Raw genomic sequence first — 44,748 nt, 5'->3', positions numbered from 1 at the left:
ACACTTGAAAATAGCAGACAGAGTTGCTTATTGGCAGGTGTAGCGATTTTATTAAAAAGATTTTAAACAGGTTCTAATATTACGGTATTTATTTTAGCAATAAATAACAATTAGGAATAGTTCGTATTACAGCACTTTTTTTAGGAATAAATACCAATTAGGAATAACTTATGTTAGAATTATTTCTTGTTTATTCTTGATTTTTAATATATTTATCCCTGATCATTTTTATATATTGTTTTCTTTCTGTTAATTCAAATATAAATAATGCCTTTTTTATGTATGTTAAACCAACTTCATTAGAGTGCTGAACTTTTAATAAAATTGCACCTTTTTCAAAAAACAATTCACCTAATAAGTATAAAGTATTCATATTTATAGCTAATTTTATGCCTATTTCACTATACTTTATTGCTTCTTCATATTGATTTGCAAGGTGTAAACATTTTGTTAACGTATGAATGAGTCTTAATTTGATTTCTTTTTCTCTAGGGAATTCTATCTTATTAAAATTAATTAAACTTTGTTTTAATATATTTATGCTTTTCTCATAGTCTTCATTTTCTGCATGTATTATAGCAATTGAATTCATTATGCTTATTTCTTTTTCTGATAAAAAGTTACTACTACTTAAGGTTTGTTTTAGTGCTCTATTTAAAATGTCAAAAGCATTAATTGTTGCTCCATTTACATAATATATAGCAATCGCTTCATGCCATAATAGAAATTGTTTATCTTCTTTTGATTGGAAATTATTTTCGTTTTTCTCTTTTTTCACTATTTCGTAAAGCTCATTATATTCTTTTTGTTTCACACAATCTCTCATTACACATTTTACATTTTCAATATATTTTATTTTTTTGTTTTTCGTTAGCGCAAATATATAATTTGGGTCAATACCAAGTCTTTCAGATAATTGATACAACAATATGCTAGATGGATAAATAATACCTTTTTCTATCTTACTAATTTGGCTTTGTGAACATATTCCATGACATAATTCAGATTGTGACATGTTTTTTTCTTTCTAAGTTCTTTAATAATAATACCAAGATTGTAGAATTCCATCTTTCCTCCCTCAAATGTAACACTTTATGAGTATAAGAATATTTTCCAACTTTTAATGTAATGTAAAATTAGTATAGTTACAATTACTATTTATATGGATTTATAGTTTTTTTGCAAACTTGAATCACAATACGAGAAATTATTAAAATATGGTTCACTAATAATCAATGAGAGTTTTATTCATCCCCACTGATTATTAGTCCACTCCAGGCAGGCTTTTTCAGGGAGTCCGACTTCTTTGCCACATCTAAATTTTGAGGTGGGAGTCTTACTACCCGCAAATAGCCAGATTAAAATAAATATGATTTTTCACCTTTATTTCTTTTAATAGTTTCTTTTGATTTTTATATAAATAATTTCGAAGGAGCGTATTTTATGAAAAGAATGTTGACCGAAAGAGAGTTAGAAGTGGCTATTTATGTAGCAAAAGGATTTACAGATGTAGAAATTTCAAAAAAAATATATGTTACCCCTCGAAGAATTTCAACGATAATTAATCATATTAAAGAAAAATGGCATATTAATTCTAGAGTGGAATTAGGTATTTTAGTTTATCATTATGGTTTTATAGATGCACCCTTATTTTCAAATAAAGAAAATCATTTATTCGAAAAGGTTGCACAATAATTGGCCAAGTATAATGTGTTCATTTACAAATAAAAACAGAAAAGTCGCTGAACTTTTATTATTTAAGGTAATTCTGAAGGTGATGGGCATGAATGGCTTGCTAAAAGAAAAAATATAGATTATATTTAGATATTTTAGTAAGAATGATTGTACCAGAAACTTTTAAAACCCCGATAATAGAGGACTCTTTGGATGTTTTATTGAAGGGATTCGAACGACTTTTAAAAGGTAAAAACATACCTTTAGACATGTTTCTTCTTCAACAGCAAGTATAGTTTTTAATGTAGAAAATCCATCCATTTTGATTAAGCTTTTTTCAAAAAGGGTGGGTTTCTTCAGTTTATAGGAAAGGTATACTTAACTTATAAAGTGAAACTTTAATCATTCGAGCTACCCGTTAATGCAGGATAAAAAATATAATAAAATAGGTAAAAATGCCATCGCATCTTTACCTATCCTATGGATAAACAGGTTCTCATAAGAAATAGAAAACTTCTCTAAACACTATAAATATATTATTTTAAATTAATTGGTTGTTGTTGAGTAATACAATGGATCATACCACCATTTTTATAAAGCTCTCTTACATCAATTCCCACAACTTTACGATCAGGATAAAGTTTTTGAATCATCTCATTTGCTATTTTATCATTAGGATCATTATAGTTAGGAACTAAGATAACTTGATTCGCTATATAATAATTAATATATGAACCTTTATAATCAAGCTGCTTCCCATTTTCTAATGTAACATTATTCTTGCTTAGCGGCAGATATACATACTTGTACTTATTCCCCTCAGCATCTTTTGCCTGCAACAACTTGTTAATATCTTTATCAGACGTTCCCCATTCAGCTAAATCTTTTTTGTTTAATGTTATAATAGTAGATTTATCGTGGAATTTTGCAAATCCATCAATATGAAAATCAGTAATATCTAAGTTAGGTACTCCATCTAACCAAATAAAATTTGTTACCCCAAGGTCACTAATATATTTTTCAATATCTTTTTCTGACAATTTTGCATTTCTATTTTTATTCGTTACAGCACTTCTAGTTAGTAAAGCAGTTCCATTACCATCTAATTCAAATGCGCCACCTTCAAGAACAAATTTATTCCAATCAATTCTTTCAATTCCTAACTGTTTACTAAGATTCTCACGAAGACGAGCATCTTTCTTATATGGTGTTTTCTTTCCCCATCCGTTAAATCCTGGGTCTAATATCTTTAGATTTTTGTCATTATCATAAACAAAAATTGGTCCAGTATCTCTCGCCCATACATTGTCAGTAGGTGCGATAAAGAAATCAATTTTCCCCATATTTACCCCGTGATCTATTAAAACCTCAGTAATTCTTTCTTTTTCTTCTTGATCATATGCAACAATATGAACTTTTTCGCCTTTACTTAAAGCATTTGTCATTTGAATCCAAATTGGCTCTACTTCTTGCTGATATTTTTGCCCATATGTAAATTCATGAGGCCATTGTAGCCATGTTCCTTCATGTTTGTTTTTTTCATCTGGCATTGTATACTTTCCTATTTGTTTTCGCACCTCTACTTTCTTCATATCTTTTCTTTGCGTTTTTTCAATTTCCTTCGCCTGAACTTTCTCAATCCCCTTCCCTAGGGCATAACCACTGAAAATAGATGTGGTTAGTATAGCACTCATACACAAATTCGTTATTTTTTTCATTTCTTAACCTCCTTTTCTGTCTTACTGTAAACCTTTACATAGTGTGAAGGTCAAGCTTTTCCGTTTGAATTATTTAAATATTTTAAATGTGAAGTGTAATTTGAATCGAACTTTATACAAAACAAGTAAGAATCAACTATTTCTACTATAATCATCATTTTTTCATAAAATCTTACACTCTTTTCTTTTTTTATCCTTTTTATACTATGTACTGTATTATTTTCGAAAATAATACAGTACATGAAATTTCATATTAAATGCATATTCATTCATTTATTAATTAATTTGTTTATTCAGTTTATATTTAACTATTCAAAAGCAGTTACAATTCTCTCTTTCATTTTCTGTAATACTTCACTGCTCAATACTTTTTGACCAGTAGGAAGTTTTAATATGGCAGCGGCACCTTTACTAAGGTATATTTCTTGATCATTATTTTGATTTACTACCAATATTCCTTGCCCTTCAAATTCGAAATAACTAATATCTTTTGTTTCATTTGTATTATTCTTTATTGCTGTATATAATTCATATAAATCTTTACTTCTATTTTCTCCGCCCGTTCGAATCGGTTCAGTATCATTCGCAACAATTAGTCCTTCTGGCTGCTCCCCCTTCATAATAAACCACAGCTTTTCATTTGTTGGTAATAGTAAATTCTTAAATTCAGAGCTATTTAAAATTTGCTGTGCTGGAATTGTTGCATAGATTGGTAACGAAAATGGAGATGTTGTTATTTTTTCAAAACTTAAATTTTCAGAAGAACTTCCCTTACTATATTGATAATCTTTTAATGCGATCGATTGTACTGATTCACTTTTATTTTTTGATGCATAACTAATTTTACTAGCGAAAATAATAACGGTCATTAAGCACATGCACGGTATCACAAGCTTAAGTAGTTTTCCCATTTATGAACCCCCGCTTTTAATATTATTAGTTTGCATGGATATTATAAACAGTTTCACTCCACCAAAAATTATTATTGTTATGGAACGTACTGAAATTATGATTATAATGATCACCATACCAAGGGTCCATGTACGTTATATAATCTGTTCCATTTGTCCCTTTATAAAATCCATCAAGTACTAAAAAGTGTCCGATGTTAGCCCCATTTTGCCACATAATGAGTGCAATCATCGGCTGATTACTATTAATTTGACTTTTGAACCAATCATATGATTTTGCTCCAGAACTTATAGCTGAGCTAACACCATATCCTGATAATCCATATTGTATTTCACGTGAAGTTGCAGGATTATTATATGATCCACCCTTAACATACCTAACGTACTGATCTTGTGAAGGAGTTTTCCCAAAATAATTTAAAACTGAAACCGAAGTGCCTGCCCAACACCAATTTGATCTTTCTTGTAATATGTTAGGTACAGATAATTTACGATCTATTGATGTATTTGGAGGATTTCCATTAATATACGCTGACGTTACATATACTTTTTTTCCATCTTTAAAATAATAAAACCAACGATTATCTAAATTTCCTGTCCAGTAATCTTTAACCGCTTCACCATACTCCCATCCTTTAAAAGATACTGTTGTATTTCCGGGAATCACATCTACAATATTTGCATTCAAACTTTTTGCCTCTCTAACATTTACATTCAATGGAGCTGTTGTTCCTGTAAATTCAACTTCTTCTGCTATTATTTTCTGAACACCAATAAAACTAAATGTGAAGAACAATAAAAACATACAAACAATAAAATGCTTTCTTCCCTTCATTTCTCCACCCCTTCATCAGTACTAAAAAACATCAACAATTCATCCTTATTAATTGTTCAAGCTTAATATTACATACTAACGAAAAATGACTTCTCATAAAGTGAAACTTTGATCAGTAGTGGTTTTATTCATCCCCCACTGATTGTTAGTTAAACCAATCGGGCTGCTCTGCAAATAGCGGGATAAATTCCAATACAAAAAAGGAGCCTATAAATTTTTATAGGCTCCTTTTTATTTCGTCGTTATTACTTAGCTAATTCTTTTGTACCCTTCATTACATCAATGAAGAATCCCCAGTTATTCACTACAGAAGAGATACTGATATGTTCATCTGGAGTGTGGACGTTAAAAATGTCTGGTCCGAATGAAATTGCATCTAATTCAGGCATTTTTTGAACGAATGCGCTACACTCAATCCCCGCATGCACAGCGAAGATTTCAATTTCTTTATTGTATTTTTCTTGATGCACTTTTTCAAATAAATTACGAATTTGTGAGTTTGGATTGTATGACCATTCTGGATACTCTGACTCTATTTCAAATGTAGCACCAACTAATTCAGCAATATATTTGATTTCTTCTGCAACATGTTGTTTTAAACTACTTACAGAACTTCGCACTTCGTTACGTAATTTAATTCCATCTTGCAACGTTTCAATAACGCCTAAATTTGTTGAGCTTTCTACAAGACCTTTAATATCCATGCTCATACTTTGAATGCCATTTGGAATTAAGAATAATGATGAAATAAGCTGCTTTTGTGTCTCTTTAGCAAATACTTTTTCAACTTTTTCATCCAATTTTGTCAGTGTAACATGAACATCTGGATCAACAGCACGCATTTCTTCTTGTAATACACGTGTCCATGATTCTAGTTTTTCTTCTACTTGTCCTACATCTTCTGTACGAATTAAAATTGTAGCTACACTTTCACGCGGAATTGCATTCGTTTTTAATCCGCCGTGAACTTCACTTATGTTAAACTCCGTATGTGCTGATAAATCACGTAATACTCGTCCTAATACTTTGTTCGCATTACCGCGTTGTTTATCAATTTCCATACCAGAATGTCCGCCTTTTAGACCACCAACATATAGACGGTATGCATCCATATTCGCTGGCGTTTCATCCCAAATTACGGGAATTGTTTCAACAGCTTTCGCACCACCTGCACTACTTACAAGTAATTTATGATCTTCTTCAGAATCAATATTTATAAATATCTTTCCTTCAAAATGATTTGGATCAATAGCAAAAGCCCCGCCCATTGTCGTTTCTTCTTCAGTAGTGATAACGACTTCAAGTGCTGGATGCGTAATTTCTTTTGAATCTAATAAAGCTAATGCATACGCAACTGCAATACCATTATCAGCACCTAAAGTTGTTTGATTTGCATATAACATATCCCCAATGATTCTTAATTCAATTGGATCTTTTTCAAAATCATGTACTGTTGCTTGATTTTTTTCGCAAACCATATCCATATGACCTTGAATAATAATAGCTGGTACATTTTCATAACCAGCTGTTGCTTCTTTTTTAATAATGACATTTAATGCTTCATCTTGAATGACTTCTAAGTTACGCTCTTTTGCAAAGCCCACTAAATAATCACTAATTTCCTTTTCATTACCTGATCCTCTAGGAATCTTTGAAATTTCTGCAAAATGATAAAATACAGGGTGCTTTGTTAATTGTTCTAAAGTAGAATACATGTTCAAGCTCCTCTCAAAATGAAAAAATAGTATGTAAGTCTTTTATCATTATACCATGATTCATTATTTTCCTTTTCTATTTCATACTTTAATATCCGCTCGTTAAACATTAAAATTGCATATAAAAAGAGAAAGAAAATGCACTATGCATTTTCTTTCTCTTTTTTTGCTCTCATATATTTTGAAGTACTATTATTCATTAACTTCTCTAACCGACTTATATTTTCCGTTAATGCACCTTTTACAAGAGAGAAATCTGTATTTGATTCTTCCTTTTTTTCTTTAAAAAATGAAGACTTTTGTACATTTACTTCAGCCATCTCTTCTCCCCCTTTTCAAAAAGATACAATCTTCTATTTATATTATATAGCAAATGCAGAAAGAGTGTACACTTATGATTTTCTTTTTAATTCTTCTTCTAACTCTTCTACTTGCTGCAAAGTATCTCCTTTTATTAAAGAGAAATCTGATGTACCTTTAACTCCTACCTGACGTTCTCTCTTTTTTATTTTTGTTAATTATCATAAAATTACCAATATTAATCTACTATTTAATAATAATATTTGATATTATAAAAAAGTAGATTTTATAATGGATTTAAAAACAACATAGTCTATTTACACTATTATGCGCCTAAATACAACCGAAAAGAATGAGGTTATTTCTGACAATGGATTCTTTGTTATTGAATCACCAAACACCCAATGGCTATTAACTCGAAATATAATAAATGATTCCTTTGATATAACCTATTTAACCAAAAATCTTTTCGAAAATGGAATAGCAAAACTAATAAAACATTAATCCTCTAAGACGGGAGTATATTTATATTGAATAAACATCAGAATTCTAACCAAAAAAAGGAAGGTCTTTTCGAAAATAGGATATTACCTATCATCACTGTTCTTTCAGGTGTAATTCTACTAGTGTACAAAGGGTTAGAATTTATTTCAAAGTATGTACTACTTTTAATCTTATTTGCCCTAATTATTGCTTCTTTATACTTATTGTTTATGCGAGAAATAGTTGGTGCTGCTATTGGATTTATTTTTGCAGCTCTTGGATATTATATGTATAAAATTATTTTTAAACAAAAAAAGAAATAGCGGATAAACAAATCATAAAGAAGTAATTTAAAAGAGAATGCTTTTACGCATTCTCTTTTAAATTACCCTCTTTTATATACTTATATGGAATCGCCTCTATAAGTTTTTCTAATCGATTTACATTTTGAGTTAATGCACCTTTCACAAGAGAGAAATCTGTATTTGATTCTTCTTTTTTTTCTTTAAAAAACGAAGACTTTTGTACATTGACTTCAGCCATCTCTTCTCCCCCTTTTCCAAAAGATACAACCTTTTATTTATATTATATAGCAAATGTAGAAAGAGTGTACACTTATGATTTTCTTTTTAATTCTTCTTCTAATTCTTCTACTTGCTGCAACGTATCCCCTTTTATTAAAGAGAAATCTGTTGTATCTTCGTTACCTTCTTTAAAAAAATCATTGTCATAATCTTTTACCACTACAATCACCTCTACATGCTAGTGTAGGAATGATTGTCCAATTTTATTCAACTTTGTCGGATTTTGTTTTTAATTTATGTATAGAAGAAAAGGACAGAAAAAGATTCTGTCCTTATTTACTAAAATAACTATGATGTATTGTTAAATTATATACATTTTCAAAATCCCGATCTTGCAGGTTATTTTTCTTTCCATCAATAACAATGAAAACGTCACTTACTATTTTTGCTGGTATAATCCCGACATTTTCTACTTGCACCGCTTTCTGCTCATTCAATTGCTCGATATGTTCTAACGGAACGATAATACTAAATTGCGAGCGAATACCACGAAAGTTTGTATTTAATTCTTTCGCGGCTTCAAAAACAACAATTTTCGCACCAATCTTTTCCCCATATGAATCTAAAAATGCATTTAAGCTCTTTGTATATTCCTCTTCCGTATGCCATTCCATCGTACCGAATATTGCTGGATTAACATTTTGAATAATTGTCGTGTATATTTCTCCTCTCGCTTTAGATGCAATTAATGATCGTTTTATTGATTGAACTGTCTTGCCAATATCGCTAAATTTCGCACCCCATATTTCAGAAATATTAGGTGTTAAAATGAACGCAATATCAACAAAAATAACCATTGCAGTAAACATTAAAAGATTTTTCCAGAGGGTTAAATCAATTCCTTTTATCATGAAATACACGGTGACAGATATGATAAACAAACCATACCAAGTCTTTCTAATACGTTGCTTTTTCTCCTCGTACAACTCCTCATTTTTCCAATAAAAGAAAACAAGGACTACAAAGACAATCGCTAAAACAAATAAGCCAATTCGAATGTTAGAGATCATTAATCACATCACCCTCCATTCAAAAACTACTCACGATATCATTACATGCGCAAGCTGCTCTCTTTATGACAAAAGACGTGGACAAGCTTCTAAAATTAGCTACATCGCATATACATTAGAAAGTACCACGTCTTTTATCCTGTTATTTGTGGGCAGTAAGACCCCCACTGATTAAAATTTCACTTTACCATGAGTCTATATTGTATATGTAGACAAGCATTCATTTCAAATTTTCGTATTAAAAAGAAATATGTTTCGGAATTTCCCCTTCAGGTACTTCTCCATCCATACTTAAATAATAATGACGAATCGGACGTAAGTTTTCGTCTAATTCATAAACAAGCGGAATGCTAGTGGGAATATTTAATGAAACTACACCATCACTTGAAAGGTTGTCTAAATATTTTACTAGCGAGCGAATTGTGTTACCGTGTGATGAAATAATTACTTTGTTACCACTTTTTAATGTCGGCGCAATTTCTGAATGCCAATAAGCAAGTACTCTCTTCTCCGTATCCTCTAAACATTCAGTTAATGGAAATTCACCTTTTTTGAGTGTTTTATATCTTGGATCGGTCGCTTCATATCGAGGATCGTCTTCAGTAAGAGCCGGTGGTCTTACATCAACACTTCTTCTCCAAATATGAACTTGCTCCTCACCATATTTTTGTGCAGTTTCATCTTTATTCAGCCCTTGCAATGCACCATAATGTCTTTCATTTAGCTTCCAAGATTTATGTATTGGGACCCAAGTAAGATCCATCTCATGAAGTACAATCCATAACGTCCGAATTGCGCGTTTTAATACAGATGTATAAGCCACATCAAAAGTATATCCGTTTCTCTTTAATATTGCTCCTGCTTCTCTCGCTTCACTTAATCCATTCTCTGATAGATCAACATCTGTCCATCCAGTAAAGCGATTTTCAAGATTCCATAAGCTTTGTCCGTGACGAATAAGTACAAGTTTTATCATTATAATTCCCCTTTCGGAAATGTGAATTTTATTGTTCCATTGCGTACACGTATAAAGTATCTAGTAATGTATCTTTTTATCCATTCACTCTATGACCAAATCATAGTTGCCAAATGTATGGATAAAATTTGTTCTTTTTCAAACGATAAAAACAGAAGTTTTTTCATTATTTTTGATCGACTGGTAGTTCACGTTTCGTTATCCAAGCATCAAAACCTGATCGGCTATTTGCCATTTCATTCATAACTTGGTGCCAATTGTCCTCACATGATTCACCAAATTTTGAAAAAATAGCACCCATTTGTTGTCTTTGTACATCACTCAGTTTTTTCTCTAAATCTGTACCTTTTTCTGTTAAAGACAACTGTTTCACACGTCGATCATGCATAGCTTCATTACTCTCAATTAAGCCCTTTTCCACAAGTTGACGTAGCGGTCCGTGGAGAGCTTGTTTACTTATTTCTAATAGTGATAATAACTCATTTACACTTATCCCTGGAAAACGTGCGATAAAAAATAAAATTCGATGATGTACTCGTTGAATGCCATATTCTTTTATAATTTCATCTGGCTTTTCAGTAAATGTTTTATATGCAAAATAAAATAATGCTAATGCCTCATTCATCTGTTCTTCTTTATGTTGTGTCATCTACTTTCCCCCTGTATGTAAATTATACCACAATCTAGTAATGAATATTTTAATCAACGCATTAGAACTTATTTAGTCTATTGAAACATTCATTGCATAATTAGGAGATGATTCATTTGAAAAAACAATATACTGTAAGTACATATTTATTGGATAGACTACATGAATTAGGAATTGAACATATATTTGGGGTTCCTGGTGATTATAATCTTGCCTTTTTAGATGATGTGGTAGCACATGAAAATTTAAAGTGGATTGGCAATTGTAACGAATTAAATGCTGCATATGCAGCAGATGGGTACGCTCGCATAAAAGGAATCGCTGCTCTTATTACTACTTTCGGAGTTGGAGAATTAAGCGCTATTAACGGTATTGCTGGCTCATATGCGGAAAACGTGCCAGTTATAAAAATCACGGGTACGCCACCAACTAAAGTAATGGAAAATGGAGCAATCGTCCATCATACGTTAGGAGATGGAAAGTTCGATCACTTTTCCAATATGTATCGAGAAATCACTGTGGCACAAACAAATGTAAAACCTGAGCATGCTGCTGAGGAAATTGACCGTGTTTTACGTGCATGTTGGAATGAAAAACGCCCGGTTCATATTAATTTGCCGATTGATGTATATAATAAACCAATTAATAAACCTACAGAACCAATTTTATATAAACCGATTTTAAGTAATAAAGAAGCGTTGGATAAAATGCCACTACATGCCACTTCAATAATAAATAACGCCAAAAAACCTGTAATTTTAGCTGATTTTGAAGTAGATCGATTTCACGCTAAAGAAAATTTACATCAATTTGTAGAAAAAACTGGGTTTCCCATCGCGACGTTAAGTATGGGAAAAGGAATATTCCCAGAAAAACACCCTCAATTTATAGGGATTTATACTGGTGATGTAAGTTCTCCGTACTTGAGAAAAAGAATTGATGAATCTGATTGTATTTTTAGTATTGGTGTGAAGTTAACTGATACTATTACAGGCGGCTTCACACAAGGTTTTACAAAAGAACAAGTTATAGAAATCCATCCCTACACTGTGAAAATTATAGATAAAAAATACGGTCCAGTTGTAATGCAGGATGTTTTACAACATTTAAGTGATTCAATTGAGCATCGTAATAAAGATACCCTTGACGTTAAGCCATTTATTTTAGAATCATCACCTTTTACTGAAGAGTTCATTCCAAAAGCACAAATGGTCACACAAAAACGTTTTTGGCAGCAAATGTACCATTTCTTACAAGAAAACGACATCTTAATTGTAGAACAAGGAACACCTTTCTTTGGTAGTGCTGCTATCCCTCTACCTAATAACACTGCATATGTAGGACAACCGTTATGGGGATCTATCGGATATACACTGCCCGCTCTACTTGGTACACAGCTCGCCAATTTATCACGGCGCAACATTTTAATTATTGGTGATGGTTCTTTCCAAGTAACTGCCCAAGAGTTATCAACTATACTAGATCAAAATTTAAAACCGATTATATTTTTAATCAATAACAACGGATACACTGTTGAACGTGCCATTCACGGCCAAAACCAACCTTATAATGATATACAAATGTGGGATTACAATAAACTATCAATGGTATTTGGATCAGAAGAAAAAAGTCTAACATTTAAAGTAGAGAATGAAGCAGAATTAGCAGAAGTCTTAACAAATATAACTTTTAATAAGAATCAACTTATCTTTATTGAAGTTATAATGAGCCAAAGCGATCAACCTGAATTGTTAGCTAAACTCGGGAAAAGATTTGGTCAGCAAAATTCTTAATATAAAAGCATAACCTAATTATACAATTGGTAGTGTAAAACTTGTTTTGAGAATAGTTTCGACACTCAAAATACATAAGGAAAAGGATGGAAAGCACCATCCTTTTCTATTTTAAGAGCATTCTTCGACTAACGCCCCGTATGACAAGCAAAAATTCTTAATCCATCTTTAACTTTATAGCTTTTGTCGCAATAAATGTTTTAATATGCTTATCTAATATCCTTGTCCCACCAAAATCATCCTCATAAAAACCTGTTATAGCAAAACCAGCTTCAATTTGGCCTTGGATTTGGTCTTCTAAAGTATGCGCATATTCTATTGTTTGATTTGAATCGATGTAATCTTGAACTTCATCCTCTGGTAAATAATCCAATGTTGATGAAGGAATTGAATGTTTAACATCAAGAATACCTTTTTGTTCTTGGTTATCATCAAAGATCCATAGTAACGGATTTGTAAATCCAGCAATAAGAATACCTTTATTCTTTAAAACCCTAGAAACTTCATTCCATACAAGATGAACATCTTTTACAAACAAATTAGAAATAGGATTTATAACAATATCAAAATATTCATCCTCAAAATCACCAAGGTCTGACATATCTCCTTGTACGGTTTTTAAAGTCAAACCATCCCGTTTTGCTACCTTTTCATCTTGTTCCAATTGCTTCTTAGATATATCAGTAACTGTTACATCTGCTCCAGCAGCAGCTAGAACAGGTGCTTGTTGTCCACCACCTGACGCTAAGCAAAGTATCTTTAATCCATCTAATGACTTTGGAAACCACTCTCTAGGAACTGACTTTTCCGTAGTGACTGTAATCTCCCATTCACCTGATTTGCTTTTCTCAATAATCTCGCTACTTACAGGCTGCGTGTATCTAGAACCTTCTTCAACCTTCTTATCCCATGCATTACTGTTTTGTTGTGTAATATCCATTGCGATTAGTCCTCCTAACGATCTAGTTGCATTTTAAGTGTAAACTTATTAACTATTTATGCTTTCCTTTTTCTATTAACCCGCCTGATAGTTCATACATAGTTGTCTATATTTATATTAACAGATAAACACTAAAAATTCTAAAAAGACACAAAAATACACATCCATTCCATTCATTTAAAATAATCGTAGAATTGGTAAGTTTTAAACAACTCATTTCCACAAAAAAAGCATTCCAAATCTGTTGACAGTTGGAACGCTTTTTTATGTTATTTAATTTTTCAAGCTTTTAACTAAATCCATTAAACAAATAAGCTATGCTTTTTCTTTTTTATTCAGCAAGAGTTAACTGCCAAGATACACCATACTTATCATTTAACCAGCCAAACTTTTTACTAAACGGATAAGAACCTAAAGGCATGAGAATTGCTCCATCCTGCGCTAGTTTATGAAAGACCGTTTCAATTTCTTCTTCTGTCTCACAAGTTACATAAAGAGACATAGCTGGAGTGAATGTAAAATTATGATTTACATAACTATCAATACACATTAACTCTTGGCCATTTAGCGTAAAATTTGCATGAATTACAGTTCCCTCTTTACCAGGTCCATTTTCATCGTAGCGAGAAATACTTACAATTTCTGATTGATCAAATAGCGACGTATAAAAATTCATTGCTTCCTCAGCTTTGCCTTCAAACATTAAAAACGTAGTAATTTTTTGATTTGTGTTACTCATATGGAGACAGCCCCTTGTTATGTATTTATGTAAAACATACGTCACTCAAAAACCGAACGTATATTCCTATGAATATATTGTCTATAAAAACGATGAGTTTGTCAATTATCTACTTTATTATTTCTTCTTAAATAATGCTGTCCAAAGAAATGATTCTCCAAACATTTCATTCGGTTGTTTCATTTGTTTCATCCTTCTAATCTCAATTACCTCAAATTCTTTAAATATCTCTCTTAACTTTTCTTCCGAGTATGCAAGACCACCTTGTAGACTCCATTCTCTATATACGTCCCAATCTGTTATTTCTGATCCATTTCGCTCATCTAAATCGCCTGCTGCAAAACATGTTAATCCGAAATAACCACCCGATTTTAATGAGTTTTTAATTAAATCCACATAATTTATTCTTCTATGCGGTGGAATGTGATGCAAACAGCCCGAATCATATACAAAATCAAATTCGTTTTGAACCTCTAAATTAAAAATTGAATCACAAATAAAATGAATTTCTACCCCTTTTGCCAATGCCCTCTCTTTTGCCCAGTTAATGCCTTCTACAGATAAATCCACTGCTGTTACATCAAATCCTTCATTCGCTAGATAAATTGCATTTCTACCCGGACCACATCCAAGTTCTAATATTTTCCCTTTTAAAACTCTCTCTTTTTGTATATAAGAAACTAGATTCTCATCTGGAACATTTTCAAAAAACGGAACATCCTTTTCTCTATTCTCATAAAACTCATTCCAAAATGGTTCAGCAGGTCTTAATAATGAATCAAGCATTTTTAAAATATCTTCTTGTGTTTGTAACGTTTCAGTTTTCATTTTTACCCTCCACATTTTAATAGTCAGAAAATTATTATATATCTTTTTGAACTTTCAAACAAAGAAAAAACTCCTACATTCAATAGGAGTTTTTTCCCTTTAAAATCCAAGTACATCTTGCCATTTTAGCAATTTCTCTTCCCGTACTTTCAAATAATCATGTTCATATTTCCCCATCCATATTTCACTAACAATTTCTCAGTCTGCAAAAAAAAGAACTCTTTCTGTTTTCGCTGCTACCTTTACAACATGAGTCACTTAAGAAGAATACTTTGCTGAAAAATAAAGCCGATTTCGTTAAGGTATATTTTTGCTAACGCCTCTTCTTTCATACAATCATACTTTTCTAATAAAATAACGTTTTTGTTCACTTTTTTGATACATTTACGAAACATTCATGTGTTATCTTCATTAAGTTGTTTTCTTTTTATAATGTCGTGTGAGATATACCAACAGAGGAAGCCCCAGATCCCCTAATCCTAGGGCTTTTTTATAAGAATTTTATACATTTTATTATTTCCACTAACTCTTTAAATTGTATATACATAATATAAAATTCTCATGTTGTTATATTTTTTGATGGCCTCTTATCTTTCCTTAAAAGGCCCTTTTTTCAAATAACGCTTTTGTTTAATTTATATTTAAAAAGTTCCTTTTCATAAAGACTTCCCTTATATGCTATACTCATTCTTAAATAATTGTATAAGGAATGTTAAAAATGGATGATAGATCGTCAAGACAATGGAGATTGCAACAAAAGTTAAGAGCACTGAAAACCAAAAACAACAATGACATAAACCCTTTGTTTAGTGAATGCCTTGAATCCCTAGGAAACGAAACTCTCATTTTCTCCCAAGAAAAAAGCCAGCAGATTGCTACTATTTTAATGAATTCATTTCCTATAACTGTATCGGGAAGAATAGATTGGGAACAGATAGATAATCAATTCATAGCTTCGAACAAAGAACAAATAATTTCCCTTATTAGAGCAAACAAACTAGATTTTGATGAACAGATTTTTATAATATGGGATAACTATGAAATCCCTGTAGTAAGTACAAATCTTGATAAAGTATTCCAATCACTAGTTGACGTTGATGCAGTCAGTTTTTATTACTGGCTATTAGACAAAGAATATAGATTCGTAATTGAAATAAATGATGAAGAATTGATTAGGGTTGGGTTTCGCTAATACTCTAAGCATATGAAGCTAGTTCCCTTCATTTCTTAATATTTTCTTCGTCACCACCGCTATTATTATCATAATGAAACTAATAGCAAATATAGGTAAATAAATTTTCGTACTGAATCCTTCAAACATAAAACCATATACGACTTGCCCAATTGGTGCCATACATTGAGATACCGCTGTTATAAATGCCATCACTTTTCCTAGATTTTCATTTGGTGTTTTCTTTTGGACTACAGTAATCACATAGATGGATACAATTGTCATAATCATTGCGATTAGAAGAGAAGAAAGTATAAAGAGGATAAATGGTGGATAGTATCCTAAATTAAGAATAAACGGTGTAACTGATAGTGCCACTGGCATTACTAATAAAGCTATGATAAGCATCCAATTATATAATGTTTTCATCTGTAACTTTTTAGCAAAGAAACCGATTGACAATGCACCTAATATAGTTGCAAAATCAATTAATCCCATTCCAATTCCATACATCGTATCGCTACTCTGCATAGTTACTCGTAACATAATAGGTCCTCCAACAACAAATAACGGTGTCAAAATTAAGTTTAATAAAGCGGCTAGTAACATAGCCTTCAAAATAAAAGGTTGCTTTAAAACATAAAGAAAACCTTCTTTCATATCTTTTACAATTGTAGGTACGATATGGCCTTCCTGTATTCTTTTTATAAATGGTATTGTAATAAACATTTCTAAAATCGCAGATAAAAAGAAAGCAAGACAACTTGTTATTACGAGCATTTTCAAACCAATTATGCCGTATAATATTCCTCCTAATACAGGAGCAACTATATTAGATAATGCTTGCACACCATTTATGATACCGTTTGCTTGTTCTAACTTTTTCTCTGGAACTAATTGCGGAATACTCGCCATTACAACTGGTGCGTACATTGCACTAATGACTGCTAGTAAAAACATAATTGTTCCAATCAATAAAATAGATACCGATTCAGTTAATAACAAAACTATAAAACTTAATACAATAGCAGCGTTTATAAAATCCAAAATGACTATTACATTACGGCGGTTGGAACGATCTGCTATCGCTCCGCCAAGAGGAGCTAACAAAAACGGGATACTCGTTACGGCATATAACCCTGCAAATATATCGGCACGTCCTGTGATATCTAGCGCATATAAAGACAGTGCAAAACGTAATAGTGTTGAACCTAAAATAGTAATAATTTGACCACTTACCATTAAGTGAAAATCTTTCAAGGAAGATTGAATACTTGCTGGCATACTCATCACATCCTTCATTTAGCTAGACCGACTGCCGGTCGATAATACTCAAACAGAAAATCACTATTTCTGTTTAATTAAAACTTCCATCATATAATCAAAATATCCCTCTTTCGCTCCGACAGATGCTTCCATCATTTTGATATAAGCTTTAGCTCTGTTTATCATTTCTTCCGGTTTCCACTGGAATAAACCATCATCAAATATGACTTGTGCTGAAGAGAGTAATAATTCAATTGTTTCTTGTGGGTATGGAGTAGAAAATATACCTTCTTCTATTCCTTGCTCTAAAACTTCCGTTAATACAGGGGATAAATGTATAATGGATTGCACTAAACTTTTCTGATGCATTTCTGCATTATTTGGTTGATGGAATTGTTCAATCATTTTTTCTTTTACATCTCCTGATTTTGGTGATTGTTCCATTAAAATTTTAAATAACTTATCTAAAACTGGAATATCGGGATTGGAGACAATCCTTTTCGCCTTAGTGACATCCTCTTTAATAATCCTCATAATGATTTCATCCATTACTTCCTCCTTCGACTTAAAATAATGATAAAACGTCCCCTTTGCTATACCAATTTCTTTTAAAATGTCATTCACGGTTGTTTTCGTATAACCTTTCGTAAGAAACAAACGCTCAGCTGTTTCTAAAATTTCCTTTCTACGCTCCTCATACTCCTTTACAATTCGCATTCAAGTTCTCCTCCCTAATAGACCGACTGTCGGTCTATTAAAATTATATGTTTAGTTAGTAAAAAGTTTCCTATTATTGTATATACAACATCCTACTTTCTATTTCCTTTATAAATTTTTATTTTTTAATGTCCGCTCAATTTGTTTAAAACGTATCTCATGTTTTTTATCGTCACCTTTCATTTTAGGAAAAGAACGATGCCCTCCGCTTGATCCTATTTTTCTCGATTCTTCATCCAGACGCACAACACTTTGTAGTTTTTCAGCTCCTTCACCACAAGTCAGCGCATCTCCTTTACATCGATGACTTCAAAAAATGACAATTGATTCATACGATACGGTTCCCCCTCGGTTCAATCTATGTATTTATCAATGGAGTATTTTGTTGAGTTCCAATATGTAATATTGCATATTTCGCACTTTTAATTTTCGCACATGCGATAATTTATTTATAAAAATATAAATTATTAATAAGGGTGATTTATATGAGCAAGTTCCGAAAGAAAATGATTAAATATTTGCAAACATTTTGGGGATGCTTAGCATTTGGTGTATTAATGTTTGCTATCTTCTTAATTACGGATTTAACAGATGCATCTTTAAATACATTAGGCTGGAGAGACTGGCTAGGTTCTGTAGCAGGCGCAACCATTTTATCTGTTGGGATGTTTACTTTAAATAAATTGAATTTAAAATAAATATTCGGTCAATACTGTATGTAGGCTGTATGCCAACATTCATTTAAAGTAGTCTTCTCTGTATCTCCTTGTATTGAGCAGTTAGCTTTTGCTAGCCGCTCTTTTATTTTGTTCCGGTTCTTGCCCTATCTACTTTCCCCCAATAAGTACACATATCTATTCCCCATTGCTACAAAATGAAATCTTTATTTTGTTTTACGGATCGCTTCTTCAATTAGCCAAGATACAATATTAAAATCATTAGCTTCACCCTTTAAAGATGTTCCCTTCCAAAAGTATTCTTTCATCACTTCAAATAATTCTTCAACAGCTTCAATTCATCTCATATTCATTTTCCCTTTCTCCCAAATAACTATTTTGTTTTACTAATTAGCTGATTAATTTCACAAACACCTTTTAAACATTCCATGTTTCTTCACCTCTTGAATATTTTTCAAACAAAAATACATACTATTTTCAAGCCGCCGTTTCCACGGCTAATACCTCTTTCTTTTGTTACTGCAAAAGCAGGTAGGTTCTTCACTTATCTGCTTTCTCTGTATATTTTTTAAGAAATCGAAAATAATACCAACAAGCTGTTTGAACTAGCAGCTTCACTCTTCTCGCAATGGGGATGCAAATTATCACAATTAGCTAACTCATTGAACTCACTGGCAGACAACCAAAATCGTTGTCTGCTTTTTGTATGAGATTTTTCGTTTTACATATACTACTTTTGAACCTGCAGACCAATACGAGCCATTTTGGTGCTTGGGATTTCCCTTCCGGGGATAAGTATTTTTTACTTATCCCTTTTTTGTATAGACACGTATATTTAGGGTAAAACTAATTACAAGCAGATTTTCTGTTTATGCGTAGTTCTAAACAAGATTACTTTTTCTCCTATTAAAGGACGGCAGGTACGACTGCTAGTCCTTTTTTCTTATTTCGCATGCTGTCCCTTCTGGTAACTTCATTCTTCATTACCTTCATCATCATAGTAAGCAATTTACTAATAAAGATGGCAGTTGTGCCTCTTGAGTTCCCCATCGAACAAAAAGAACAAATTATTTTTCCAGTTTCCAACGATCGTACCCCAATACGAGTTAAATTCTTCATAAACTTCTCTTGTCCCCTTTCGATAATTGCGGAACGTGTAATGAAAATACTCGCTCACTTTAATACCTTTTCTTTCAACCAAAGTGTTCTGCCGAAATAATAGACATAATAAGTTCCGTTCTCTTTTGCTACTGCATAACATTCCCATACCGTTTGAATATGTTACAAATTGCTTTCTCTCGATTTTTCTGCTTAAATATTTTTCATGCATAAGTTGCACTTGTTCTTGAATTGCGACATGGTAGTAATACCCTTGCTCTACTGGTTTTGGACTATAAAATTTCCTTTATAAATTTCAAATGCGGTGAATGAAATTTTTGTTTTTTCTTGCCATCATCCTTGTTGTATACAAACAAAAAAAGAGCCACAATATTTTGCGACTCTTTTACAATTATAACTATTTAACGGCCACGTCTTTGCTGACCTTGCTTTGTACTACCTTTTTTATTACTTGGCTTATTAAATGATCGGTTATTTTCATTTCTAGAACTATTTCTCGAACTATTTCTTGAATCACTTCTCGAGCTATTTCTCGAATCACGTCTTGATTCACTTCTTGAACCTTCGCGGCTATCTCTTTGACGATTTTGACCTGATTTCTTTGGAGCCGGCTTTGGTACCGGTTTTCCATTTTCATCTACACGTTTTATCTTCGGTTGTTCGATTATTTCTCTTTGTATTGGTGCACCAAGCGTTTTTTCAATTTCTTCTAAATGTTTTTCATCTTTCGCTGCAACGAACGTAATTGCAAGACCTGATCCACCTGCACGTCCTGTTCGGCCAATGCGGTGAATGTAACTTTCTACATCTTCAGGGATATCAAAATTAAATACGTGCGTTACACCATCTACATCAAGTCCACGAGCTGCTACATCCGTTGCAATTAAGTACTGAATTTTAGCTTCGCGGAAACTCTTCATAACTCTTTCACGTTTCGCTTGAGGTATATCACCATGAAGTTCAGCACAATTATAACCTAGTCCTTTTAAATTATCATAAAGCTTACTTGCTCTAACCTTTGTACGACAGAAAATAACTGCTAAAAACGGCTGATCACGATCCATAACAAAACGAAGTGCATCTGGCTTTGCACGATCTGTCGTCTCAATGACACGCTGTTCAATTGTATCTACCGTTACTTCTTCACTTTGTACTTGAATCATTTGCGGCTCATCCATATAACGCTTCGCTAATTTTTTAATATCTTTTGGCATCGTTGCTGAGAATAACATCGTTTGTTTACTACCAGGTGTCTCATCTAAAATATCTTCAATATCATATAAGAAACCAAAATAAAGCATTTGATCCGCTTCATCTAATACAATCGTTGAAAGATTACTTAAATCAATTGTTTCACGGCGTATATGATCTAATAATCGTCCCGGTGTCGCTACAACAATATGTGTATTACCTTTTAATTTTCTCAACTGTTGTGCGACATCTTGCCCGCCATATATCGCTAGTACATTAATATCTTCTCTTTGAACAAGCATTTTTTTAATTTCAGTTGTAATTTGTAGGGCTAGTTCCCTTGTTGGCGCAACGATTAAAGCCTGAACATCACTACACTCTGGATCGATTTTTTCTAAAATCGGTAACACGAATGCTAACGTTTTACCCGTTCCTGTTTTCGCCTGCCCAATAATATCTTTACCTGACATAATAACTGGAATTGCCTTCTCTTGAATTGGTGTTGCTTCTGTAATTCCATTTTCACGTAATGTATGATTAAAAGTTTCACTAATTCCTAATTCTAAAAAGTTTTTCAAATAGACCACTTCTTTTCCTTATTTTTCACATTAGCTTTCATTGTACCATTTGTTTCGCTAAATATGAAAAATAAAAAAATTCTTATCTTCTTTTTTTATATTCATCCTGTACTAGATGGACAAATTCTTTTTGTTTTTTCTCAGATTTTATTAATGCTTGCATATTAGTAGAAGATAGAATGAACTTTTTAATTTTTCTATTACTCCAAATTAATCTTGTATACTTTGTATCTTCGTGTAGCCTTCGAAACCACTCAAATTCACTTAATTTTGCGATATGGTGTTTCAATTTCATGTCATTTCGAGGATAAAATAAAATAACATTTGCTATTACATCAAATCACGAACCCATCTTTTCCCCCTATACCCTTGCTCAAATTATATATATTCTTCTTTGCATATATATTTCAATTTTACCGAAATATAATGTTACTGATTTGGTTGAAATCGCAAAATATATGAACTAAAAAACCGATCTTTTCGATTTAGGAAAGACCGGTTTTCATTAGTTTATACAGTAAGCTTTCCTCCATGATAGCAATAATACTGTGCTGCTTTAAGACTTTTAATCTTATTTAATGACTCTTTTGCTTTTTCTATATCTAAACAAAAATTCGGATTAGCTATAACTAACTCTCGATTCTCTTGAACCGCTGCGTCTCCTGTAATTACACAGTCTAAATTCGGAAAATATAATGAAATATGCCCCGAAGTATGTCCTGGCGTCGCTACTATTTGACATTCATTATTCAAAATCATTTGACCATCATGTACTTTTTCATCGACGGAAATATGTTTTATATTTTTTAACTGTTGTATAAACCATTTGCCAAATTCTTTTTCTTCATTTGGCATACGTTCTAACATTTCTTCAGCTTGAACTAACCTCTCTGATTTTATATCACCACTAATATAGTTAGATTCAATTTCACTAGCAATAATATTAATTTGAGGATATTTCAATTTGAAATCATATAAAGCCCCTAGATGATCATCATCATAATGGGTAATAATTATATTCTTTAAGTTTTTCATCTCATATCCATGTTTTAACATTGCATTTTCAATTAAAGGTAAAAAGCTTGGATATCCTGTATCGACTAACGTTAATTCATTATGTACTATAATTAAACTTGGATAAATACATTGTTTTTGCCCATTAAATTCGAATTCAATTGGTAGTTCTATTATTTTCATTTTCCTTCCCCCATACCGCTTATAAAATGCATAATAATAACTAAATCACCCACATACATCTTACAATATATATACTATGTAACGGAACACTGTGAATCGTTGCATAATCCAAATTATATTATTTTGAACAGGTATTCCCCTATTTTTATGGAAATATATAATTAAGAAAAACAATAAAATTGATTAATCTCTCACTTCTTTGTCCATCCTTTTAAAAAATCTATGTTTTTGTAAAAGGAGTGTTTATATGGAGAAACAGACACTTTGGAAAAAGTTCAAAAAAAGCTCTGTAAACCTCGGTAAATCCAGCGTATATGAAAGTATTATTTTATTCTACACAATGAAAAAGAAAGAATTACCTACTAAAGCGAAATTCATAATATTAGCCGCTTTATCTTATTACGTATTAGCAATTGATTTCATTCCAGATATAGCTGCTATTATTGGGATTGGCTTATTAGATGATGTTTTAGCAATCGCTGTAGCGCATAAATACGTTATGAGACACGCAGATGCTGAAATTCGAGAGAAGAGCAAATTGAAAATGGAGTCATTATTTACTTCAGCACAAGCATAATTAAACTATCTAGTCATTTACCATGAGAGCATTGCAGAATAAATTCCTAAACAGTAAAAGAATTTCTCTTAGTCCTCAAACTGTAAACAAATAGGGTGTCAGCACTTATTCCTAAGTTCTGTCACCCTATTATTTGTTCTTATATCTATCTGTTATACAGTTGCACGTGTCCCCCTATACAAAACTGCTATTGCCGCAACTATAAGGATCACACCCATAAAAGCAGGTGCAGCATGACCAAGCGATACATAGATTTTCCCTCCAATAATAGGACCAATCATTCTTGCTAAAGCTTGAATAGATTGGCTTCCACCTTGAATCCTTCCTTGTTCACTAGAACTAACAGACTTTGAAAGCATCCCGTTGAATGAAGGCCCGAAAATTGAATCACCAAAGCCGAACATTAACATTCCGACGATAAGTAGTGGATACACCGAAAACAAAGCTGATGCTGCAATAAAACTGTAGCCTATAATCTCCGAAACCATCCCAAGAATTGCTATTTGTTTATCACTAAGCTTGATTAAAAGCTTTGGCATGATAAAACTTTGTGAAACAATGTCTTGAAAGCCCAAAATTGAAAACATAAGTCCGATTAATGCAGGTTTCCAACTGAAAGTATCCATTGTAAATTGTGTAAAAATTGCTTGTAAAGATCCGTTAGGTATCCAAAGTAAAAACGCCGAGACAAGTAACCATTTTAAATTTTTCATGGAAAGTATGTTTGCTAGCTGTGCAAAAGGATTCAACCTTACAAAAGTAATCTCTTTCAACCTATTATTTTTGTCAAGACTCTCAGGCATATATTTCATCCCATATACAACATTTAATAAAGTTATGATTGCTCCAAAATACAAAGGTACAGTAGCACCAAACTTAGCAAGTAATCCTCCAAGGGTTGGGCCAATGATAGTTCCCGCACCTACAACTGCACTCACCCATCCAAAGTATTTCGTTCTCTGCTCTTTTGGAATAATGTCTGCAAAATATGCGAAGATAGTACTTATGCTCCCGCCTGTTATTCCTTCTATTATGCGTCCAGCAAATAGTACCCATAAAGCTCCTCCTATACCAAAAACTAAGTACCCAATTGCAGAACCAAATAAGCATATTAAAAGTAATGGACGACGCCCATATTTATCGCTTAAAGCTCCGAGTACTGGGGCAGCTAAAAACACGCAAGCCGCATATACGGAAGTTAGTAGTGTAACAACTAATGCTTGTTCTTCTGAATTACTTATATATGGCTGTACTAAGAATGGAACTACAGGCATGATGATACTGAAACCTATACCACAAAGAAATACAGAAATAAGTCCGAATAGTAAAGCATGTTTATCTATGTTTTTTTCAGTTTTCCTTTCATTTTGTGATCTAAATATAGACATTTAACTTCTCTCCTCAAAACATTTTGTTGCTGTGTCAACAAAATGATAACTCTGTTTTGTTGATTAGTCAACAAAAATAACATGATAAAAAAGCAGCCTATTCTCATTAGAGTAAGGCTGCCCGTAAAAGCCCGATTGGTGAGGGCTGATAATCAGTGGAGATGAAGAAAACCCCCACTGATTAAAGTTTCACTTTATTATTAAAATGTATTACGATTTAATATGTACACCTTGTTTCTTTATTTCTGCATCCAAATGTCTACTATACTTTTCCACGAAACGAATTATACTGTCGAATTCTTCTTCAGTTACTTGCTCAAATACAGCTTTATCCCGCTCTTGAAACTCTTTGTGCAGATCTTCATGGATTTTATAAATTTCTTTCCCTTCTTCCGTAAGCCTAAAATAAATTTCTTTCTTATTTTCTGACTTTTGGTAGCTTTCAATAAGGCCTTTTTGTATGAGCTTCTTAGTCATTCTACTTATAGCGCCGCGAGTCACATAAAAAGCCTCTGCGAGTTGTGTCACGTTAGAATCTGCATTGTTTTCAATATATTCAATGCAGTGAACTTCAGAAGACTTAAAACCTTTAAGACCTTCTTCCATCTTATCTTTATTAAGCCAAACCAGCTTATTATATAATTCCCTGAAACCGTTCATGACCTGTTCTTCTTTATTCATGACCTGCCCTCCTCACCGCTCATTAGCACATTAAAACTATTATATTAAATTTCTGCTTATGTTTCGACAATATTGAAATAATTATTGTAACATTAAAGATATGTGTAAAAATAGACGCTTAAATAAAACAATTCATTAAACAGCAAATTCTGCAAACTTATTGCTACTTACAGTAAACGGTAGACAAAAAGTAAGAGCTAAGATCATTTCTCTTAGCTCTTCTTTTATAAAACTATTTCACTTCATTAGCGACAAAAAAGTGCTCACATACACTTGATATGCGCTGTAAGTCCACGTTCCCACCAGATATAACCGCTACTACTTTTTTTCCTTTTATATAGCTATCAACTTTCCCTGCAAGCAGTGCAGCAGTCGCTAATGCACCTGCACCTTCTACAACAGCTTTCCCACGTTGTAATAAATCTTTCATCGCTACTTCCAGCTCTTTTTCTGATACAGTTACAATATCATCTACTAATTCTTTTACAATTTCAAATGTTAATTCCCCTGGTATTTTAACTGCGCAACCATCTGCAATAGTAGGCGCCTCATAATGTTCTACGATTGCTCCTTTATCGTAAGATGCCTTCATTCCATGAACATTATCTGCTTGGACACCAATTATATTAATGGATGGATTAAAAGATTTTAATGCTACAGAAATACCAGAAATAATTCCGCCTCCACCGATTGGTACAATGACAGTATCAACATCCCACATATCATCCAGAATGTCTAATCCAATTGTACCTTGCCCAGCCATTACCTCTACATCATCATATGGATGTAAGTATGTCTCACCTGTTTCCCTTATAATTTCTTCACATTTTGCCTTTGCATCATCAAAGGTTTCACCATGTAAAATCACTTCAGATCCATATCCTTTAGTTGCTTCCACTTTCGCCTGAGGTGCAGAAATTGGCATAACAATTTTACTCTTAATACCAAGTAAATGCGCTGATAATGCAACTCCTTGCGCATGATTACCTGCTGAACATGCAATTACACCTTTTTCTTTTTCTTGATCCGTGAGCCGCGACATTTTATTAAATGCGCCACGGAATTTAAAAGAACCCGTTAACTGCATATTTTCTAATTTCAAATGAATTTCTCCGCCCGTTTTACTAGTCAAGTAAAAAGATTTTACTAATGGCGTTTTACGAGCATTTCTATCTAGAATCTTGTGAGCTTTTTTAATATCGTCTATATGTAATGGGAGTTTTCTAGTTATCATACTTACACCTCTTCCAATGTTCTATTCCTAAGTTTTCGTAAGTCGTAGCTCCTTTATACGAAAAGAAAAAGTCTTTATATATGTACCCCACTCTGAAATAAACACATTTGCAAACAATTTAACATCCTCTTCATATCACGTTCTTTATAATGATTCAGGCATGCAATTTGGATCCAGTTATTCTTTTGTAAATACGCTGATTCATAATGGACAATATATCCTTGTAAAGCTAACGCATCACCTACCGTTTTAGAAGACTGACCTTCGCTTAATTGAATCGTAAGTATAATTTTCGCGGCATGTTCTTTAGGTGAAACAAGCTTTAACCCCATATCAGTAATAACTTCTTCAATATACTCGTATGTCTCTTTAATTTTTACAAATACCTTTTCATCTTCAAATCTCTTCAACGCTTCTTGCAATGCATAAATTAAATTCCATGATTGTGAGTATGGAATGCTTTCATTTTCTTCATACATACCAATGTCCATATAGGCCGGCACAGCCTCGTTTATTTTTACAATGTGGTTATGAAAAACGAAAGAAATTCCTGTATATGATTTAATCGCTTTACCGCTAACACCACTTGCAAAATACACATCCTTTAAGTCTAATGGTATTGCTCCAATTGAGCTTATGCAATCTACACATAGTTTTATTTGATTCTCGTTACAAAGAGTGTTTAGCTCGTTTAAATCGTTTAACATTCCAGTAGATGTTTCATGATGAACAAACCAAAGCCATTCATAATTTCCAGTTGTCATGATTTCTTCTAATTCGGTATAAATAAATGGATCTCCCATTTCCTTTTTATAAGTATCAAAATGTAACTGTGCTCGTTTTGCATGTCCAACTAATCTATTACCAAATTCCCCATTTGTTAATACTAGTCCTTTCCCTTTTAAAGAACGTAACTGTAAAGCGATCGCATCATTTGCTAACGTCCCTGTTCCTAACATAAGCTGTACATGTTTTGCTTTTGTCATGTAAAGTAACCGTTTTTTCACATTGTCCATCATCACTTGAAATGACTTAGAGCGATGCGAAATAGGCCGCGTAGAAAATGCCTTTCGAACGTTCTCTTCAATATCTACTGGACCAGGTAAAAACGTATATTCTTTCGTCATAATCCCCCCAACGCTCGATTCTTCAAACATAGCAGGGGTAACATACATTGGCTGGAAGGCCGCTTCTTCTGTACCAACTAACGTATGGAAAACTTTGAATCCCATTTGCTCATATAAAGCTAGTTCACGTGTTGTTGCAGAAATGAGTGCTAATTCATATCCATTTAGAAGCAAATAACGATGTAGAAAACGGATTAATCCTAACAACGCTCTTCCATTCCTATATTCACGTTCTACTGAAAGTAAACGAATTTCATACACTTTTTCTCCATGCTCTTGCAAATAAACATCTAAATTTGAAATTTTATAATCTAACGAGAATGGTCGTTTTCCCCGCACCGCGACCATACCTACTAATCTATCCTCATCTAAACAAATTAAATATGTATTTTCTTCATGAAACCGATCTATACGAAACCGGTCTTTCGTTTCTTCATGTTGCGGAATCTCTTCTACAAAAGTTTTATAATTTAATTTATGTATACTTTCAAATTCCCAATCTTGATCAGCAACTTTATAAATTAACCCCATGCCTTATCTCCTTTATCTATTTAATAAAAAATGATAAGTGGAGATTATCCCCACTTATCATTTTTTATTCTCGATTTACATATAGAATAAGTACAATAATCATTCCACTTAAAATAGTCGTAACAACAGAATAAGAATAAAGAATCATACAAATTGGTAAACAAGCAATCGTAATTAGTCCTGGCTTCGTAAATCCTTTGAATATTAAATAAAATACAATAAAAATGCCTATGAGGGTAAGCGCTATCAAATAATCAAATGCAATTAATCCTCCAATAAATGTTGAAATACCTTTACCGCCCTTACCTTTAAATAAAACTGGGTAAATATGTCCAATAATAACGGCCAATAATATTAACATTACGAATGTAGGGTCTTCAAACAGATATTTTGCAACAGTAACAACGATTGCCCCTTTAATCGCATCCCCTAAAAATGTAGCGATGAAATACCCTTTTCCATATACGCGCCCCATATTTCTTGCGCCAGGATTTCCGCTTCCTTCATCCCTAATATCAACGTTATGTCTCAATTTTGTTACTATATAAGCGGTCAATATGTTTCCAATTAAATAAGAAGCCACCAAATATAAAAACTGCATACTATTAATCATGTAATCATTCACTTTCTAAATGGGAATACATATACAATATTCAATTACTACGTATATTGTACGTTTTTAACATACATCCCTTTATACATTTTAACATCATATTTTTACAAATCATACAAAAATTCTCATGCGCTATTTTTAAAAATATATATCCCTCATTAAATAATATGTTCCTTTCACTGCCATTTCTGCTTGTGATACGAATGTAATTTCTTTCATACTTTCTTCACAGCATTTCTTAAATACAGCAAATATTTCAGGAACTAAACGCAATATACTGCCACTTACTGCAATTGGAGTTGAGCGCTTAAATTGCATCTTGTTATAAACATCTACCGTAATTCTTGCTAATTCCTTTCCAGCTTGCATTATAATTTCATGCGCATCATCATTGCCACTTCTCGCTTCCTGAATAACTAATGGTGCGATTGCTGCAATTTTATCTTTAGAAGAAGTATATACTAAGCTTTTTATATGAGACGGTGTCAAAAGTTGAAACTGCCTTTGAATATTCAAACTCAATGGACAAAGGCTGATTCCTTGATCGAATTGAATTGTCATTTTCTTTAAAGCTTGTAATGCAATCCAATATCCGCTCCCTTCATCTCCTAAAATATGTCCCCATCCACCGCTATACTGATATACTTCTCCTTTCTTTCCTATACAAATTGCACCTGTACCACCTATAGTTAATATTCCATCCTTACCTTTTAAAGCAGCTGCATGCGCGATCATTGCATCATTAAAAATTTCAATTTTTGTTCCGTATTTCTTTTTTAAACGTAATGTTAATTCATTTGTATTCGCTCCGCTTATACCAGCTAATCCTAAACAAATACAAACGCAATGCTCATTTATTAAATTCTTCTGGCATTGATTAATTGCTTCCATAATATGCAAAAGCGCCTGATCAAAATCTATTAATACATTTCCAAATCTGCTCGTACCTCTTACAACTTCATTTCCATTTTGATCAAATGCAATTGCCTCTGTCTTCGTTCCCCCGCCATCTACTCCAATCATATACTTCATATGTTCGCCTCATTTTCATTTACATATTGGAGGGAATGTTACATTCCCTAAAACCACGGAATTCTTAGCACCTGTTGCGCTCGGCACATTACTCGGATTACGATGATACGTTTCGTTTGCTAAAATAGCAAATGCAATCGCTTCTTTCGCTGCTGAAGAATGACCAATATCCTCTTGTATACATATACTACATTTCTCTTCTCTTAATCCATTCCGTATCATTTCAACAAGTGTATTATTATAACTTCCACCACCACCTAAAATCACCTCATCAATGTCATAATACGGTAAAATACACTCCTTATAATGATGAACAATTGAACATGCTGTAAACATCGTGACAGTTGCCAATATATTTCCTTTACTATGCTTTTCAAATCGATTTAATAATTCAGTCACAAACGCTTCTCCAAAATCTTCTCTACCTGTTGATTTTGGTGGTTTCACGTTCAAAAATGGATGGTTCATACAGTATGTTAAAATTTCATCTACAACCACCCCTTGACTTGCGATCCAACCATTTTGATCATATGGTACATGAAATAATCTTTGACATACTTCATCGATTACCATGTTGCCTGGTCCAGTATCAAAAGCAATAACACTCTCATTACTTCGTTTACTTGGAACCACTGTAACATTACCAATCCCGCCAATATTTTGCAGTAGTCTATTTTTAGTTTGATGCCGATATAAAATAATTTCTGAATATGGTACAAGTGGTGCACCTTGTCCCCCTGCCGCCATGTCCATCGTTCGGAAATTCGAGATAACCGTCGTGTTCGTTTCATATGCTATTACTGCTGGTTCCCCAATTTGCAATGTTGAAGAAATAATATTCCCTTCTTGCTTTGGCTGATGATAAATCGTTTGTCCGTGAGAGCCTATTAAATCTAATTGTCTCAAAGGAAAATTGGCCTCTTTACAAACTTCCTTTACAGCATTGGCAAAGCATAAACCAAGTTTAAAATTTAAACTACATATAAGTTGGACATTCGAAGTTTCAATTGATAACGCTTGTTGGATCTCATTTTTCATATCATTACAAAATGGAACAGTAGTAAAATGGATGAGTTCGATTTTAGAATCTACACCACTTCCTTCTATATGAACGAGCGCTACATCTATTCCATCTAATGAAGTACCAGACATTACCCCTGCAATATACATAACGTGCATGACCTCCTATTTACTAAAAAACAATCATGTAAGTAACGAACGTACAACCAATCGAAAACAATATAAATCTAAAAAACAACTGAGCTTTTGATGCAAACGATCCATCAATGAAAGAAACAACTACCGTAAGCAAAACGCTTGCCGCAATACTTGTAACGAGCCATATACTATGCATTTGTGATAGATTTAGCATGCCTAATAAAGGGACAAAAAGTAAATTTGCACAAATCACTCCAAATAATAATAAAAATACGCCTTTATAACTAAATTTTATATTCATTCTATTTCCCCCTTTCTAGTTTTAATGTGAAAGAAGTGATAGACAAAAAGTCTATCACTCAAAATAACAGCGTGCAGATTAAGGATTAACAGATTCCCCGTCACCATTCTTTTCAATTTCAAGCATATTTTTGTCGTACATTTTAAAGAATGGTAAATAAATAAGGAACGATATTGCTATATTTATAAAAACTAATACAATCGCACGCCAATCTCCACCTGTTGCTAAATATGCACCAATTGGAGCAGGTAATGTCCATGGCGGCATAATATGCGTTGGTGTTACAAATCCCATCGTAGTTGCTGAATATGCAACAGTTGCTGTTACAAGTGGTGTAATGATAAATGGGATAATTAAAATTGGATTTAGTACAATCGGTAATCCGAATATGACTGGTTCATTAATATTAAAAATACCTGGAACAATACAAGTTCTTGATAATGCTTTCGAATATTTCGATCGACCAAATATAATCATAGCTAATACAAGCCCTAACGTCGCACCAGAACCGCCAATCCATATAAACCATTGATATAACGGCTCTGGTGAAATAAATGGCAACTGATCTGCTCCACTAGCAACTGCTTCACCATTTTTCCCTAGGTATACTTCCCATAATGGCCGAGCAACAGTTCCAACAACCGACACACCATGGATTCCGAATGACCAAAAAAACGTAATTAAAAACACTGGAATCATTACACCGAAGTAACTATCCCCAGCTTTTACTAATGGTGCTGCTAATTTATCAACAACATGGTGTAAATCAATGCTAAAAACGACAGTTACTAGACTCATTATAATAATAACGAATGCTGCAGGTATAAGTGCTTCAAATGAACGCGACACAGATGGCGGTACTTGTTCTGGCATTTTAATCATTACATTTTTCTTCTTACAAAATCTTAAAATCTCTACGGATAAAATAGAAACAATCATCGTCACGAATAATCCATGACCTCCGAGATTTGTCATCGGAAGCATAAATCCTTTTTTATCAATTAATTCGGGGGTTAATGTTAATAGCAGTGAACATACTGCAAGCTGTGCTCCCGATAAAGCATCTAACTTATAACTTTTCGCTAAATTATATCCTATTCCAAATGCTATATATAAGGACATAATAAACATAGTTAAACGATATGGTATCAATATACTTGTTTGATTCTTTAATGCCCAAACCGATATGAAACTATCTTTCGGCAGTGGTGGAAATGCTACTATTAAAAAGAAGCTTCCTACTATAATAAATGGTAACGCCGAAATAACTCCATCACGGATTGCTTGTAGATGCCTCTGCTCAGAAAGCCTTGCCATCGGGCCAGATAAGTTTTTATCAAGAAACGCGACAAACTTATTCATAACGCTTCCCCCTAACTGATTAATTCATTTACAGTTTTTAATAAAGTCGGGCCTCCAAGTGGCGTGTATGCTTGCGGTGGAATGAAGCCACACGGAATAGATTCCTCCTCTGCAAATTTTTTTACAGAATCAAATCGGTGTCTTATTTGAGGTGCCACCATTACGACATCCCAGCCATTCTTTACTTCTTCCTCTACCTCATTCGTTCCAATTGCATGCACTTCCATGTTCACACCATTTTTCTCCGCTTCTTTTTTTAAAGCGTTTACAACAATTGCACTGGACATTCCTCCAGAACAGACGAACAAAACTTTCATTTATTAATCCTCCTATACTTATAATTTATTACCCTTCAAATGAAAGGAAGTTTCACTTTACTAACAAGCATATGAAGTAGTAAATGAATTTAGTTATAATGAAAGTAAATTTCATTAAAAATATTTTTCCTATTAAATTAATGTTTCAATATGCAATTTTCTCTATTGCAAAGTCAACCTCGCCTCATATATTATTTTAAATAATCATATGATAGGGAGGCGTATAAATGATCGTTAAACGTTTATTAATGATATGTTGTATCGTCATCTTGTTCATCCCTTTCTCTTTCATTCCCCCTCACTTTACTTATGCTGAAGTAAATACTGCATACAAAAAACATGAATTACGTGCTGTATGGATTGCATCTGTTCTGAATATTGATTGGCCCTCAAAAACTGGCTTACCCATTGAAAAACAGAAACAAGAATTTATAAGATTATTAGACGATGTAAAAAGCACTGGTATGAATGCAGTTGTTGTACAAATTAAACCAACCGCTGATGCTTTCTACCCTTCAAATTACGGTCCTTGGTCTGAATACATTACAGGAACACAAGGAAAAGATCCTGGTTATGACCCGCTCGCATTTATGATTGAAGAAACTCATAAAAGAAATATAGAATTCCACGCCTGGATTAACCCATACCGAATAACGATGAATCACACCGATATAAATCGATTATCAAATAATCACCCTGCAAGGCAACATCCCGATTGGGTTGTCACTTATGGCGGAAAGTTATATTACAATCCCGGTATTCCGGAAGTGAAAAAATTTATAACAGAAGGCGCTTTAGAAATCGTACAAAATTACGATATTGATGCGCTGCATATGGATGATTATTTTTACCCATATAAAGTAGCCGGTGAAGAATTTCCAGATCAGAAAACATACGAAACATATAATAATGGTAGATTTACAAATATAGAAGATTGGCGACGTAATAATGTAAATGAACTTGTAAAAGATTTAAATACTGCTATAAAACAAGAAAAATCATATGTAAAGTTTGGCATTAGTCCGTTCGGCGTATGGCGAAATATAGCTGACGATCCCACTGGCTCTAACACAACCGCAGGTCAAAGAAACTATGATGACCTTTATGCTGACACACGTGAGTGGATACAAAAAGGATATATTGACTACATTACACCGCAAATATATTGGAATATAGGTTTCACCCCAGCTGCATATGACATATTAGTAGATTGGTGGGTTAAAGAAACAAATAACAAACCGATTCACCTATACATCGGTCAAGCGGCCTATAAAATTAATAATAACTCCGTCCCTGCTTGGTCTGATCCAGAAGAATATCCAAAACAAATTGCATTAAACCGGCTATATCCTGATATAAAAGGTAGTATGCATTTTAGCTTAAAAGATATTAATAACAATCCACTCGGAGTTAAAGATAGACTTTCAAAAAACATATATAAACATCCTGCATTAATCCCGCCTATGCCTTGGCTTGATCATGATCCACCAAAACAACCGACTTTAAAAGGCGCCATTCCAAGAGATGAAGGTATTACAATCGGTATCATTGACAATAGAGATAATGATTCTACTTATTACGCTATTTACCGCGTGAATGGGAAAAATGAAGTGGATATACAAAATCCCAAAAATTTACTTACTACTGTAAGAAAAACAAAACTTGGAGAAATTTATGTAGATAAAACCGCTATTTCCGGAGAAACGTATACCTATGTCGTAACTGCAGTTGATCGATTGCATAATGAAAGTGTGGCTTCTAGTCATACTACCGTTAGTGCAAAATAAAACCTCATAAAAAAAGCGCCTTAAAGCTGTGATACTTAGCTTTTAAGGCGCTTTTTGTTATTTATTCTTAAACTTCTCAGTCGCTGCCCTCATCTTCACATTTAAATCGTGATCAATCGAGTCGCGAATATCTCGCTCTACTACTTCCATTTCTTTTTTGAAATTTTCCAAGTAGATCTTCAGTTCTTCTTCCTTCTCTGGTCTTTGTGAAGGTGGTAATTGTACTACCAACGATAACATGGCCGTTAAATCTTTCATTAAGAATGTTTCAAGTTTATGTTGTTGTTCAAACATGCGTTGCTCTTGATAGTACGGAAGTGCATTTAATACCGAAATTGTAATATCATCAACCGTTCTTTGTAATGAAGGATTTATTGAGCGTTTATACGCTTGAATTGTATTTAATGCGTCTGGATAACGGTCATAAAAATACAATTTGTAAAATGATAAGTCTGTCGGTTTTACAGTTTGCTGCGTTTCTTGTCTTAAGAAATCTTTCACTTTCATCGCAGCCACATCAATATCTTCATTCGTAAGCTTTTTCGTAGTTTTTGCCATTACATGCACTTTTTTCTGCTTTTCTTTCGGTAACATCGAGAAGACTTGCTCTCTCGTACGTTGACCTGATGCACAAAATAGAGTATTTAATGTATTTTGTTCTTTCTTTCCTTCGGTGCGAATCCAGCGATAAAACAGTGGATGTTGTGTAAATTCTTGTAGAAACGGTATTGATTTGTTTGATATCTTATCTAGAGAATCTTGCGCTCTTTTATATGGCTTCGTCCATGAAAAATACAGTTTCCGCCCGAAGTATACGACTAAAACAACGACAGTAAATGCTATTAAAAGCAATGTACCGAGTAGTAATAGTACTGTTTGAATGAAACTCATTTGTTCACCTCCTCTAATAATCCGTTATTTCCTTGGACGCTGAATGAGTTTCTGCTTCATCTCATCATTAAATGTGTCTAGTTCAATAACGAACTTCTTGCTTGACTCAATAATACGTTCTGACGATTTTTCAGATGCTTCAATTGCAGCGAACACATTTTGGAATGATTCACGTAATTTATCCATGCTAATAGCAGGGTTTTCAAGCAATTTCGTCGTTTCTTCTGTATTTTGTTTTAACGCTTGAGAATTACTTAATACCATCGATTCAATTGCTTCATTCGTCGCATTTACGGCATCAATTGTTTTCCGTTGATTCGTTAATGCAAGCTGAATAGCAGCTGAAACTGTTACAACGTTTTGTGTCATCGTAATCGCATTACGTATCGCCTCTGTTAATTTTTCATTATTTTTCTTAATGATGTCTACAGAAGCTATAGATTGTAATAATACACTTTTCGCTTGCTGCATATTACGTGTACGTACAAGTATCTTTTCTAATGCATCGTTAATTAACGGAATATCCCTTTGACGCTCTGGGTTTTGTTTCTCAGCTTCAAGCATGCCAGCAAGCTTTTTCCCTAAGTATACTTGTTTATCAAGAGCATGAATTTTATCGTGCGATTGTTCTTTTAACATTTCAAGACCAACTGTATCCTCTTGTAAGTTATCACGACCAATTAGAAGGGATCTAATAATTTCCTCAATTTGCTTATCTATAGATTGATATTTATGCACGTATGTTTCAAGTGGATTTTTCTTAAATACTTTAAACATAATTTTCTTCATACCACTTGCTTTTAATGAATTCGGATCAAGCTCTGATACTACTTTGCGTAATTCTAATAATGTATTTGGAATTTCTTCATTCTTTCCATTCATCATCGCTGTGACAGGACGTTTTAATGCTGATAACGTTTGTCCTGCTGCTTGTTGTTCTTTATCCCCCAAATCTCCTAGCTGCGACAATACTTTCGATAAATCTGTATTTTGCTCGCTATTTAACTTTTGTACATAAAGATCGGCTTCTTTATTTAATTCATCAAGTTCTTCATCTTTTATAACTGTATCAACTACTACTTCTACATTATTATCTTTCACAATTGATACGGGTTCTTTTTTCTCGAGTTCAGTCAACAAAATCGCTCCTTTATTTATATGTGCGAATTTATGTGCACTATATTTCATCTAATATATTGTATTTCATTTGCAAACAGCCTATATGAAATCAATTTTCAAGAAATACCTGCTTATGCAGTCATTCCCTGTTTCTTACTATAAGTATACCTGTAAACAACATAATTTTCCTCAGACTTAAGACCTAGAGACCGACATGCTGAAGGCGGATCCTTCGTATGTTACGTATATAAATTACGTCCTTCCCATACTACTGCACGCAATCTTTTGACATACACCCTTTTTCAATGTGATAATTATATTACACTCAATCCTATTTCTTCTTACGCGCTACAAATGCACCCTTTTGAAATGCCAATAATACTGTTTCAAACATTTCATCTTCTTCAATCATTTTTATAAACTCAACTAATTCACTCGCATGAGAAGTAGCATTATCGACAACAAGAAGACCTTGTGGTTGTAAAATGCGTTTTATATGTTCAAGCCACCACATGTATTGCGTACGCTCTGAATCTAGGAAAATAAAATCAAATGAATCATCTAGTTGTGAATCTAAAAATGCCCCTGCTTCTTGATTGTGAACATCAATCCTTTGTAAAAGGTTTGCCTTTTCAAAATTGACAAGTGCCTCTCCAACTCGTTCTGAAGAAAGCTCTACAGTTGTTACATTTCCATTTGTTTCTTCTACCGCATTAGCTAACCACAATGTAGAATAACCATTAGAAGTTCCGATTTCTAAAATATTTTTTGCATTACACCCTTTTACTAAAATTGATAAAAATTGCCCCATCTCATGAGAAATATTCCGTAATTTTTCTTCCCGTATTTTTTTATTCCGATCATGCTCTTCTCCATATTGTTTAAGTTGAAGTAATAATGAATCTAACGTATCCATTCTTTTCATCGCCTTTCCAAGCAATATGATGAAAAAGCTCTTGCTGCCCGTCTACTTTTATTATATGCGAAACGAAATCCTTTTTCCCGTTATATGACAAAGATTTATAATTTTTTATAGCATATTGTTTCGTTTTTTGGTAAAATTAATTTCTACGTGCAATTATTCCATTCATATTATTTCATATTAAAATTGCAGTTATTAAATTATATAAACCCCATTTAAATGAATCGGTATTTCAAATTCAATTAAGCGCCCTTTTCGGACGCATTTTCTTTGTTTATATATTTCCAGAAGAAAGGATGCTTACAAATGAACGTGATTAGCTTAGATGCTGCTCGAAAACGAAAGCAGCATAAAAAATTAATGATTACTATACCGATTATTACACGTATTTATGAAGAAGACGGGGAAATTAAATTTGAGGTAGCTGGCGAAAAAGATGTACCTCTTGAAATGTTAGAAAAATAATAAAAAAACGCATTTCTAAAGAAATGCGCTTTTTTATATTTTTACATTTAAATGCATAAGTTTTTCAGGATTAACCATCATATAAATATTTGAAATCTTCTCATCCTCAAATGCAAACGAAAGAACATACGTTACTTTATTATTTATTGTAACTATAACTCCTGGTATACCATTTACCATTTTAAAATCAACAGTGTACTCTTCTGTCAATCGTTGTGCAATCCCAAAGAACAAGCGAATAATTCGATCTGCAGAATAAATCGGATTGATCGCAGTTGTAACTTTACCGCCACCATCAGCTTTGAATATAGCATCTGTTTTTAATACTTCCAACATACCTTCCGTATCCCCACACTGTAATGATGCTACAAACTTTTCAACATAAAAAGCCATTTTCTCCGTGCTTAATTTTGATTGCTTTGGTTTCTCCAACATGCTTTTTCGTGCACGTTGAAAGATTTTTCTACAGTTCACACTACTCTTATCAACAATTGAAGCTATTTCTTCGTATTCATGACTGAAAACCTCTCTTAATATGAAAACAATCCTTTCTACCTCAGATAGTTGTTGTAAAAGTAATAAATATGCGGTGGAAAGGGATTCTTTCATTATAAATGACTTTGATGGCTCATCACTCTCGTCTACAAGTGGCTCTGGTAACCACATCCCTACATACACGTTACGTTTATGCGCTGCCGATCGTAATTTATCAATTGAACGATTTGTCGCCATCTTACATAAATATGCTTTCATATTTTCTATAGATTGAGGATCTTCTATATTATTTAGCGAGATAAATACATCCTGAACGATATCCTCAGCATCCATAACACTCCCAAGGATTCTGTATGCTAACGAAAATAATAATGGTTGATACGCTTCATATAACTGCTCCGTTTCCATGATGAACTGCCTCACTTTCATATTGCTTTAAAATGTGTAACGCTGCTCGTTTCCCGCTTGCTACCGCAGCATCAGCTAATATTTCATCATGCCCTGCCCAATCTCCTGCAACATAAACACCTGGCATTTCAGGTATATTAGGACCCGGCTTATCAACACGGTCAATATGAGGAAAATCATGTACTACTGTTATTTTCGGTAAATATTGCTGTGCAACAACTTCTCTTTTCCAATTTGGATGTAACAACTCCATCGTACTTTCCAACTGTTCTTTATCTTCATGAATATGATTCATCTCTAGCACAGGATTATGGTACTTAGTTAGACTCACTGCAATTGATCCATCTTCACTTAATTTAGCTGCTCTCGATTGATTTGTGAAAAATATAGGTTGATCTAATCCTAATACAAATTGATGTGTAGGATTGGGTAATTGTCTCAAGCCAATATCTAATGCAGCAACAGTAACCGGTACCGATTGTTCATTCCATCTATGCAAACTTGTTCCTTCTGCACCTTTTATTATTTTACAAGCCTCTTTTGGCGGAGTCGTCACGATGACTGTATCTACTGCAAAAACCTCATCATCAACACAATGTATTCTTTGTTTATCTTCATAATGCTCTATTTCCAAAACATGCTTTTTAGCCAAAAATTTTACCCCGACATCATTCGCTAAATCTCTTAATTTTGTTATTATCGTCTCCCAACCACCATCTACATAAAGCACTCCTTCTTTTATAGAAAGCTGTATTTGCTTTAGTACAGATGATGCTAATTGTATTGTAGGAGCAAACGTATATGTTGTTGTCCGGCATAGCGCATAAAATATATTACGAACCATTGGATCTTTTATTTCATTTTCTGCCCATGTAGTTAGACTCATTTTCGGAACTTCTCCTACATCTAAATTTCCTAAACGAATCATAAGACGTGAGAATTGTACTTTTGCAGACCAAGAAAGTAGTGGTGTTGATAAAATTGAGCGAAAATCTGTTGGGATGGTGAATATATCCCCTTTCCATATTCCATGTGCTTTTGTAGATGGTATTCCACCTGGAAGATTCAAACCGAGCTCATTAAAAGTTATAAACGCTGCCCCGCCTCTATATAAAGCATGTGCACCAAGATTCATGCAGATTCCATTTTTATTTATAGTCATCCCTCGGCCACCGAATTGACTGGATTTTTCTAATACAATCACTTTCTTTCCAGCTTTCGCTAAATATATAGATGCTGTTAATCCAGCAAGCCCACCGCCAACAATTGCTACATCAAATGTATTCATAATAAAATCCCTCCTTATCGTTCTACATACAAGACGAACGATTAAGGAGGGATGTGACATGAAAATAAATTTTTATTACCCTACTTTATTTCATTACTTTTTAATTCGGTCATATTGCATACGAAATAACTCAATTGCAAATGGAATATCCTCTTCACTCTTTATATAATAACTGATCCATCCTGATTCAGGTAATACGTGATGTGGTTTTACCAATCCTTGCTTCACTAATTCATCTCGCTTTAACTTCGGAAATGGTAAATCAGCTAATTTATCACCATGAAGATGGCCAAGTTCTTTCTTACCATAATTTATTTCAATACCACCAAATCGATGCGGTTTTTCAGAAACACCCGCCCAGCTGAGTACTTCATTTCTAATCATTTCACTAAATGACATGAACATTCACTCCTTATAAATGATTGATGTACTTTTAAATTAACATTTTCATTACTTTTTTCCATCAATCCAAAGTATGAATGGGAATACGAATATAGTTTAATCTTTATACTTTATTCTTTATGGAATAAGTGAATTTATTAAGCTACCGACAACAGCACAAAACAAAGACTAGACACATATCCTAATTTTGTAACCTAACTTACCTATAGAAAGGCGGGTAATACAATTGACTGCCAACATCGACTATACCTCCCCCTCAACCAATTTTACTTATGATGTAAATAAAAGTAATTTTTTTCGGAAAGATGCCCAAAATTATATAAATGTACTTGGTATTAAACAATTAAACACTTTAGAAAATACTTCTTTATTAGATATTTATTTAAGTACAGGAAATGTTGTAGAACCACATATTCATCAAAATGCAGCTGAACTTGTTTATTGTATTTCAGGGTCTGCTGTTGTTTCTTTACTTAATCCATTTACGAATCAAATATTAAACTTACCGATAAAACCGGGGCAAGTTGCCAACATTCCACAAGCGTGGTGGCATTATGAAATTGCTACAGCTGATAATACTCATTTATTAGCTATTTTCAATGCCCCAGCGCCAGAAGTTATTTTCGGTTCTGATATTTTAAGATTAACTCCGGCTCATATGATGGCCCATACTTACTGCCTCAATGAACAACAATGGAAACAAGCGGTTTCTCCTATTCAATCAACTACTGTTATTGGCCCTCCGGCAAACTGCAATCAAAACCGTGGAATGAAAAATTACCCAACCCAGCCCCTCCCTCAACAACATAATCCGTATCCCCAAGATTCTTATTACTTTCCTCTTTACTGGGGCTATTAATTTGTAAATTTTTAAAAGAATCATCATTTATCTCCTAGGAAAATACCGAGGAGATTTTTTATTGTATGTTCTCTTCCTATTAATAATAGTAACAATTGATAGTGTACATACATATAATATTTATATATTAAATTGGAGGTGATAGTACTATGAGTAATTATAACTATCGAAAAAACTACTCTTATAATAAAAATAGTAGCTCTTCAGCATCCTCTCAATCTTCCAATTCTCAATCTTCCAATTCTCAATCTTCCAATTCCCAATCGCAAAGAGACTTAGCCGAGCAAGGCTATGTAAAGAAAAAAGGATGTAACTGTAATAAAAATAAATAGTTTATTTTATGGATGAATTCTTTTTTAAAAGAATTCATCTTTTTTTCTGATCGGAAATTTTTAAAGTTACATAACTTATTCCTTAAATGAGAAAGGATAAATTATACTTTTTTATACGAACTTAATAAAGAGTAATTGTTCAATTGATTTATTACTTATTTCCTCAAAAAATATAGTCCTTCCTAAATTTATTAGGAAGGACTATATACAAACCCCTGTTTAATTTCCTACTAAACATTGTAACAAATTAAACGATATTAATACCTGCACTTACAAATCCAGCAACTGCAGCTATTGGACTTGCTGCTGTTAATGAAACATACAGTAGTATTTTATCTCCAGCCGCTACTGGAATAGCTTCAGCAATGATTCCTGATGCTGTAGAACCAATCGCTATTGCGGCAAATGCTGGTGTTAATAAAAGAGGTGCGCCTTGTACTGTAAACGTATTGCTTGCTGCAGGTGCAGTTAATATTTGTATTTGCACTTGAACAGGTGATAATGGAGCTAAAGCAGCTGTTGCACTAAAGAAACCAGCTAATGACGTAATAACCCCTGCGCGTGGTGCTACAAATGCATAATCACCTACACCTAATGCTAATGTGATACTTGTTCCACCAGTTAAAGCTACACCAGGCTGACTAAATCCAAATCCAAGAAGAGTTCCTGTATTAGCTATTAACGCGTTAACTAACGCAGATGGTGTTGTACCTGAAGCAAATGGAATAATAGCTCCGCCACCAGTTGCTCCTGTTGCACCAGTTAAGCCTGTTGCACCAGTTAAACCTGTTGCTCCCGTTGGACCTGTTGCTCCTGTTGGACCTGTTGCTCCTGTTGCTCCTGTTAGGCCTGTTGCTCCTGTTGCTCCTGTTAGGCCTGTTGCTCCTGTTACTCCTGATGGACCTGTTGATCCTGTTGCTCCTGTTGGGCCTGTTGCTCCTGTTGGACCTGTCGCTCCCGTTGGACCTGTTGCTCCTGTTGCTCCGCCTCCTGGACCTGTTGGACCTGTTGGACCTGTTGGGCCGCCTCCTGGAGTAGCACCAATTAATTGAGTTAATAAGTTTAATAAAAGTTGTAAGCTTGCAGGGTCAATAATTAAAGAGAAGAAGAATGGTGCAAGAGCACTGTAGAATTGTTGTAATAAAGAAAGTAATTGACTTAGATTTGGGTTAGGAGATTGTAGTAAATTAATAATACTTTGAATTAATTGTTTTAAGAAATTCCCTTCTGGAGAAGGTGCTAATTCATTTAGTAAGTTCAATAGTTGAGTAAACAAATTGAGTAAAGCTAATCTGTTTGCATCACTTGGATTTGCAAAAAACGCTGCAATAGCCGAAATTAAAGAGTTTAGTAAAGTAATTAATCTACCTAATTGCTCACTAGTAATTGGAACTGTTTGTGGATTGTTACAGCAATCTGGAGTGAAAACAATCGGATTATTGCAGTGGTTATGACCGAAACAATTATTACTTGTCATTTATGTCCTCCTTACTTGTTTTATATTTGAGTTTTTCCTATTATAAGGATCATAAAGTTGTAAAAGAGTATGTGTTATATATTGACTTAAAATAGGAAACATGAAATATAATTAAACTTGCAAACGCTATTTAATTATGTTCATGACTCACATATTAATTATATGTTTTTAATAATTGACTGCTTAGATTAAATACCTAAACTTAAGAGTTTATTTTATTTTTCCACGTTTATCTCTTAGGTTTAAATACACATATTAATTTGAATACAAAAAACCGAATTTACGATTAACATATATTCCGCAAGTAATAACATCATTTTTTCATATAAATAAAGAACATTTCTTTACTAAAATTGGGCTCACCTTATAAAGGTGAAGCCGTTTCTATTATAAAAAACTCTCATACAATATAGTGGACAAGTTATTTTATACTTCGTTCTAATAAAATATTGTAAGGAGTGAAAATTAATTGCCTATCATTCAACCATTTATGGCATCTAGAAGATTTACATCTACACTAGGAGCCGGCACAGGTACAGGTGCAGCTTTTGCAATTGCTGCCACAGCTTGTTTAAACGATGCGGGTACTACTGCAACCGCTTTTCCAACTTTCACGTATTACAACTTATATGTGAACGGTATTCTTCAACCAAGCGTGAACTCCAGTGTTACTACTGGTCCTACTGGTGCTATTACAATTCCTGGTGGAGATGCATTAGACGGCGGAATTCCAATTACAATTGAATTTATCGTCACTTAATGTTAACCAATTTAATTCAGAACAAAAAAGACAGATTCCTTTTTTCATTAAGAATCTGTCTTTTTTAATTAATAATAATGAGGGTGTTGCAAAACTCATAAATATCCAAAAATGAATGCATAAAGAAACCCGTTTTCCTGGAAGAATGATA

The 44,748-nt window shown here is 33.3% G+C and carries 46 protein-coding genes and 2 pseudogenes; 11 read left to right on the top strand and 37 right to left on the bottom strand.

The window, feature by feature from the left end:
* Positions 1-190: 190 nt before the first annotated feature.
* Positions 191-1,068 (bottom strand): annotated as a pseudogene (locus tag ACQRBL_RS11830) (helix-turn-helix domain-containing protein).
* 375 nt (positions 1,069-1,443) lie between these two features.
* Here ACQRBL_RS11830 and ACQRBL_RS11825 point away from each other — a divergent pair.
* Entirely contained in the window at positions 1,444-1,695 is a 252-nt protein-coding gene (locus ACQRBL_RS11825; protein ID WP_000827555.1) for a response regulator transcription factor, read from the top strand.
* A 515-nt stretch (positions 1,696-2,210) separates the two neighbouring features.
* On the opposite strand, the gene ACQRBL_RS11820 is transcribed toward ACQRBL_RS11825, so the two are convergent.
* The 5 genes from ACQRBL_RS11820 to spoIISB (ACQRBL_RS11800) all read right to left on the bottom strand — a co-directional run bounded on the left by ACQRBL_RS11820 (position 2,211) and on the right by spoIISB (ACQRBL_RS11800) (position 7,173).
* The gene (locus ACQRBL_RS11820; RefSeq protein ID WP_411996064.1) at positions 2,211-3,392 is read right to left on the bottom strand and encodes an agmatine deiminase family protein; all 1,182 of its coding nucleotides are present in this window, start codon (positions 3,390-3,392) and stop codon (positions 2,211-2,213) included.
* Between the two features lie 308 nt (positions 3,393-3,700).
* On the bottom strand, positions 3,701-4,303 hold the full coding sequence (locus tag ACQRBL_RS11815) for a hypothetical protein (RefSeq protein WP_023521942.1): 603 nt from the start codon (positions 4,301-4,303) through the stop codon (positions 3,701-3,703).
* A gap of 25 nt (positions 4,304-4,328) precedes the next feature.
* Positions 4,329-5,138, bottom strand: a complete 810-nt coding sequence (locus tag ACQRBL_RS11810; protein WP_000678370.1) for a papain-like cysteine protease family protein — start codon at positions 5,136-5,138, stop codon at positions 4,329-4,331.
* 245 nt (positions 5,139-5,383) lie between these two features.
* Complete coding sequence (gene pepD / locus ACQRBL_RS11805; RefSeq protein ID WP_411996063.1) at positions 5,384-6,853, bottom strand: beta-Ala-His dipeptidase; 1,470 nt, start codon at positions 6,851-6,853, stop codon at positions 5,384-5,386.
* A 143-nt stretch (positions 6,854-6,996) separates the two neighbouring features.
* A complete protein-coding gene (spoIISB, locus tag ACQRBL_RS11800; RefSeq protein WP_000852630.1) occupies positions 6,997-7,173 on the bottom strand; it encodes a stage II sporulation protein SB in 177 nt (58 codons plus the stop codon).
* Positions 7,174-7,683: 510 nt separating this feature from the next.
* On the opposite strand from spoIISB (ACQRBL_RS11800), the gene ACQRBL_RS11795 reads away from it, so the two are divergent.
* The gene (locus ACQRBL_RS11795; RefSeq protein ID WP_001032898.1) at positions 7,684-7,959 is read left to right on the top strand and encodes a hypothetical protein; all 276 of its coding nucleotides are present in this window, start codon (positions 7,684-7,686) and stop codon (positions 7,957-7,959) included.
* Between the two features lie 43 nt (positions 7,960-8,002).
* Here ACQRBL_RS11795 and spoIISB (ACQRBL_RS11790) read toward each other — a convergent pair whose 3' ends face one another.
* The 5 genes from spoIISB (ACQRBL_RS11790) to ACQRBL_RS11770 all read right to left on the bottom strand — a co-directional run bounded on the left by spoIISB (ACQRBL_RS11790) (position 8,003) and on the right by ACQRBL_RS11770 (position 10,855).
* Positions 8,003-8,179 (bottom strand): stage II sporulation protein SB, encoded by a 177-nt coding sequence (spoIISB, locus tag ACQRBL_RS11790; protein ID WP_000852631.1) that lies wholly within the window; start codon positions 8,177-8,179, stop codon positions 8,003-8,005.
* Positions 8,180-8,251: 72 nt separating this feature from the next.
* The gene (locus tag ACQRBL_RS11785) at positions 8,252-8,380 is read right to left on the bottom strand and encodes a hypothetical protein (protein ID WP_000237819.1); all 129 of its coding nucleotides are present in this window, start codon (positions 8,378-8,380) and stop codon (positions 8,252-8,254) included.
* Positions 8,381-8,492: 112 nt separating this feature from the next.
* Positions 8,493-9,230, bottom strand: coding sequence for a type II toxin-antitoxin system SpoIISA family toxin (locus ACQRBL_RS11780; protein WP_071729949.1), 738 nt, complete (start codon positions 9,228-9,230; stop codon positions 8,493-8,495).
* 238 nt (positions 9,231-9,468) lie between these two features.
* On the bottom strand, positions 9,469-10,206 hold the full coding sequence (gpmA, locus tag ACQRBL_RS11775) for a 2,3-diphosphoglycerate-dependent phosphoglycerate mutase (RefSeq protein ID WP_097987525.1): 738 nt from the start codon (positions 10,204-10,206) through the stop codon (positions 9,469-9,471).
* 166 nt (positions 10,207-10,372) lie between these two features.
* The gene (locus ACQRBL_RS11770; protein WP_000191889.1) at positions 10,373-10,855 is read right to left on the bottom strand and encodes a MarR family winged helix-turn-helix transcriptional regulator; all 483 of its coding nucleotides are present in this window, start codon (positions 10,853-10,855) and stop codon (positions 10,373-10,375) included.
* Positions 10,856-10,962: 107 nt separating this feature from the next.
* On the opposite strand from ACQRBL_RS11770, the gene ACQRBL_RS11765 reads away from it, so the two are divergent.
* Complete coding sequence (locus tag ACQRBL_RS11765; protein WP_411996062.1) at positions 10,963-12,648, top strand: alpha-keto acid decarboxylase family protein; 1,686 nt, start codon at positions 10,963-10,965, stop codon at positions 12,646-12,648.
* Positions 12,649-12,805: 157 nt separating this feature from the next.
* Here the strand turns inward: ACQRBL_RS11765 and ACQRBL_RS11760 are convergent, their stop codons facing one another.
* The 4 genes and pseudogenes from ACQRBL_RS11760 to ACQRBL_RS11745 all read right to left on the bottom strand — a co-directional run.
* Positions 12,806-13,588, bottom strand: a complete 783-nt coding sequence (locus ACQRBL_RS11760) for a class I SAM-dependent methyltransferase (RefSeq protein ID WP_000355672.1) — start codon at positions 13,586-13,588, stop codon at positions 12,806-12,808.
* Positions 13,589-13,919: 331 nt separating this feature from the next.
* Complete coding sequence (locus ACQRBL_RS11755; RefSeq protein ID WP_097920099.1) at positions 13,920-14,327, bottom strand: VOC family protein; 408 nt, start codon at positions 14,325-14,327, stop codon at positions 13,920-13,922.
* 117 nt (positions 14,328-14,444) lie between these two features.
* A complete protein-coding gene (locus ACQRBL_RS11750; protein WP_000846304.1) occupies positions 14,445-15,155 on the bottom strand; it encodes a class I SAM-dependent methyltransferase in 711 nt (236 codons plus the stop codon).
* A gap of 99 nt (positions 15,156-15,254) precedes the next feature.
* Positions 15,255-15,413: pseudogene (locus ACQRBL_RS11745) on the bottom strand (ABC transporter ATP-binding protein); the annotation flags it as partial.
* 460 nt (positions 15,414-15,873) lie between these two features.
* Here ACQRBL_RS11745 and ACQRBL_RS11740 point away from each other — a divergent pair.
* On the top strand, positions 15,874-16,347 hold the full coding sequence (locus ACQRBL_RS11740; RefSeq protein WP_023521934.1) for a hypothetical protein: 474 nt from the start codon (positions 15,874-15,876) through the stop codon (positions 16,345-16,347).
* Positions 16,348-16,365: 18 nt separating this feature from the next.
* Here ACQRBL_RS11740 and ACQRBL_RS11735 read toward each other — a convergent pair whose 3' ends face one another.
* Positions 16,366-17,610: an MFS transporter gene (locus ACQRBL_RS11735; protein WP_001111709.1), complete on the bottom strand. Its 1,245-nt coding sequence runs from the start codon at positions 17,608-17,610 to the stop codon at positions 16,366-16,368.
* 63 nt (positions 17,611-17,673) lie between these two features.
* Positions 17,674-18,309: a TetR/AcrR family transcriptional regulator gene (locus tag ACQRBL_RS11730; RefSeq protein WP_023521933.1), complete on the bottom strand. Its 636-nt coding sequence runs from the start codon at positions 18,307-18,309 to the stop codon at positions 17,674-17,676.
* A 485-nt stretch (positions 18,310-18,794) separates the two neighbouring features.
* Here ACQRBL_RS11730 and ACQRBL_RS11725 point away from each other — a divergent pair, with 485 nt between their 5' ends.
* On the top strand, positions 18,795-19,007 hold the full coding sequence (locus ACQRBL_RS11725; RefSeq protein WP_000033159.1) for a hypothetical protein: 213 nt from the start codon (positions 18,795-18,797) through the stop codon (positions 19,005-19,007).
* A gap of 1,499 nt (positions 19,008-20,506) precedes the next feature.
* On the opposite strand, the gene ACQRBL_RS11720 is transcribed toward ACQRBL_RS11725, so the two are convergent.
* The 3 genes from ACQRBL_RS11720 to ACQRBL_RS11710 form a co-directional block, all read right to left on the bottom strand.
* Positions 20,507-21,883: a DEAD/DEAH box helicase gene (locus tag ACQRBL_RS11720; RefSeq protein WP_003270559.1), complete on the bottom strand. Its 1,377-nt coding sequence runs from the start codon at positions 21,881-21,883 to the stop codon at positions 20,507-20,509.
* 73 nt (positions 21,884-21,956) lie between these two features.
* A complete protein-coding gene (locus tag ACQRBL_RS11715; RefSeq protein WP_003270560.1) occupies positions 21,957-22,169 on the bottom strand; it encodes a hypothetical protein in 213 nt (70 codons plus the stop codon).
* A 215-nt stretch (positions 22,170-22,384) separates the two neighbouring features.
* Entirely contained in the window at positions 22,385-23,071 is a 687-nt protein-coding gene (locus ACQRBL_RS11710; protein WP_000691167.1) for an MBL fold metallo-hydrolase, read from the bottom strand.
* A gap of 247 nt (positions 23,072-23,318) precedes the next feature.
* Here ACQRBL_RS11710 and ACQRBL_RS11705 point away from each other — a divergent pair, with 247 nt between their 5' ends.
* Positions 23,319-23,648: a YkvA family protein gene (locus ACQRBL_RS11705; RefSeq protein WP_000415083.1), complete on the top strand. Its 330-nt coding sequence runs from the start codon at positions 23,319-23,321 to the stop codon at positions 23,646-23,648.
* 152 nt (positions 23,649-23,800) lie between these two features.
* Here ACQRBL_RS11705 and ACQRBL_RS11700 read toward each other — a convergent pair whose 3' ends face one another.
* The 10 genes from ACQRBL_RS11700 to ACQRBL_RS11655 all read right to left on the bottom strand — a co-directional run bounded on the left by ACQRBL_RS11700 (position 23,801) and on the right by ACQRBL_RS11655 (position 33,392).
* The gene (locus ACQRBL_RS11700) at positions 23,801-25,036 is read right to left on the bottom strand and encodes an MFS transporter (RefSeq protein ID WP_411996060.1); all 1,236 of its coding nucleotides are present in this window, start codon (positions 25,034-25,036) and stop codon (positions 23,801-23,803) included.
* Positions 25,037-25,246: 210 nt separating this feature from the next.
* Positions 25,247-25,717 carry a MarR family transcriptional regulator gene (locus ACQRBL_RS11695; RefSeq protein ID WP_001030896.1) on the bottom strand — a complete coding sequence of 157 codons (471 nt, stop codon included), beginning with the start codon at positions 25,715-25,717 and terminating at the stop codon, positions 25,247-25,249.
* A 232-nt stretch (positions 25,718-25,949) separates the two neighbouring features.
* Positions 25,950-26,951: a bifunctional threonine ammonia-lyase/L-serine ammonia-lyase TdcB gene (gene tdcB / locus ACQRBL_RS11690; RefSeq protein WP_000632953.1), complete on the bottom strand. Its 1,002-nt coding sequence runs from the start codon at positions 26,949-26,951 to the stop codon at positions 25,950-25,952.
* A gap of 74 nt (positions 26,952-27,025) precedes the next feature.
* Positions 27,026-28,609 (bottom strand): aminotransferase class V-fold PLP-dependent enzyme, encoded by a 1,584-nt coding sequence (locus ACQRBL_RS11685; protein WP_000523043.1) that lies wholly within the window; start codon positions 28,607-28,609, stop codon positions 27,026-27,028.
* A 64-nt stretch (positions 28,610-28,673) separates the two neighbouring features.
* Positions 28,674-29,222, bottom strand: a complete 549-nt coding sequence (plsY, locus tag ACQRBL_RS11680) for a glycerol-3-phosphate 1-O-acyltransferase PlsY (protein WP_411996059.1) — start codon at positions 29,220-29,222, stop codon at positions 28,674-28,676.
* Between the two features lie 138 nt (positions 29,223-29,360).
* Complete coding sequence (locus ACQRBL_RS11675) at positions 29,361-30,254, bottom strand: BadF/BadG/BcrA/BcrD ATPase family protein (RefSeq protein WP_000876627.1); 894 nt, start codon at positions 30,252-30,254, stop codon at positions 29,361-29,363.
* A 15-nt stretch (positions 30,255-30,269) separates the two neighbouring features.
* Positions 30,270-31,424: an anhydro-N-acetylmuramic acid kinase AnmK gene (gene anmK / locus ACQRBL_RS11670; protein ID WP_097920096.1), complete on the bottom strand. Its 1,155-nt coding sequence runs from the start codon at positions 31,422-31,424 to the stop codon at positions 30,270-30,272.
* A 22-nt stretch (positions 31,425-31,446) separates the two neighbouring features.
* Positions 31,447-31,713, bottom strand: coding sequence for a hypothetical protein (locus ACQRBL_RS11665; protein ID WP_001021963.1), 267 nt, complete (start codon positions 31,711-31,713; stop codon positions 31,447-31,449).
* 78 nt (positions 31,714-31,791) lie between these two features.
* On the bottom strand, positions 31,792-33,075 hold the full coding sequence (locus ACQRBL_RS11660) for a PTS sugar transporter subunit IIC (protein WP_023521929.1): 1,284 nt from the start codon (positions 33,073-33,075) through the stop codon (positions 31,792-31,794).
* A gap of 11 nt (positions 33,076-33,086) precedes the next feature.
* Entirely contained in the window at positions 33,087-33,392 is a 306-nt protein-coding gene (locus ACQRBL_RS11655) for a PTS sugar transporter subunit IIB (protein WP_411996058.1), read from the bottom strand.
* 227 nt (positions 33,393-33,619) lie between these two features.
* Between ACQRBL_RS11655 and ACQRBL_RS11650 the strand changes: the two genes are divergently transcribed.
* A complete protein-coding gene (locus tag ACQRBL_RS11650) occupies positions 33,620-35,179 on the top strand; it encodes a glycoside hydrolase family 10 protein (protein WP_411996057.1) in 1,560 nt (519 codons plus the stop codon).
* 57 nt (positions 35,180-35,236) lie between these two features.
* Here ACQRBL_RS11650 and ACQRBL_RS11645 read toward each other — a convergent pair whose 3' ends face one another.
* From ACQRBL_RS11645 to ACQRBL_RS11635, 3 genes are all read right to left on the bottom strand, one after another.
* Positions 35,237-36,070 carry a DUF3974 domain-containing protein gene (locus ACQRBL_RS11645; RefSeq protein WP_000008372.1) on the bottom strand — a complete coding sequence of 278 codons (834 nt, stop codon included), beginning with the start codon at positions 36,068-36,070 and terminating at the stop codon, positions 35,237-35,239.
* 24 nt (positions 36,071-36,094) lie between these two features.
* Positions 36,095-37,207 carry a toxic anion resistance protein gene (locus tag ACQRBL_RS11640; RefSeq protein ID WP_000137402.1) on the bottom strand — a complete coding sequence of 371 codons (1,113 nt, stop codon included), beginning with the start codon at positions 37,205-37,207 and terminating at the stop codon, positions 36,095-36,097.
* A gap of 313 nt (positions 37,208-37,520) precedes the next feature.
* Positions 37,521-38,114, bottom strand: a complete 594-nt coding sequence (locus ACQRBL_RS11635; protein ID WP_023521927.1) for an O-methyltransferase — start codon at positions 38,112-38,114, stop codon at positions 37,521-37,523.
* 303 nt (positions 38,115-38,417) lie between these two features.
* On the opposite strand from ACQRBL_RS11635, the gene ACQRBL_RS11630 reads away from it, so the two are divergent.
* Positions 38,418-38,576: a hypothetical protein gene (locus tag ACQRBL_RS11630; protein WP_001100984.1), complete on the top strand. Its 159-nt coding sequence runs from the start codon at positions 38,418-38,420 to the stop codon at positions 38,574-38,576.
* 33 nt (positions 38,577-38,609) lie between these two features.
* Here the strand turns inward: ACQRBL_RS11630 and ACQRBL_RS11625 are convergent, their stop codons facing one another.
* From ACQRBL_RS11625 to ACQRBL_RS11615, 3 genes are all read right to left on the bottom strand, one after another.
* A complete protein-coding gene (locus ACQRBL_RS11625; RefSeq protein ID WP_411996056.1) occupies positions 38,610-39,479 on the bottom strand; it encodes a sigma-70 family RNA polymerase sigma factor in 870 nt (289 codons plus the stop codon).
* The gene (locus ACQRBL_RS11620; RefSeq protein ID WP_327879763.1) at positions 39,457-40,767 is read right to left on the bottom strand and encodes a phytoene desaturase family protein; all 1,311 of its coding nucleotides are present in this window, start codon (positions 40,765-40,767) and stop codon (positions 39,457-39,459) included. Before ACQRBL_RS11620 ends, ACQRBL_RS11625 begins: the two co-directional genes overlap by 23 nt.
* Before the next feature lie 93 nt (positions 40,768-40,860).
* Positions 40,861-41,166: a luciferase family protein gene (locus ACQRBL_RS11615; RefSeq protein ID WP_000010317.1), complete on the bottom strand. Its 306-nt coding sequence runs from the start codon at positions 41,164-41,166 to the stop codon at positions 40,861-40,863.
* 229 nt (positions 41,167-41,395) lie between these two features.
* Here ACQRBL_RS11615 and ACQRBL_RS11610 point away from each other — a divergent pair, with 229 nt between their 5' ends.
* The gene (locus ACQRBL_RS11610; RefSeq protein ID WP_000126322.1) at positions 41,396-42,028 is read left to right on the top strand and encodes a cupin domain-containing protein; all 633 of its coding nucleotides are present in this window, start codon (positions 41,396-41,398) and stop codon (positions 42,026-42,028) included.
* A gap of 149 nt (positions 42,029-42,177) precedes the next feature.
* Positions 42,178-42,360 carry a hypothetical protein gene (locus tag ACQRBL_RS11605; RefSeq protein ID WP_089170973.1) on the top strand — a complete coding sequence of 61 codons (183 nt, stop codon included), beginning with the start codon at positions 42,178-42,180 and terminating at the stop codon, positions 42,358-42,360.
* 247 nt (positions 42,361-42,607) lie between these two features.
* Here ACQRBL_RS11605 and ACQRBL_RS11600 read toward each other — a convergent pair whose 3' ends face one another.
* Entirely contained in the window at positions 42,608-43,837 is a 1,230-nt protein-coding gene (locus tag ACQRBL_RS11600; protein WP_411996055.1) for an exosporium glycoprotein BclB-related protein, read from the bottom strand.
* 469 nt (positions 43,838-44,306) lie between these two features.
* On the opposite strand from ACQRBL_RS11600, the gene ACQRBL_RS11595 reads away from it, so the two are divergent.
* The gene (locus tag ACQRBL_RS11595) at positions 44,307-44,597 is read left to right on the top strand and encodes a DUF4183 domain-containing protein (RefSeq protein WP_001121647.1); all 291 of its coding nucleotides are present in this window, start codon (positions 44,307-44,309) and stop codon (positions 44,595-44,597) included.
* Positions 44,598-44,748: the final 151 nt, after the last annotated feature.

It is taken from the genome of Bacillus sp. AF62 (assembly GCF_050312695.1).
Taxonomy (GTDB): Bacteria; Bacillota; Bacilli; order Bacillales; family Bacillaceae_G; genus Bacillus_A; species Bacillus_A cereus.
This window is presented reverse-complemented; position numbering and strand designations above follow the sequence as displayed.

Bases quoted from the DNA above. Each gene is read 5' to 3' on its own strand.
- ACQRBL_RS11825 (WP_000827555.1), top strand. From the start codon at position 1,444: ATGAAAAGAATGTTGACCGAAAGAGAGTTAGAAGTGGCTATTTATGTA.
- ACQRBL_RS11820 (WP_411996064.1), bottom strand. From the start codon at position 3,392: ATGAAAAAAATAACGAATTTGTGTATGAGTGCTATACTAACCACATCT.
- ACQRBL_RS11815 (WP_023521942.1), bottom strand. From the start codon at position 4,303: ATGGGAAAACTACTTAAGCTTGTGATACCGTGCATGTGCTTAATGACC.
- ACQRBL_RS11810 (WP_000678370.1), bottom strand. From the start codon at position 5,138: ATGAAGGGAAGAAAGCATTTTATTGTTTGTATGTTTTTATTGTTCTTC.
- pepD (WP_411996063.1), bottom strand. From the start codon at position 6,853: ATGTATTCTACTTTAGAACAATTAACAAAGCACCCTGTATTTTATCAT.
- spoIISB (WP_000852630.1), bottom strand. From the start codon at position 7,173: ATGGCTGAAGTAAATGTACAAAAGTCTTCATTTTTTAAAGAAAAAAAG.
- spoIISB (WP_000852631.1), bottom strand. From the start codon at position 8,179: ATGGCTGAAGTCAATGTACAAAAGTCTTCGTTTTTTAAAGAAAAAAAA.
- ACQRBL_RS11780 (WP_071729949.1), bottom strand. From the start codon at position 9,230: ATGATCTCTAACATTCGAATTGGCTTATTTGTTTTAGCGATTGTCTTT.
- gpmA (WP_097987525.1), bottom strand. From the start codon at position 10,206: ATGATAAAACTTGTACTTATTCGTCACGGACAAAGCTTATGGAATCTT.
- ACQRBL_RS11770 (WP_000191889.1), bottom strand. From the start codon at position 10,855: ATGACACAACATAAAGAAGAACAGATGAATGAGGCATTAGCATTATTT.
- ACQRBL_RS11765 (WP_411996062.1), top strand. From the start codon at position 10,963: ATGATTCATTTGAAAAAACAATATACTGTAAGTACATATTTATTGGAT.
- ACQRBL_RS11760 (WP_000355672.1), bottom strand. From the start codon at position 13,588: ATGGATATTACACAACAAAACAGTAATGCATGGGATAAGAAGGTTGAA.
- ACQRBL_RS11755 (WP_097920099.1), bottom strand. From the start codon at position 14,327: ATGAGTAACACAAATCAAAAAATTACTACGTTTTTAATGTTTGAAGGC.
- ACQRBL_RS11750 (WP_000846304.1), bottom strand. From the start codon at position 15,155: ATGAAAACTGAAACGTTACAAACACAAGAAGATATTTTAAAAATGCTT.
- ACQRBL_RS11740 (WP_023521934.1), top strand. From the start codon at position 15,874: ATGGATGATAGATCGTCAAGACAATGGAGATTGCAACAAAAGTTAAGA.
- ACQRBL_RS11735 (WP_001111709.1), bottom strand. From the start codon at position 17,610: ATGCCAGCAAGTATTCAATCTTCCTTGAAAGATTTTCACTTAATGGTA.
- ACQRBL_RS11730 (WP_023521933.1), bottom strand. From the start codon at position 18,309: ATGCGAATTGTAAAGGAGTATGAGGAGCGTAGAAAGGAAATTTTAGAA.
- ACQRBL_RS11725 (WP_000033159.1), top strand. From the start codon at position 18,795: ATGAGCAAGTTCCGAAAGAAAATGATTAAATATTTGCAAACATTTTGG.
- ACQRBL_RS11715 (WP_003270560.1), bottom strand. From the start codon at position 22,169: ATGAAATTGAAACACCATATCGCAAAATTAAGTGAATTTGAGTGGTTT.
- ACQRBL_RS11710 (WP_000691167.1), bottom strand. From the start codon at position 23,071: ATGAAAATAATAGAACTACCAATTGAATTCGAATTTAATGGGCAAAAA.
- ACQRBL_RS11705 (WP_000415083.1), top strand. From the start codon at position 23,319: ATGGAGAAACAGACACTTTGGAAAAAGTTCAAAAAAAGCTCTGTAAAC.
- ACQRBL_RS11700 (WP_411996060.1), bottom strand. From the start codon at position 25,036: ATGTCTATATTTAGATCACAAAATGAAAGGAAAACTGAAAAAAACATA.
- ACQRBL_RS11695 (WP_001030896.1), bottom strand. From the start codon at position 25,717: ATGAATAAAGAAGAACAGGTCATGAACGGTTTCAGGGAATTATATAAT.
- tdcB (WP_000632953.1), bottom strand. From the start codon at position 26,951: ATGATAACTAGAAAACTCCCATTACATATAGACGATATTAAAAAAGCT.
- ACQRBL_RS11685 (WP_000523043.1), bottom strand. From the start codon at position 28,609: ATGGGGTTAATTTATAAAGTTGCTGATCAAGATTGGGAATTTGAAAGT.
- plsY (WP_411996059.1), bottom strand. From the start codon at position 29,222: ATGATTAATAGTATGCAGTTTTTATATTTGGTGGCTTCTTATTTAATT.
- ACQRBL_RS11675 (WP_000876627.1), bottom strand. From the start codon at position 30,254: ATGAAGTATATGATTGGAGTAGATGGCGGGGGAACGAAGACAGAGGCA.
- anmK (WP_097920096.1), bottom strand. From the start codon at position 31,424: ATGTATATTGCAGGGGTAATGTCTGGTACTTCATTAGATGGAATAGAT.
- ACQRBL_RS11665 (WP_001021963.1), bottom strand. From the start codon at position 31,713: ATGAATATAAAATTTAGTTATAAAGGCGTATTTTTATTATTATTTGGA.
- ACQRBL_RS11660 (WP_023521929.1), bottom strand. From the start codon at position 33,075: ATGAATAAGTTTGTCGCGTTTCTTGATAAAAACTTATCTGGCCCGATG.
- ACQRBL_RS11655 (WP_411996058.1), bottom strand. From the start codon at position 33,392: ATGAAAGTTTTGTTCGTCTGTTCTGGAGGAATGTCCAGTGCAATTGTT.
- ACQRBL_RS11650 (WP_411996057.1), top strand. From the start codon at position 33,620: ATGATCGTTAAACGTTTATTAATGATATGTTGTATCGTCATCTTGTTC.
- ACQRBL_RS11645 (WP_000008372.1), bottom strand. From the start codon at position 36,070: ATGAGTTTCATTCAAACAGTACTATTACTACTCGGTACATTGCTTTTA.
- ACQRBL_RS11635 (WP_023521927.1), bottom strand. From the start codon at position 38,114: ATGAAAAGAATGGATACGTTAGATTCATTATTACTTCAACTTAAACAA.
- ACQRBL_RS11630 (WP_001100984.1), top strand. From the start codon at position 38,418: ATGAACGTGATTAGCTTAGATGCTGCTCGAAAACGAAAGCAGCATAAA.
- ACQRBL_RS11625 (WP_411996056.1), bottom strand. From the start codon at position 39,479: ATGGAAACGGAGCAGTTATATGAAGCGTATCAACCATTATTATTTTCG.
- ACQRBL_RS11620 (WP_327879763.1), bottom strand. From the start codon at position 40,767: ATGAATACATTTGATGTAGCAATTGTTGGCGGTGGGCTTGCTGGATTA.
- ACQRBL_RS11615 (WP_000010317.1), bottom strand. From the start codon at position 41,166: ATGTCATTTAGTGAAATGATTAGAAATGAAGTACTCAGCTGGGCGGGT.
- ACQRBL_RS11605 (WP_089170973.1), top strand. From the start codon at position 42,178: ATGAGTAATTATAACTATCGAAAAAACTACTCTTATAATAAAAATAGT.
- ACQRBL_RS11600 (WP_411996055.1), bottom strand. From the start codon at position 43,837: ATGACAAGTAATAATTGTTTCGGTCATAACCACTGCAATAATCCGATT.